Origin of the sequence: Bacillus sp. B4EP4a (assembly GCF_006680105.1) — a bacterium.
GTDB classification, from domain to species: domain Bacteria; phylum Bacillota; class Bacilli; order Bacillales; family DSM-1321; genus Peribacillus; species Peribacillus simplex_E.
Genome location: NZ_VHIK01000028.1, coordinates 57,148 through 114,818, shown reverse-complemented (window position 1 = coordinate 114,818; position 57,671 = coordinate 57,148). Strand labels below are relative to the sequence as shown.

54 protein-coding genes are annotated in these 57,671 nt (G+C 42.1%); 8 read left to right on the top strand and 46 right to left on the bottom strand.

The window, feature by feature from the left end:
* The first annotated feature begins 24 nt into the window (after positions 1 to 24).
* Entirely contained in the window at positions 25 to 924 is a 900-nt protein-coding gene (locus FNK51_RS15135) for an alpha/beta hydrolase (protein ID WP_141993874.1), read from the top strand.
* A gap of 40 nt (positions 925 to 964) precedes the next feature.
* Here the strand turns inward: FNK51_RS15135 and FNK51_RS15130 are convergent, their stop codons facing one another.
* From FNK51_RS15130 to FNK51_RS15120, 3 genes are all read right to left on the bottom strand, one after another.
* Entirely contained in the window at positions 965 to 1,288 is a 324-nt protein-coding gene (locus FNK51_RS15130; RefSeq protein ID WP_098370098.1) for an iron-sulfur cluster biosynthesis family protein, read from the bottom strand.
* Between the two features lie 204 nt (positions 1,289 to 1,492).
* Entirely contained in the window at positions 1,493 to 1,825 is a 333-nt protein-coding gene (locus FNK51_RS15125) for a YolD-like family protein (RefSeq protein ID WP_141993873.1), read from the bottom strand.
* 26 nt (positions 1,826 to 1,851) lie between these two features.
* The gene (locus FNK51_RS15120) at positions 1,852 to 3,111 is read right to left on the bottom strand and encodes a Y-family DNA polymerase (protein WP_098369880.1); all 1,260 of its coding nucleotides are present in this window, start codon (positions 3,109 to 3,111) and stop codon (positions 1,852 to 1,854) included.
* Positions 3,112 to 3,525: 414 nt separating this feature from the next.
* Between FNK51_RS15120 and FNK51_RS15115 the strand changes: the two genes are divergently transcribed.
* Entirely contained in the window at positions 3,526 to 4,185 is a 660-nt protein-coding gene (locus tag FNK51_RS15115) for a C40 family peptidase (RefSeq protein ID WP_098369879.1), read from the top strand.
* A gap of 80 nt (positions 4,186 to 4,265) precedes the next feature.
* Here FNK51_RS15115 and FNK51_RS15110 read toward each other — a convergent pair whose 3' ends face one another.
* From FNK51_RS15110 to FNK51_RS15100, 3 genes are all read right to left on the bottom strand, one after another.
* Positions 4,266 to 4,793 (bottom strand): DUF3221 domain-containing protein, encoded by a 528-nt coding sequence (locus FNK51_RS15110; protein ID WP_098369878.1) that lies wholly within the window; start codon positions 4,791 to 4,793, stop codon positions 4,266 to 4,268.
* A 161-nt stretch (positions 4,794 to 4,954) separates the two neighbouring features.
* Positions 4,955 to 5,746, bottom strand: coding sequence for an SDR family NAD(P)-dependent oxidoreductase (locus FNK51_RS15105; protein WP_260399628.1), 792 nt, complete (start codon positions 5,744 to 5,746; stop codon positions 4,955 to 4,957).
* Between the two features lie 23 nt (positions 5,747 to 5,769).
* Positions 5,770 to 6,738, bottom strand: coding sequence for an MBL fold metallo-hydrolase (locus FNK51_RS15100; RefSeq protein ID WP_098369876.1), 969 nt, complete (start codon positions 6,736 to 6,738; stop codon positions 5,770 to 5,772).
* A 512-nt stretch (positions 6,739 to 7,250) separates the two neighbouring features.
* Between FNK51_RS15100 and proC the strand changes: the two genes are divergently transcribed.
* Positions 7,251 to 8,096 carry a pyrroline-5-carboxylate reductase gene (proC, locus tag FNK51_RS15095; protein WP_098370097.1) on the top strand — a complete coding sequence of 282 codons (846 nt, stop codon included), beginning with the start codon at positions 7,251 to 7,253 and terminating at the stop codon, positions 8,094 to 8,096.
* A gap of 108 nt (positions 8,097 to 8,204) precedes the next feature.
* Here the strand turns inward: proC and FNK51_RS15090 are convergent, their stop codons facing one another.
* On the bottom strand, positions 8,205 to 8,636 hold the full coding sequence (locus FNK51_RS15090) for a VOC family protein (RefSeq protein WP_141993871.1): 432 nt from the start codon (positions 8,634 to 8,636) through the stop codon (positions 8,205 to 8,207).
* Positions 8,637 to 8,874: 238 nt separating this feature from the next.
* Between FNK51_RS15090 and FNK51_RS15085 the strand changes: the two genes are divergently transcribed.
* Positions 8,875 to 9,426 (top strand): MerR family transcriptional regulator, encoded by a 552-nt coding sequence (locus FNK51_RS15085; RefSeq protein WP_098369874.1) that lies wholly within the window; start codon positions 8,875 to 8,877, stop codon positions 9,424 to 9,426.
* 160 nt (positions 9,427 to 9,586) lie between these two features.
* Here FNK51_RS15085 and FNK51_RS15080 read toward each other — a convergent pair whose 3' ends face one another.
* The 5 genes from FNK51_RS15080 to rnz all read right to left on the bottom strand — a co-directional run bounded on the left by FNK51_RS15080 (position 9,587) and on the right by rnz (position 14,447).
* Positions 9,587 to 10,381: an ABC transporter ATP-binding protein gene (locus FNK51_RS15080; RefSeq protein ID WP_076365488.1), complete on the bottom strand. Its 795-nt coding sequence runs from the start codon at positions 10,379 to 10,381 to the stop codon at positions 9,587 to 9,589.
* Complete coding sequence (locus tag FNK51_RS15075) at positions 10,356 to 11,387, bottom strand: ABC transporter permease (RefSeq protein WP_141993870.1); 1,032 nt, start codon at positions 11,385 to 11,387, stop codon at positions 10,356 to 10,358. Before FNK51_RS15075 ends, FNK51_RS15080 begins: the two co-directional genes overlap by 26 nt.
* A gap of 33 nt (positions 11,388 to 11,420) precedes the next feature.
* On the bottom strand, positions 11,421 to 12,416 hold the full coding sequence (locus tag FNK51_RS15070; protein WP_141993869.1) for an ABC transporter substrate-binding protein: 996 nt from the start codon (positions 12,414 to 12,416) through the stop codon (positions 11,421 to 11,423).
* 207 nt (positions 12,417 to 12,623) lie between these two features.
* Positions 12,624 to 13,442, bottom strand: coding sequence for a squalene/phytoene synthase family protein (locus FNK51_RS15065; protein ID WP_098369871.1), 819 nt, complete (start codon positions 13,440 to 13,442; stop codon positions 12,624 to 12,626).
* Positions 13,443 to 13,505: 63 nt separating this feature from the next.
* The gene (gene rnz, locus FNK51_RS15060; RefSeq protein WP_098369870.1) at positions 13,506 to 14,447 is read right to left on the bottom strand and encodes a ribonuclease Z; all 942 of its coding nucleotides are present in this window, start codon (positions 14,445 to 14,447) and stop codon (positions 13,506 to 13,508) included.
* Positions 14,448 to 14,676: 229 nt separating this feature from the next.
* Here rnz and zwf point away from each other — a divergent pair, with 229 nt between their 5' ends.
* Positions 14,677 to 16,176 (top strand): glucose-6-phosphate dehydrogenase, encoded by a 1,500-nt coding sequence (zwf, locus tag FNK51_RS15055; protein ID WP_141993868.1) that lies wholly within the window; start codon positions 14,677 to 14,679, stop codon positions 16,174 to 16,176.
* A 43-nt stretch (positions 16,177 to 16,219) separates the two neighbouring features.
* Here the strand turns inward: zwf and FNK51_RS26615 are convergent, their stop codons facing one another.
* Complete coding sequence (locus FNK51_RS26615) at positions 16,220 to 16,381, bottom strand: hypothetical protein (protein WP_179890982.1); 162 nt, start codon at positions 16,379 to 16,381, stop codon at positions 16,220 to 16,222.
* A gap of 294 nt (positions 16,382 to 16,675) precedes the next feature.
* Between FNK51_RS26615 and FNK51_RS15050 the strand changes: the two genes are divergently transcribed.
* A complete protein-coding gene (locus FNK51_RS15050; protein WP_034308217.1) occupies positions 16,676 to 16,849 on the top strand; it encodes a hypothetical protein in 174 nt (57 codons plus the stop codon).
* A gap of 124 nt (positions 16,850 to 16,973) precedes the next feature.
* Here FNK51_RS15050 and gndA read toward each other — a convergent pair whose 3' ends face one another.
* The 5 genes from gndA to mce all read right to left on the bottom strand — a co-directional run bounded on the left by gndA (position 16,974) and on the right by mce (position 23,543).
* Positions 16,974 to 18,386, bottom strand: a complete 1,413-nt coding sequence (gene gndA, locus FNK51_RS15045) for an NADP-dependent phosphogluconate dehydrogenase (RefSeq protein WP_098369868.1) — start codon at positions 18,384 to 18,386, stop codon at positions 16,974 to 16,976.
* Between the two features lie 42 nt (positions 18,387 to 18,428).
* On the bottom strand, positions 18,429 to 19,703 hold the full coding sequence (locus FNK51_RS15040; protein WP_098369867.1) for a DNA polymerase IV: 1,275 nt from the start codon (positions 19,701 to 19,703) through the stop codon (positions 18,429 to 18,431).
* A gap of 515 nt (positions 19,704 to 20,218) precedes the next feature.
* Complete coding sequence (locus FNK51_RS15035) at positions 20,219 to 21,340, bottom strand: tripeptidase T (RefSeq protein ID WP_141993867.1); 1,122 nt, start codon at positions 21,338 to 21,340, stop codon at positions 20,219 to 20,221.
* A 230-nt stretch (positions 21,341 to 21,570) separates the two neighbouring features.
* The gene (locus tag FNK51_RS15030; protein WP_098369865.1) at positions 21,571 to 23,121 is read right to left on the bottom strand and encodes an acyl-CoA carboxylase subunit beta; all 1,551 of its coding nucleotides are present in this window, start codon (positions 23,119 to 23,121) and stop codon (positions 21,571 to 21,573) included.
* Positions 23,118 to 23,543 (bottom strand): methylmalonyl-CoA epimerase, encoded by a 426-nt coding sequence (gene mce / locus FNK51_RS15025; RefSeq protein ID WP_141993866.1) that lies wholly within the window; start codon positions 23,541 to 23,543, stop codon positions 23,118 to 23,120. The genes FNK51_RS15030 and mce overlap by 4 nt, the downstream gene beginning before the upstream one ends.
* 167 nt (positions 23,544 to 23,710) lie before the next feature.
* Between mce and prli42 the strand changes: the two genes are divergently transcribed.
* On the top strand, positions 23,711 to 23,806 hold the full coding sequence (gene prli42 / locus FNK51_RS26610; RefSeq protein ID WP_155726463.1) for a stressosome-associated protein Prli42: 96 nt from the start codon (positions 23,711 to 23,713) through the stop codon (positions 23,804 to 23,806).
* A gap of 42 nt (positions 23,807 to 23,848) precedes the next feature.
* Here prli42 and FNK51_RS15020 read toward each other — a convergent pair whose 3' ends face one another.
* The 15 genes from FNK51_RS15020 to FNK51_RS14950 form a co-directional block, all read right to left on the bottom strand.
* Positions 23,849 to 24,364: a L,D-transpeptidase gene (locus FNK51_RS15020; RefSeq protein ID WP_098369863.1), complete on the bottom strand. Its 516-nt coding sequence runs from the start codon at positions 24,362 to 24,364 to the stop codon at positions 23,849 to 23,851.
* 31 nt (positions 24,365 to 24,395) lie between these two features.
* Complete coding sequence (locus FNK51_RS15015; protein ID WP_141993865.1) at positions 24,396 to 25,385, bottom strand: aromatic acid exporter family protein; 990 nt, start codon at positions 25,383 to 25,385, stop codon at positions 24,396 to 24,398.
* 191 nt (positions 25,386 to 25,576) lie between these two features.
* On the bottom strand, positions 25,577 to 26,299 hold the full coding sequence (locus FNK51_RS15010; RefSeq protein ID WP_141993864.1) for an amino acid ABC transporter ATP-binding protein: 723 nt from the start codon (positions 26,297 to 26,299) through the stop codon (positions 25,577 to 25,579).
* On the bottom strand, positions 26,292 to 26,951 hold the full coding sequence (locus FNK51_RS15005; protein ID WP_063233181.1) for an amino acid ABC transporter permease: 660 nt from the start codon (positions 26,949 to 26,951) through the stop codon (positions 26,292 to 26,294). Before FNK51_RS15005 ends, FNK51_RS15010 begins: the two co-directional genes overlap by 8 nt.
* A gap of 130 nt (positions 26,952 to 27,081) precedes the next feature.
* Positions 27,082 to 27,885 (bottom strand): transporter substrate-binding domain-containing protein, encoded by an 804-nt coding sequence (locus tag FNK51_RS15000; RefSeq protein WP_181762271.1) that lies wholly within the window; start codon positions 27,883 to 27,885, stop codon positions 27,082 to 27,084.
* Between the two features lie 315 nt (positions 27,886 to 28,200).
* Entirely contained in the window at positions 28,201 to 28,638 is a 438-nt protein-coding gene (locus FNK51_RS14995) for a BrxA/BrxB family bacilliredoxin (RefSeq protein WP_034308239.1), read from the bottom strand.
* Positions 28,639 to 28,840: 202 nt separating this feature from the next.
* The gene (meaB, locus tag FNK51_RS14990) at positions 28,841 to 29,968 is read right to left on the bottom strand and encodes a methylmalonyl Co-A mutase-associated GTPase MeaB (protein WP_141993862.1); all 1,128 of its coding nucleotides are present in this window, start codon (positions 29,966 to 29,968) and stop codon (positions 28,841 to 28,843) included.
* Positions 29,968 to 32,160: a methylmalonyl-CoA mutase gene (scpA, locus tag FNK51_RS14985; protein WP_141993861.1), complete on the bottom strand. Its 2,193-nt coding sequence runs from the start codon at positions 32,158 to 32,160 to the stop codon at positions 29,968 to 29,970. Before scpA ends, meaB begins: the two co-directional genes overlap by 1 nt.
* Position 32,161: 1 nt before the next feature.
* On the bottom strand, positions 32,162 to 34,072 hold the full coding sequence (locus FNK51_RS14980; protein ID WP_141993860.1) for a methylmalonyl-CoA mutase family protein: 1,911 nt from the start codon (positions 34,070 to 34,072) through the stop codon (positions 32,162 to 32,164).
* Positions 34,073 to 34,716: 644 nt separating this feature from the next.
* Positions 34,717 to 36,003 carry a dihydrolipoamide acetyltransferase family protein gene (locus FNK51_RS14975; RefSeq protein WP_141993859.1) on the bottom strand — a complete coding sequence of 429 codons (1,287 nt, stop codon included), beginning with the start codon at positions 36,001 to 36,003 and terminating at the stop codon, positions 34,717 to 34,719.
* Between the two features lie 26 nt (positions 36,004 to 36,029).
* Positions 36,030 to 37,013 (bottom strand): alpha-ketoacid dehydrogenase subunit beta, encoded by a 984-nt coding sequence (locus tag FNK51_RS14970; RefSeq protein ID WP_098369855.1) that lies wholly within the window; start codon positions 37,011 to 37,013, stop codon positions 36,030 to 36,032.
* 12 nt (positions 37,014 to 37,025) lie between these two features.
* Complete coding sequence (locus FNK51_RS14965; protein ID WP_048679300.1) at positions 37,026 to 38,021, bottom strand: thiamine pyrophosphate-dependent dehydrogenase E1 component subunit alpha; 996 nt, start codon at positions 38,019 to 38,021, stop codon at positions 37,026 to 37,028.
* Between the two features lie 24 nt (positions 38,022 to 38,045).
* On the bottom strand, positions 38,046 to 39,467 hold the full coding sequence (gene lpdA / locus FNK51_RS14960) for a dihydrolipoyl dehydrogenase (protein WP_141993858.1): 1,422 nt from the start codon (positions 39,465 to 39,467) through the stop codon (positions 38,046 to 38,048).
* A gap of 132 nt (positions 39,468 to 39,599) precedes the next feature.
* On the bottom strand, positions 39,600 to 40,697 hold the full coding sequence (gene bcd, locus FNK51_RS14955; protein ID WP_098369852.1) for a branched-chain amino acid dehydrogenase: 1,098 nt from the start codon (positions 40,695 to 40,697) through the stop codon (positions 39,600 to 39,602).
* Positions 40,698 to 41,065: 368 nt separating this feature from the next.
* Positions 41,066 to 43,123: a sigma-54 interaction domain-containing protein gene (locus FNK51_RS14950; RefSeq protein WP_141993857.1), complete on the bottom strand. Its 2,058-nt coding sequence runs from the start codon at positions 43,121 to 43,123 to the stop codon at positions 41,066 to 41,068.
* A 205-nt stretch (positions 43,124 to 43,328) separates the two neighbouring features.
* Here FNK51_RS14950 and FNK51_RS14945 point away from each other — a divergent pair, with 205 nt between their 5' ends.
* A complete protein-coding gene (locus tag FNK51_RS14945) occupies positions 43,329 to 43,565 on the top strand; it encodes a DUF2627 domain-containing protein (protein WP_098369850.1) in 237 nt (78 codons plus the stop codon).
* A gap of 43 nt (positions 43,566 to 43,608) precedes the next feature.
* Here the strand turns inward: FNK51_RS14945 and FNK51_RS14940 are convergent, their stop codons facing one another.
* The 13 genes from FNK51_RS14940 to nusB all read right to left on the bottom strand — a co-directional run bounded on the left by FNK51_RS14940 (position 43,609) and on the right by nusB (position 57,259).
* Positions 43,609 to 44,343: a glycerophosphodiester phosphodiesterase gene (locus FNK51_RS14940; protein ID WP_141993856.1), complete on the bottom strand. Its 735-nt coding sequence runs from the start codon at positions 44,341 to 44,343 to the stop codon at positions 43,609 to 43,611.
* Positions 44,344 to 44,427: 84 nt separating this feature from the next.
* On the bottom strand, positions 44,428 to 44,874 hold the full coding sequence (locus tag FNK51_RS14935) for a DUF342 domain-containing protein (RefSeq protein WP_141993855.1): 447 nt from the start codon (positions 44,872 to 44,874) through the stop codon (positions 44,428 to 44,430).
* A 356-nt stretch (positions 44,875 to 45,230) separates the two neighbouring features.
* On the bottom strand, positions 45,231 to 46,022 hold the full coding sequence (gene spo0A, locus FNK51_RS14930; RefSeq protein ID WP_063233099.1) for a sporulation transcription factor Spo0A: 792 nt from the start codon (positions 46,020 to 46,022) through the stop codon (positions 45,231 to 45,233).
* Between the two features lie 330 nt (positions 46,023 to 46,352).
* Positions 46,353 to 47,645 (bottom strand): SpoIVB peptidase, encoded by a 1,293-nt coding sequence (gene spoIVB / locus FNK51_RS14925; protein WP_076365437.1) that lies wholly within the window; start codon positions 47,643 to 47,645, stop codon positions 46,353 to 46,355.
* 161 nt (positions 47,646 to 47,806) lie between these two features.
* The gene (recN, locus tag FNK51_RS14920) at positions 47,807 to 49,522 is read right to left on the bottom strand and encodes a DNA repair protein RecN (RefSeq protein ID WP_098369847.1); all 1,716 of its coding nucleotides are present in this window, start codon (positions 49,520 to 49,522) and stop codon (positions 47,807 to 47,809) included.
* Between the two features lie 22 nt (positions 49,523 to 49,544).
* Complete coding sequence (gene ahrC, locus FNK51_RS14915; RefSeq protein WP_034308279.1) at positions 49,545 to 49,994, bottom strand: transcriptional regulator AhrC/ArgR; 450 nt, start codon at positions 49,992 to 49,994, stop codon at positions 49,545 to 49,547.
* Between the two features lie 327 nt (positions 49,995 to 50,321).
* The gene (locus FNK51_RS14910) at positions 50,322 to 51,149 is read right to left on the bottom strand and encodes a TlyA family RNA methyltransferase (protein WP_141993854.1); all 828 of its coding nucleotides are present in this window, start codon (positions 51,147 to 51,149) and stop codon (positions 50,322 to 50,324) included.
* Between the two features lie 4 nt (positions 51,150 to 51,153).
* Positions 51,154 to 53,046, bottom strand: coding sequence for a 1-deoxy-D-xylulose-5-phosphate synthase (gene dxs, locus FNK51_RS14905; RefSeq protein ID WP_098369845.1), 1,893 nt, complete (start codon positions 53,044 to 53,046; stop codon positions 51,154 to 51,156).
* A 249-nt stretch (positions 53,047 to 53,295) separates the two neighbouring features.
* Positions 53,296 to 54,189: a polyprenyl synthetase family protein gene (locus tag FNK51_RS14900; protein ID WP_098369844.1), complete on the bottom strand. Its 894-nt coding sequence runs from the start codon at positions 54,187 to 54,189 to the stop codon at positions 53,296 to 53,298.
* A 1-nt stretch (position 54,190) separates the two neighbouring features.
* Positions 54,191 to 54,424 carry an exodeoxyribonuclease VII small subunit gene (locus FNK51_RS14895; protein ID WP_034308286.1) on the bottom strand — a complete coding sequence of 78 codons (234 nt, stop codon included), beginning with the start codon at positions 54,422 to 54,424 and terminating at the stop codon, positions 54,191 to 54,193.
* Positions 54,421 to 55,773: an exodeoxyribonuclease VII large subunit gene (gene xseA, locus FNK51_RS14890; protein ID WP_141993853.1), complete on the bottom strand. Its 1,353-nt coding sequence runs from the start codon at positions 55,771 to 55,773 to the stop codon at positions 54,421 to 54,423. The genes FNK51_RS14895 and xseA overlap by 4 nt, the downstream gene beginning before the upstream one ends.
* 148 nt (positions 55,774 to 55,921) lie before the next feature.
* A complete protein-coding gene (folD, locus tag FNK51_RS14885) occupies positions 55,922 to 56,797 on the bottom strand; it encodes a bifunctional methylenetetrahydrofolate dehydrogenase/methenyltetrahydrofolate cyclohydrolase FolD (RefSeq protein ID WP_141993852.1) in 876 nt (291 codons plus the stop codon).
* A gap of 69 nt (positions 56,798 to 56,866) precedes the next feature.
* Entirely contained in the window at positions 56,867 to 57,259 is a 393-nt protein-coding gene (gene nusB / locus FNK51_RS14880; RefSeq protein WP_098369841.1) for a transcription antitermination factor NusB, read from the bottom strand.
* Positions 57,260 to 57,671: the final 412 nt, after the last annotated feature.

Here is a 57,671-nt window from a genome sequence, read left to right as displayed (position 1 = left end):
AAAATCAACCGAGGAGGACCTCTCATGAAGAAATGGTGGTTTACACTGGCTGGAATCCTATCGTATATCATCGGCGTCGGCATTTATTTTTCCAATCGGATCATGTATATGAAAAAGAAGGAAGATGATTTTATCCAGAATCGTGAAATCATGGCTAAACGCCTGATCACGGAGGATTTTGATAATCTGCCTAAAACGGAAATTTGGGTATCGTCACCATCCGGATATTCCTTGAAATGCTTGTTTATGGAACCGCATGATACAAATAAGTGGGTGGTCATTTCTCATGGTGTGACGGAGAACAAAGTCAATTCGATTAAGTACATGAACATTTTTCTTAAGCGGGGCTTCAATGCTATCATTTATGACCACCGCCGGCATGGGGAATCCGGTGGCAAGACGAGCAGTTATGGGCATTATGAAAAATTCGACCTGAAGGCCGTAATCGATGAATTGAAAAGACGTAAAGGTCCCAACCTTCATATTGGCATTCATGGAGAATCCATGGGGGCTGTAACACTGCTTTTATATGCCGGAATGCTTGAAGATGGTGCTGATTTTTACATTGCCGACTGTCCATTTTCAAATTTCGAGGATCAGATCAAACACCAGCTTAAACATGTAGTCCCACTTCCCTCTTGGACCGTGTTTCCGCTTGGGCGTACGTTCATCAAACTCCGGGATGGGTATTGGACCAATGAAGTATCACCAATCGATTATATGGAAAATATCCGAAACCCCGTGCTCTTCATCCATAGTGAAAACGACAGTTTCATTCCCGCTTACATGACAGCGGAATTATATGCAGCAAAAGAAGGCCCAAAGCAGCTGTACATCGCTAAAAAAGGGGCCCACGCTCAATCTTATAATGAAAATCCAAGAGAATATGAAGATCAAATCGATCAGTTTCTAAAACTTGTCTGAGAAGAAAGAGAGGGAACCCAAGATTCCCTCTTTGCTTCATTTAGATTTTATTAAAAAAGCTCATCCTCGGATTTAAGATTTGATTCGGACTTTTTAATTGAAAGCTGTTCGCTTCCGGAACAAAGTCTATTTTCATGACTTCATCAAGAAAAATCATTTTTGATTTCTCCACATATAGAGGAATCCCGTTTGTTTCCACTTTTTCGGTACCTTCTTCAGGTTCGTTGACCCACCATAGCGCGGTCACACCACTTACCACGCAGCCACAGCCATCAGTATCATATTTCAACTGTAAATATCCTTCTTGTCCCTGTACTTTATCGACTATTTTCTCAGCCGCTGTTTCCGTCCATTCAATATACATGATTGCACGCCTCCCGATGTCTTTCCTTTCCCCATTATAAACGATAAAAACGCTTCTGTTAAAGAAACTGCCTGCTTCCTTTTGCAAGATCAGCCACACGAAGACCGTGCTAACAATGCCGATTCTCTTACGCCCCGTGATCCCTTTCATCACGATGCCGTTTCGAAAATGAAAGGCTGTCCCCTGGAACAGCCTTTCCGCTCATCATTCCATTATCCTTACATCCGCTATATCGGAAAGCCTGATATAGTGAACCTGCTGAAACCGATCAACGATATGAAGCTTTTGGGTGGGCTCATTATAATAATGGATCCTGCCGATTAACAGCTGATACCGGTTTCCTTCATAATGAGCAATCGTAACATCCTTTCTTTCCTCCATCGCTTCCCCCATTACCGCATTCATTTCTTCCAGTTGCTGCTCATCCAGGATGCGCTTCGTTTCATAGCCATCCTCCACCACCCAATCCCGCAGCATCTTCACATGCTCCGGTAACATCATCGATGTCCATTTGATACGGCCGCGATCACGAATCATTCTTTTCCCTCCCTTCAAAGTCACCCTTACGCCTTATGCCCACCAAGCAGCCTGCTTCGGTAAACGGCTGTACCCGCTTCCGTATACGAAACCGCACGCAATAACGATTTGGCTCCATATTTATGGCGGATTCGATCAACCGTGTAACTCAATTCCCGCTTCTTCCAGCGCGAAGCATCGAATAAAGTCAGCTGCATTTCGTTATCATCCACAATATTCGAGAGTCTGACCTCTATGCTCCGAACCGTTTTTTGCTTATAGTTCTCATGAAAAAGCTCCAGGCAAACTTTATATAACTCCATCGTAATGTTGGTAGGTTCGCTAATCGAACGCGAACGATGGAAACCTCCGCCAAACTCATCCTTGCTGTAACCAATGCTTAGGCTCACCGTTCTCCCTGCCTTGCGATGGGTGCGTGCCCTTCTTCCAACTTCTTCGCAAATTTCCAGCATGACCTGCTTTACCTCATGCTCCTCCTTATAATCCCGCAGCAGGATTTGACTTTTGCCGAAGCTTACCTGCCCTTCGATGATCGCTGCCCCCATATCGGATAAATCTATTCCCCACGCATGGTGGTAAAGCTGATTGCCCATAATTCCAAACTTCGCTTCAAGTAATTCAAGATCATAATTGGCAAGCTGCCCAACCGTAAATATCCCCATTCCATGAAGGGTTTTTTCAACGCGCCTGCCGATCCCCCACATTTCACGAAGCGGGGAAATCGGCCAAAGTTTGCTTGGCACATCCTCATACTTCCATTCGGCAATCCCTTTATGTTTGGCATCCAAATCAAGGCAAAGTTTTGCCATAAGCATGTTCGGTCCAATTCCAATTGCACAAGGGAGCTGTAATTCGCGTTCGATTTCATCCTTTATCTTTTCAGCTATCATCCGGGCATCTCCCCATAAAGAAGCGGCACCATCGACTTTCACAAAACTTTCGTCCACACTATATACGTGAATCGCTTCTTTGGGCACATAACGGTTAAACAAGCGGGTGATTTCCGTCGAAACCCTTAAATAGGTCGCCATTTTAGGTTCAACGACGACAATCCTCGGATCATTCGGGATCTCAAACATCCGCGACCCTGTCTTGATGCCAAATTCCTTCTTCATTTTTGGAGAAGCCGCGAGCACAATGCTCCCTGTCCTCTTCAAATCACCAACCACTGCCAGATAACAATCAAGCGGGTCCAGACCAAGCATGACTGCTGAACAGCTTGCATAAAAACTTTTCATATCGATACACATAATTGATTGTTTCGGCATCGTTCCATAATCCATCATTTCTTCACCCTAACAAGAATATACGTTCGCTTTTATTATATTCATAACTTTAACCGAATATACGTTCTTATTCAATGGAAGTTTTCATACAAATTTCTACTTTTTATTGTAATTTCCTTGAAAAATATAATCGATACTGAAAATGGATAAAATACCAAATTTAAACTCCATATCCAAATTGTTTTTTTAAAAGAGAATCATTAGTAGCTTGAATATTTTTTAATGGATCCTTATGCTCAGTTTTTTTAAATTCGTCCACCCTTTTCAACAGGCTTTCGTCCACTTATAATTTAGTCTTACTACTCATTTTTTGTAATGAAACTGTAACCAAATTTATGTCTAATTGTCATAATGGTATTGTAGGATAATATTGTTAAGAATTATAGAGAGATAGATAGAGAGGAAATGAAAATTATGAAGAAATGGATCGCTTCAGCTGCTGTTGCATCTGCCATGATGCTAACCCCACTGCAAGCCTTTGCAAATATTGGAGATCAAACCCTCAGACCCGGAATGACACACAGCGATGTCAAACAACTACAACAACTTTTAAAAACCAAAGGTTATTTCACATATACAGGTTCACTGACTACATATTACGGCACCTATTCTGTATCTGCAGTAAAAAAATTCCAAAAAGCCAAAGGGTTAACTGCCGATGGGATTGCCGGCCGAGGCACATTTAATGCGCTTGGTGTTTATAATGTCAATAATACAAGCCTGGTAAGCTATGCAAAAACCTTAATAGGCAAACCTTACAAATGGGGCGGGACGACACCGACTGGATTCGACTGCTCGGGCTTCGTCTATTATGTATTCCAGAAATCACAAGGAATTACCTTACCGCGTACAACATCATTGCTCTATTCCAATACAGGTTTAAAAGTATCTTCACCAGCTAAGGGCGATCTTGTATTCTTTGATACTTCTTCTGGAAGAACAGGAGTATCCCATGTTGGGATCTATATCGGAAATGGTCAATTCATTAGTGCTACGTCTTCTAAAGGAATAACCATCACGGATATGGATAATTCTTATTGGAAACCAAAATATTTAGGTGCGAAAACTTTATAAAATCAGGACAAGATCTTATTCTTGTGAGCGAATCCCCATAAAACAACCGGACAGAACCAAAGTGATTCAGTCCGGTTGTTTTATTTTATATATAATATTTCATCCGTTAAATCCTCTACTGTCACGATGAATGAAGAGTCTAAGTTTGAACGATTCATCATTTCGATATTATAAACATGCTCTAATGGTAAATGGACGACTTCGAGAACCATGAATCGCTGACTTTCCGCTTTGCTGACATGATTGATGGCAGCAGTGACCGCCCTTTGTTCGGCTAAGCTTTTTTCATCCGTCAAAACAAGAATCAGTTCCGCTTCCGCTTTCCCAGGAAATGATTTCTTCACCCCGCCCCGGTGCCATGGCTTCACTTTCATCCCGATTTCCAGGTCGGAATACTCGAGGTCATTACCATGTTGATCTTGAATATATGTATCATTGGTCACCTTATAATACGTCCCTTTAATCAAAATCCTTTTATCGTCCAGATCCGTAATGAAACCTTCTTCCCCCTTATCAATGACTTCCTCCATGTTCCAATCAGGAGATTGGCAGCTACCCAGAATAAGGGCAACGAATATAGAGATATAAAGGTTCACTATCATCTTCATACAAATCCCTCCTAATAGAAATAGACGAATTCCCCCTGAAATAGTTACCAAATTATTTAACATAGAAAACTTCGGTCATTTCAAAAAGGGGAATGTCATCGACATTCCCCTTTGCCTATCATTAGACCAACTTTCTCCTTTTCCGGTATCGAAGGTCTAGCCTACTTTTTAAAAAATGCTTTTTTTCCTAATGTTTCAGTGATCTTTGGAAACATGTTATACCATTTCCCAGCTAAATTCATCCAGCCAGGGAGATTGATTTCCCTCTTATTGGTCAGCATCGCCGCTACGATTTTGGCAGCGACATCTCCAGGCTTAAGCATGAATTTTTCAACATTCTTTAAGTATGTACCTGATTCATCCGCAATGTTAAAGAAATTCGTTTCTATAGGGCCAGGATTGACGGTAGTCACAAAAACATGATCATCCATCAGCTCGAGCCGAAGTGCGTTTGAATAACCAAGAACAGCGAACTTGGTCGAAGAGTACAATGTTGATTTAGGAGTGGCGATTTTACCGGCCTGTGAAGCTATGTTGATGATATGCCCCGCTTTTCTCTGCTTCATATACGGGAGAACCAGCTTTGTGCAGGCCATTAATCCAATGACGTTGACAGCAAACATTGCTTTCGTTTCATTTAATTCCGTATCCTGTGCTTCTTTAAATGTGCCGAAACCAGCATTGTTGACCAACACATCCACTTCTCCTATTTGCGCATGGATATCATTAAATACATTTGTCACCTGATCAGTATCTGCAACATCAAGCTTATAGGCATATGCATCAATCCCATATTGGGTGATCAGTTCATTCTTTAGCTGCAGTAATTTATCCAGGCTTCTGGCCAAGAGGACGAGACGGGCTCCCTGCTTTGCACTTTGAATGGCAACTTCCTTGCCAATCCCTCCGGAAGCACCGGTAATAACAATAACTTTGCCTTGCAACTTATTCAAAAAAGTGAGCCTCCTTGCGAACATTAAGCGATTGAATACAGAATGACCCCTGATTGGATTTCTGTTTCGACTTCACCCAAGTCTTCTAAATAGTCCAGCTGTCCGACCGTTTCCGAAAGTGTCAGGCCCACTTCCTGAAGGTATACTTTCGGAAAAAGCTGCTGACACACTTCAAAGGCAGATAAAGGCCTATCTTGAAGCATGCTTTTCACCTGCATGGCACGGTTATGCTGCCGCTCAAATCGATATTGAATCAAGTCGGCAACCGCATCTCCTTCCACTTCAGATCCATGTCCAGAGTAAACAGTGGATATGGAAAAATCCAATAATTTCTGAAGTGATGCATTATATTGCAGTAACGGACGAGGCCTCATGCCTCCGGGAAGTAAAGGTGGTTCCATTAATGGATTAGGTGAGATCTTGGCAAGCAAGTGATCGCCTGCGATCATGACACCGTCACTTTCCCGGTAAAAAGATAAATGGCTTTGAGCATGCCCTGGAGTCTCGATCACTTTCCAGCCTGGAAGACCAGGGAGCTCATCACCCTCAGCCAAATATCCTTGAAGCTTCCGTTCACTAAGGAAACTGATTTCGTCGCGATTATGGATCAGTTTATTTTTCAACTCTTCTGCCACCCCGAACTTTGTGGCATAATCAAGGAAAAAACGATTATGGGTTTCAAGGAATTCATCACTGATAGTCAGCCAGCGCTGATTGTTTTTGTGTCCATAAACCGGGATTTCCTTTTCAAAGAAATCGAGTGCACCAGCATGATCAGGATGATGATGGGTTAAAATGATTTGTTCGATATCAGTCAGTTTCAGACCCAAATCCCCAAGCCCGTTAGTCAGGGCTTCCTTTGATCGTTTTGTTTTCACTCCAGTATCGAATAACGTTAAAGCATCACCTTTAACTACATAAACATTCACATCACCCACTGCAAACGGCGTGGGCAAAGCAAGTTTTGCAATATCTCCATTCCAATTCGCCATAATCTTTTCCACCTTAGAAAATTATATTTATATAAATCTTTTTATACGCTAAACAAGATTCCTAGTACACTTATCATGTATAATTACCATTTTACATGTATTTTAAATCACTGTCATTATTTTCACATAATTCATGTCTACTTTTTATCGTCCTTGCATATATTATCATTGACAGAGTACTGATATATCCTTCATAATCACAAGTAATTAAAGACGGCGTGGCATTGATTAAGGCCAAGTAAATTTATGATGGCGTAAAGAGAGTGAAGCTCGGAATGTGCTGAAAGGCTTCATCGCCCCCTCATTATTGAACCTACCTTATGAGCCTTCAGGAAAACCTGACGTAATTCCCGCGTTAGAGGATTCAAGTGCAGCTTTTCTATTTATTTGTTATGGAAAAGTTGAACAAAGGTGGTACCACGGAAGCTAGACCTTTCGTCCTTTATTGGATGAGGGGTCTTTTTGTTTTTTAAAAAAAGGCCGAAAATTTAAAAGAAAAAGGAGCGGGAAATATGAAAAAAATCGCGTTTATCGGAGCTGGATCGATGGCAGAAGCAATCATTTCGGGGCTGGTGACCCAACAGGTAATTGAACCAGCAAATATTTTTGTAACAAATAAATCAAATGATGAACGGTTTGATTATTTAAAGAACCAATATGGTGTAACTGCCACAAGATCGCTGCAGCAATTAGTACAGGATGCAAGCCTTGTCGTACTGGCGGTGAAACCGAAAGATATTTTAGAAACGATGCAATCAATAAAAGAATACATTCGTGAGGAAATGCTGTTCATTTCCGTTGTTGCCGGGGTTCATACAACAAGCTTGGAAGGAATCGCCAACAAGCGGTTCTCGATCGTCCGTGCCATGCCTAATACATCGGCAGCTGTAGGAAAATCAGCAACGGCCCTTGCGGCTAACGGTCATACGAAAGACTCGCAATTACAAACGGCTATTACCCTTTTTGAAACGGTAGGTACGGTGGCAGTGGTCGAAGAAACCCAGCTAGATGCGGTAACAGGCTTATCAGGCAGCGGTCCGGCTTATATTTATTACTTAGTCGAGGCATTGGAAAAATCAGCAGAAAAAATAGGTCTCGATTCCGAAACCGCCAAGCAATTGATTCTACAGACACTGATGGGTGCGGCCGATATGTTACAGAAATCACCTAAAACGCCTGCCGTACTAAGAAAGGAAGTAACTTCACCAGGTGGAACGACTGAAGCAGGTCTGAAAGCACTTCAAGCACATCAAGTGGAAGAAGCATTCATTGCCTGTGTACAAGAAGCGACAGAGCAATCGAAGCGAATGGGCAATCAAATAAGTAAAGAACTAGCCAAATATGTAGTTTCGCAGTAAGCCGCATGATGATCGGCTGTTGCCTGGCCACTCCTACGGCAGCGGCCAGGCAACAACCCTTTTTATGATCCGGACATCCTATAAAGGGTAATCCTTCCGGAGTGAGCGTTACTTTATAATCAACATATCATTTTCATCGAAACTCCAATCCTTTGAATACGCAACCTCCCAATAGTAACCATCGGGGTCTGAAAAATATCCGCTGTATCCTCCCCAAACAACATCCTGAGGTGATTTCTCGATTGTTCCCCCAGCCTTTTCAGCCTTGTTGATCAAATCATCCACTTCTTCAATTGATTTAGCATTATAAGCGAGCGTAAGACCCGGGAAACCCTTTTTCTTAGGCGGTTCCTTCTCATTGATGTCTTTGGCCAGCTCCTGTAAAGGATACAAAGCAAGTTTCGTTCCGGCATTATTAAAAAAAACGATTGCGGGTTCGTCCTCTTTAATCGATGTACGGAACCCCAACCCGTCCCGGTAAAACCTTAATGATTCAGTAATATCCCTGACACCTAAAGTTATAATGTTGATCCTGTTCATACTAGTCCTCCTTTTTCCATGTTTTAAGGGTAAATTCGACATCTGGATCACTTTTCCCTTTATAGCTTGATTGACCATCAGCCACACCATCACAAATGCTTCTTAAAGTTCCTAACAACGCTCCTTATGCAAATTACGTAGGAATTCCACTTTCTTTGCCGAATGAATACATGTTTTGTCATCTGTAAAGGAATTCCCTCATACTTATCGAATTCAACAACTAAAAGGGGGAATCTCGATGAATACAAGTGCAGTTGCCCGGTTACTGAATGTTTCCCATAGTACGATTCAACGCTGGGTCACCCAATTGAACATGGAAGTAGAACGGAATCAGCTTGGCCACTACCAGTTTTCGGATGAAGACATTGCATTATTGAGAAAAATCCAAGATCAGCTGAACGAGGGCATCATTCTCCAAAAGGTCAGCATCTCAGAGAAAAAGATTAGAAAAGCAACCATCCAGAAACACTCCGAACCGGATAAAGAACATGATCAACTGCTAGAACGGGTCACCAGGCTTGAAAATGGTCTGAAAACAAAAGCGGACGATGTTGTATCCTATCAGCTTTTACAGCACAGAAGTGAAATGGAAGAAATGCACAAACTCGTTAAGAAACTCGAAGCCCGTATCGAAGCGTTAGAAACACCAATGGGTCAGCCGTTTGATTATTTCCTTGCGGCTGAAGAAGCTGCTGCCACTAAAAAGACGAAGAAAAAGCCATTCATAAAAATGATTTTTGGAAACAGAAAGAACGATAGTTCATCATGGAGCACAGCCGACAGCGATTAACATCGATTATCATTCAAGATGGATCATGAGCACCCCACGATAGCCATTTTTCTTATGCCGAGCATTTCTTCAGTAATAGGACCTGATCTAATTAATCACCCCAAAAATAAAAAGGCTCGACCCAAGGATTAATCTCACCTGGGTCGGGCCTTTTCTCATCTTAAATCAACACTGCACGGTCATTGAGCATTTTTTCGCCTTTGATGCGCTGGAATTCGTTAAGCAGTTTTTCAACGGTAAGCTTCTGCTTTTCGGCACCTCTTGCTTCAAAAATGATTTGTCCTTTATCCATCATGATCAAGGAATTTCCAAGATCGATTGCCTGTTGCATATTGTGAGTCACCATCAATGTCGTTAGCTTGTTCTTTTCGACGATTTCCTTCGTCAGATTTGTAACAAGCTCTGCCCTGGAAGGATCGAGAGCGGCTGTATGTTCATCAAGAAGCAGGATTTTAGGATCGGTGAAGGTCGCCATCAACAATGATAATGCTTGGCGCTCCCCTCCTGATAATAATCCCACTTTTGCAGTCATCCGATTTTCCAAGCCTAAATGAAGGGTACCCAAACATTCTTTAAAAAGTTCTTTCCGTTTTTTTGTCACCCCAAAGCCCAAACCTCTTCTATTGGTTCTGCCATAGGCAATCGCCATATTTTCTTCAATCGTCATATGTGGTGCCGTACCAAGCATGGGATCCTGAAAAACGCGGCCAATCATTTTAGCACGGGCATGTTCTTCAATGGCCGATACATTTTCACCATCAATGATGACTTCACCGGCATCAGGGAGAATTTTGCCGGATATCATGTTCATCAGCGTCGATTTACCTGCTCCATTACTCCCGATGACTGTTACAAATTCGCCTTTTGTCATCTGCAGTTCCAGATTCCCAAGGGCTAGCTTTTCATCTGGTGTCCCTTCATTAAAGACCTTATAAATCTGATTTAACTGAAGCATATCCTTCTCCCCCTTTCGATAAAGTCCCACCATGGCGCATCTGTATTTCTTTGAGACGCCTTTTCTTTCGGCTTTTTTCCTTTTGTCTATCGGTAATTTTCGGAATGACAAGTGCCCCTACCACAATAAGTGCCGTAATTAATTTAACATCACCCGTATCAAGGAATTCTACGCGCAGTGCCAATGTTACGACAATTCGGTAAATGATTGCTCCTCCAATGACCGCAAGGGTCGCACGTGCAATCGTTTTTGAGCCAAATAATGCTTCGCCAATTATAACGGATGCCAATCCGATGACGATGATTCCAATCCCCATGCCAATATCGCTAAACCCGTTATATTGGGCAACCAAGGATCCCGAGAACGCCACAAGTGCATTTCCGATCGCAAGGCCCAGGATCTTCATGTTTCCTGTATGGGCGGAAAAACTCTTGACCATTGCTTCATTATCACCCGTCGCACGTAAAGCAAGACCGATTTCCGTTTTTAAAAAAGCTGACATTCCAGCTTGAATGATTAAAGCCACGATCAACATAACAATTAGTATGGCCCACGTTTTTGGCAAACTATCACCAAGGCCCACGATCGATAAAAGACCATTCAACATATTGTCCATACCAGTGCCAGCCCAGGCATCCTGGATATTCGTGATAATGGTCGTTTGAGAAAGCAACGGAATGTTAGATGCACCCATGATCCTTAAATTGATGGAATAGAGGGCAATCATCATTAAGATACCTGCCAGAAGTGGATTGATTTTTCCTTTCGTATGCAGGAATCCCGTTATTGTCCCAGCGATGAAACCTGCCACCATGGCACAAAACGTGGCCATGACTGGCGAGAAACCGTTAACGATCATAATGGCGGCCACAGAGGCCCCTGTCACAAAACTGCCTTCCACTGTCATATCCGGGAAGTCGAGAATCCTGAATGTTAAATACACACCTAGTGCCATGATCGCATAAATCATTCCCGACTCAAAAGAGTTGAATAAAGCTGAGAACATTTTTTTTCTTCCTTCCCCGAACAAAAGCAGAGTTTATTTTACAAACTCAGCATCTGCTTTCCATTCTTCTTTTATTTCAACACCCATATCTTTTGCTGCCTTTTCATTGATGACCAATTTCAGTTTTTGTGGATATTGAACCGGGATATCTCCAGGCTTTTTGCCATCCTTCAAGATTTCAACCGCTTTTTGCCCCGCTTCATAACCAATATCATAGTAACTGAAGCCATATGCTGCAAAACCACCAGCATTCACGGAATCAAGCTCACCAACAAACAATGGAATATCTTTATCATTTGCCACCGAAATGACCGATTCCAGTGCGGAGACAACGGTATTATCAGTAATGATATAGAAAGCATCGGCTTTTCCGATTAATGATTCCGTTGCCTGTTTAACCTCGGCTGAAGTGGAGACGGATGCTTCCACGACTTTCAATCCCGCTTTTTTTGCTTCCGCTTTTACGTTTTTTATTTGGACGACGGAATTTTGCTCCCCTGTATTATAAACGGTCCCAATTGTCTTGGCGCCAAGTTCTTCCGCTAGGAATTTCATTGATTTGGCAATGGCTTCAGGATGGGAATCCGTCGTACCCGTCACATTTCCGCCTGGCTTATCCAAAGATGTAACGAGCTCCGCCGCTACAGGATCGGTAACCGATGTAAAAACGATTGGTATATCCTTTGTCGCATTCAAAGCGCTAAGAGCACTAGGAGTAGAATTGGCAAAGATTAAATCCACTTTATCCCCAACAAAGTTATTGGCGATCGTTTGACTGTTATTTTGGTCACCCTGTGCAATTTGAAGATCATAATTGGCATTGATGTCACTATCCTTCAATGCCGCCTGGAATCCTTCATAAGCCTGATCCAGCGAATCATGCTGAACGATTTGTGTTACCCCAATGTTGAAGGTATCCTGTTTGCTGTCATCCTTTGCCGCATCTTTTTCCTTGTCATTTCCACACCCAGCCAATAATAACCCTGCGACCAATGTCATAGCTGCAGTTGAATATAATTTCTTTTTCATATTTTCCCCCCGCTTTTTTCTTATTTAAAATTAGGTTTTTTCTAGCGACGTCAACTTTTTCGCTTTTATTTCCTAAATTATAATCGTTTAGTCCCAATTATTCCAATATATTTTTTAACTTTTTAGAATTTTTTGAGTTCTGAATGTAAAACATGAAAAAAGCTGCTGTGAAAGGTATGGTAACTTTCACAGCAGCTTTATGAAAAATCAGTGTTCGACAACCTGGCTGACAATTTCGGTAACTGTAGTACGATCGATTTTTTCTTTGCCTTCTTTTAGGGCTTTCAATGTGGCTTTTGCCAATTCCAAGGGTATTTTACAGAAGTGGATGATCTCTTTCGTTTCAATCTCTCCAATGTATGCATCGGCTAATGCAAGATTATGTTCCGTATGGGCAAGCATCTCTTCGAAACCCCAGCCATCCGGATAAAAGTTTACACCGCGTTCTGCATCTTCCTCACGGTTACGCAGGATATTGACCGTTTGAAGACCACGGCCAAATGCGATGGCAAGTTCACGGTCCGTTTCGGTTCCATCGTACCAGTTCCACATATCAGACAGCATGACCCCCACTAAACCTGCAACATAATATGTGTAATCATCGAGTTCCTCTTCATTATGGATTTGCCAGTCCTTCGTAACCCATTTTGCCATGCCTTCGGCCATTTCCTTTGTCGACTCCAAGACTTTGTCTTTTGCACCGGGAGGACAAAATTCAATCCAGTCCGAAAGAAACAGGGTCACCTCGGGAAGATCATCCTTATATGGTTCAAATAACGATTTAAGGTCTTCTTCCCTGAAATCCGCATCAAGCAGCTCACTAAGAGCCTGTAAAAGGGAAACCTTAATATCTGAAGGAAGACCTGGGTGGTCCTCGATCTCATCGATGGCGCGCATGCAAAGGTATGCAGCTCCAATAGCCTCTTTTAAACCCTTTGGAAGATAGCTGATTGGAATGAAAAAAGTACGGCTTGTTTTTAGGAGAAAATCCATTGCTTTAGTATGTAGGTCACTTTTGTCAGTCATATTTACACTCCTTTAAATATCCAATGAACAATTGATTAATTATACCAAACATTGGCTTTGATTTCAGCTGCCCGATTCCTCTGAATACAAAGGAACTTTAATTGCCATTAAATCTTCACCCATAATCGTGTTTGCAAAGATCGCTTTGCTTTCCTCTTTTAGCCTCTCGGCATCCTCCGGAGTATACCGTGAGCTGATATGCGTAAGGATTAGATGCTTAGCCCCCGCTTTCAAAGCCGTTTCTGCAGCCTGAACGGTGGTCGAATGATAATAGGCTGATGCCATTTCGGACTCTTCCGCTGAAAATGTAGCTTCATGAACAAGGTAATCCGCCGATTCAGCAAGAATGAGCGCATTGCTGCACATTCTTGTATCACCAAGAATCGTGATGATCCGTCCTTTTTGCGGAGCACTGAGATAGTCCTTCCCATTTAAGACACGGCCATCATCGAGACGGACCGTTTGTCCATTTTTCAATGCTTTAAAAAGAGGCCCCGGCTTCACACCTTCAGACCGCAGCCGGTCGACCAGTAAGCTTCCCGGACGGTCTTTTTCCACAATTCGGTAACCGATGCTGTAAATGCCATGATCAAGCGACATGGCCGTCACCGTGAATTTTTCGTCCTCAAACACTGCGCCTTCTTCTATTTCGATGATTTCCAAGGGATATTTTAAATGAGTTCCACTCACCTGCAAGCTCGTCTTAATAAATGCATCTATGCCTTGTGGACCATATACGGTCAATTTATCCACTCCGCCCTGAAAAGATCTGCTGCTTAAAAATCCAGGCAGTCCGAAGATGTGGTCACCATGTAAATGGGTGATGAAGATCTTTTCAACCTTTCGCGGTTTGACCGCCGTTTTTAATATTTGATGCTGTGTTGCTTCCCCACAATCGAATAACCAAACCGTCCCTCGTTCTTCCAATAATTGAAGGGCGATTGATGTCACATTACGCGCTTTAGCCGGAACGCCAGCGCCTGTACCCAATAAAACGAAATCCACTCATACTACCTCCGTTGCAAATACTTTATGACTTAACTATAGCATAACCAAGGTGCTCTTTCATTTATGACTCATTAAAACCGAAACCAAATTAAACTTTTAATGAAATATGAGAAAAAATGCGCAAATTGATTGCTTTGAGGGAAAGCTAAACGTAAAATTAGAAATTGGTACACATACGGGAATTCCAACTTTATAGATAGATTTAACGGAAAGTTGAGGTTTTAACATGACAGAAAATAATAAACCAACAGCATTGATCATGATTTTTGGTGCTACCGGAGATTTAGCGAAAAGGAAATTGTTTCCTTCCATATATCGACTATTTCAAAAAGAGAAAATCAATAAGTTCGCCGTCGTTGGAGTAGCAAGGAGGCCCTTGACGAACGAGGAGTTCCAAACAAGTGTCAAGGATTCCATACTTACGTTCGGACATGCGGAAGAAAAGGTCGACGAATTCATTTCCCATTTCCATTATCACTCCCATGATGTCTCCAGTTCGGAATCATACCTGCAGTTAAAAGACATTGCTGAAAAATTGGACGGACAATATCAATTAGAAGGAAACCGGATCTTCTATTTGGCAATGGCACCCGAGTTTTTCGGAACGATTGCCGAACAGATTAAAGCTCAAGGCCTGACCGACACGAATGGATATAAGCGCCTTGTCATAGAAAAGCCATTTGGACACAGTTTCGAAACAGCACAAAAATTGAATGAGCAGATTCGGACTGCATTCGCTGAAGACGAAATCTACCGTATCGATCATTATTTAGGTAAAGAAATGGTACAAAATATTGAGGTAATACGTTTTTCAAATGCCCTATTCGAGCCGCTTTGGAATAACAGATATATATCCAATATCCAGGTTACTTCAAGCGAAACACTTGGCGTTGAAGAACGTGGGCGATATTATGAAACCAGCGGTGCCCTAAGGGATATGGTCCAAAACCATCTACTGCAAATGGTGGCCTTGCTTGCCATGGAACCCCCGATCGCTTTGACGACAGAAGAGATTCGAAGCGAAAAAGTGCGGGCATTGCGCTCACTTCGACCAATGAAAGTGGACGAAGTCAATCAATACTTCGTCCGTGGCCAATATGGTGAAGGAACGATAGACGGTCAAACACTTCCGGCCTACCGCAATGAACATAACGTAGATCCCGAATCCAACACAGAGACCTATGTGGCGGGTAAATTGATGATTGATAACTTCCGTTGGGCCGGTGTTCCTTTTTATATCCGTACCGGTAAGAGGATGGATGTCAAATCAACGAATATCGTCGTTCAATTCAAAGATATCCCAATGAATCTGTATTATAAAACGGAAGAAACGCTGAACCCGAATCTTCTCGTTATCCATATCCAGCCTGACGAAGGTATCACACTGTACTTAAATGTTAAGAAATCCGGGACGACATCCAATACAAAGCCAGTGAAGCTGACCGTCTCCAACAAAGGCATCGAACACATCAATTCTCCCGAGGCATATGAAAAGCTATTGTTTGACAGCATGCGCGGGGATGCTACAAACTTTACGCACTGGGACGAGGTTGCCCTATCATGGAAGTTCGTCGATACCATTTCCAATGCATGGGAAAATACTAAGGACGAGTCTTTCCCTAACTATGAAGCGGGATCCACAGGTCCGCTGGCATCCGATGAACTCCTGGCAGAAGATGGACATATTTGGTGGGAAATCAAGAATAACCAAAATGATGTAGATTGAAATGAAGAAGGGATGCAGATTTGAATCTGCATCCCTTCTTCATTCATGAAACACTCTTCCTCAGCAATTTATTCCGGATAATATCAAACATTTCCTTGGGCTTAGACATTTCTTCCTCTATTTCTGAATTAAGCCAAAAGGAAACACCAGATTCTAAGGCAATGAAAAATAAAAAAATGGCTACAGCCCACCAGATGATGAACATAAGTCTCCGCTCCTTCTCTCTTCTTTCTGCCTACTGAATCCTACGGTCCGTCCAACTCTTTCAATGTTTATATTCCTTTTTCCGCAGATGTTTAAACCTAAAAAGCAAGGATGAATGACATACATTATACTACATTTTTCCTAAAAAAGGTAAATGAATTGGAACTATTTACAACTAGTTCATTTTTATCATTTTCACCTTCATGGAAAAAGAATGCTAAATCCTTGCTAAGGTTACACTAGAAAAGGTGCCAGAGGACGGCACCACTAACTTCGGTGCGGAGGGATTAAACTTATGGACATTCGTGAAGGATTAATTCCAACAGCGTTGGGCACAGCCGTGACAGCTGCGGGTTATGCAATGAAGCAGACCCGGGGTTCAAACAAAATGGTAGCTAATACGGTTTTTGGTTTCGGTTTGGCACATGTTGTATTAGGGGTCATTGATCTTGTAGAGCATCGGAGATAGTAAAAAAAGAGGGCGCAATAAAGCGCCCTTTTTTCTGTGCATTCGAGGTCCTTAACATGATGAAAATTACAACCAAAAAAAGCCGGTATAAAGGGGAATCCCCTTTTAAGCCGGCTTGAACTTTTTATTTTTCCATCCATTCGGTATGGAACGTTCCTTCTTTATCAATGCGTTGATAAGTATGAGCTCCAAAATAGTCACGTTGAGCTTGAATCAGGTTAGCTGGCAGCGTTTCTGTGCGATAGCTGTCGAAATAGGCAAGTGCTGATGATAAGCAAGGAACCGGAATTCCGTTCATCACAGCCGTTGACACTACCTCACGTAAAGCTCCTTGATAGCTTTCGACGATCCCTTGGAAGTATGGATCTAGAAGAAGATTGTTCAAGTTCGCTTCACGATCGTACGCTTCCTTGATTTTTTGGAGGAATTGTGCACGAATGATACAGCCGCCACGGAAAATCATCGCGATTTCCCCATATTGCAAGTTCCAGTCATTTTCTTCTGATGCTGCTTTCATTTGTGCAAATCCTTGTGCATATGAACAGATTTTGCTCATATAAAGTGCTTTACGGATATTTTCAATCAAAGCCTTTTTGTCGCCTGTAAATGATTCGGCTTTTGGACCACGAAGGATTTTACTCGCTTCAACACGCTCGTCCTTGATTGCTGAAATAAACCGTGCAAACACGGATTCCGTAATGATTGGAAGCGGAACACCAAGATCAAGCGCACTTTGACTTGTCCATTTCCCTGTACCTTTTTGGCCAGCTTTATCTAAAATGACATCGACCATCGGCTTGCCGGTTTCTTCATCATATTTTTTGAAAATATCAGCAGTAATTTCAATTAAATAGCTATCAAGTTCCCCTTCATTCCATTCAGTAAAGACTTCATGGAATTCTTCAGCAGATAGTCCAAGGAGATTTTTCAGAAGGAAATAAGATTCGGAAATCAATTGCATGTCCCCGTATTCAATACCATTATGTACCATTTTAACATAATGACCTGCCCCATCCGGTCCGATATACGTACAGCAAGCATCACCATCGACCTTAGCTGAAATATCCTTCAAGATCGGTGCAACAAGTTCATATGCTTCTTTTTGACCACCAGGCATGATGGATGGACCTGTTAGAGCTCCTTCTTCCCCTCCTGACACGCCTGTACCGATGAAATGGATGCCAAGCTTGCTTAATTCCTCATTGCGGCGCTGAGTGTCCTTGAAGAAGGTATTCCCTCCATCAATAACGATATCACCTTTTTCAAGTAACGGTTTTAATTGCTCGATCGTTGCATCCGTTGCCGCTCCGGCTTTAACCATCAATAAAATTTTGCGTGGCGTTTCCAAAGAATTGACGAATTCTTCAAGCGTATAAGCGGCTGTTACGTTTTTGCCTTCCGCTTCCTTCATCATTTCGTCCGTTTTTGATCCTGAGCGATTATACACGGAAATTGAATATCCCCTGCTTTCAATATTAAATGCAAGGTTCTTGCCCATTACGGCTAGTCCGATAACGCCAATCTGTTGTTTTGTCATGCTTCATCTTTCCCTTCTCTATATCTTTACACAGCTTGTACGCTATTCTTTGTCAAAAGAAGGATCATTCCTCCTGGATTGCCCAAAGAAATCTTTGCTGAAGCTAGTGTCTGTTCCAATTGAACGGTTTTTCAAGGGTAATCCCTTTTTAATAATATTTTCTCCGTACTTATTTTGCAAGTGTTCCATCGCTTCATACAGAGGTTCTTTTTCTGCATCCTCTTGAAAGGAGAAAATATCCAGTTGCTTGAAGGCCGACTCTTTTTCGATGACATCATAGGCCGTGACACCAAGAAGCCTGATTCCTTCCCCATTCCAATTTTTCATAAAGAGATCGATAGCTCCATCCAAAATATCCTTTTTTTCAAAAACAGGATTAGGGACCGTTCTGCTTCTCGTTATTGTGCGGCGGTCTTTGTAACGGATCGTCACACCTATTTTTTGACCAAGCAGGCGTTTATTTCTCAAACGGACGGCTACCTTTCCGGAAAGCTTATCCAATACACCTATCAGTTCTTTTTGATTGGAGGAGTCATGCGGAAGAGTTGTCGAGTTTCCAATGCTCTTATGCTCAAAAATCGCTTCGGGATCCACTGCCCTTGGGTCGATTCCATTAGCCCTATCTTTCAAACGGATGCCATTGATCCCTAGAAGCTGTTTAAGTTGACTATCATTGGCGTGTGCAAGGTCCCTGATCGTCATTATCCCGATAGTTTGAAGCTTTTCCGAGGTCTTATCCCCGATGCCATGCATTTGGTCCACTTGTAAAGGCCAGAGCTTTTCCGAAATGTCCCGTTTCCTTAACACGGTGATTCCCATTGGCTTTTTCATATCAGAAGCAGTTTTGGCCAAAAATTTATTAGGGGCAATCCCGATGCTGCAAGGGAGATCCATCGTATTAAAAATTCTTTCCTGAATGCTATTGGCTATATCTAAAGGCGAACCCAATTCGGCGCATTCACTAATATCCAGATACCCCTCATCTATCGAAACCGGTTCAACCATCTCTGTATATTGCCTTAAAACATCAAAAATAGCCAGTGATGCCTTTCGATAACGCTCGAAATTCGGTTTCTGAATGATTAATTGAGGACATAGTTTTTTCGCCTGCCAAATCGGCATGGTCGTTTTAACCCCGAACTTCCTCGCCTCATAGCTGCAGGTGACGATTATGCCCCTTCTTTCTTCAACATTGCCTGCAATGGCAAGCGGTTTGCCTTTTAATGAAACATCATATGACATTTCTACTGAAGCATAGAAACTATTCATGTCTACATGGAGAATGACCCTGCCATTTTTGGGATACATGTCCTTCATGTTTGACCGTCACATCCTTGTAAAATTAAAAAATACCGGATAATAGGCCCAATAAAAAACCACTTCTATTAAGGTACCCCTATTTATCTTTGGTAACCACGTTGAAAGATGCTTCCACTCCAAGAAAAACAGCCATCATGTCATTGATGACTGTAAATATATTCCTTCAATACTGTTAACACCTTGGCAAATATATACGAGTTTTTGCTGATAAATGATCGTAATCAAACGGCAACACCTTGAATATATTCGATAAAATCAAGATTTCACGTGTTCCTGGACAATAGTTTGATGGAGAGGATATCCGTCTTTATTGCAATCCACCTTTGACCATCATAGCCGGGAGCTGATTTACCTAGTTGCAGGATATCCCGGCAAGCAAGGCATCAGGCCTTTCGATGGAAACATGAATTCAATCGGCAAGGCATATTCATCGTCATTCTGCAAGAAATACGTCAGCCATTTTCGATTTACTCAGGAAACTCCCCTCCATCTCCCTGTCATATTTCGGGTGATTATTCCCCTGATACTTCTTTGATGATAGTGACAACCATTTCAGCTAGCTTGGTTAATTCCTCAACTGGGATTCTTTCATTCGTAGTATGGATATCTTCATAGCCCACTGCGAGATTGACAGTAGGGATGCCAAAGCCAGCAATGACATTCGCATCGCTTCCTCCGCCGCTTTTAACCAGCTCGCAAGGACGGCCGATTTTCTCTGCTGCCTTTCTTGCGATTTCGACTACATGATCACCAGCACCATATTTAAAACCAGGATACATGACGTTAACTTCAACTTCAGCACGTCCGCCCATTTCAATGGCTGCAGTCTCGAATGCCTCTTTCATTTTCGCTACCTGTATTTCCATTTTTTCAGGAATCAAGGATCTTGCTTCTGCAAGGATTTCAACATGGTCACAAACAATATTGGTTTGCTGTCCCCCCTGGAAACGTCCGATATTAGCTGTCGTTTCCTCGTCGATTCTGCCTAATGGCATTCTAGAGATTGCTTTGGCAGCGATCGTAATGGCCGAAACGCCTTTCTCAGGAGAGACACCAGCGTGAGCAGTCTTCCCTAAAATGGTTGCAGATACTTTCGCCTGAGTAGGTGCAGCAACAACCACATTGCCCACTTTTCCATCACTATCAAGTGCAAAACCGAATTTAGCCGTTACAAGGGAGCGATCCAATGCCTTTGCCCCTACCAAGCCAGATTCTTCACCGACTGTAATGATGAATTCGATTGTACCATGTTCGATATTCTGTTCTTTCAACACTTTAAGCGTTTCTAACATGACCGCTAATCCAGCTTTGTCATCCGCACCTAAAATGGTCGTTCCGTCTGACACTATGTATCCATCTTTGATGGAAGGCTTGATTCCGTTCCCAGGTACAACCGTATCCATATGGGAGGTGAAATAAATGGTATCTACGCCTTCTTTATTTCCTTTTAAAGTACATATTAAATTCCCTGCACCATGACCGGTAACTGCTGTTGTATCATCTTCAAAAACCTCTACACCCAGTGCCCCCAATTTTTCTTTCAGCACTTTGGCGATGGCTGCTTCATTTTTCGTTTCGGAATCAATCTGCACCAACTCCATAAATTCACTAACTAAACGTTCTTCATTTATCATAAAATAAAACCTCCAAAAAAGTTTTCCTCTTTAATTATACTTCTAAAAGCGGCGCCCCGGCAAATAATGTGAAAAGGAAGACCCCAGAATGGCATGCTGGTCATTTCCCTGCCAATAGGTCGTTTTAAAAAGGTGAATGTTGACTTATAAATGGTTTCTTTAAAAATGATATCTTCCCCAGTATGGAAAAGAGCCCAAAACAGATAGTTTGGGCTCCTTGCAATGTTGGATCACAACGGGATATTTCCGTGTTTTTTCCATGGTCGGGTTTCTTTTTTGTTGCGCAGCATATCAAGTGATTGAATGATTTTAATCCTGGTTTCACGGGGATCAATAACATCATCCACCATTCCAAGACTTGCGGCAACATATGGATTGGCGAACTTCTCACGGTATTCTTCAATTTTAGCTGCACGTGTCGCTTCCGGATCTTGGCTATTTTGAATTTCACGGGCAAAAATGATATTTGCCGCTCCAGCAGAACCCATTACCGCGATTTCAGCATTCGGCCATGCAAACGTAAGATCCGCACCGATGGATTTACTATTAAGAGCCACGTAAGCTCCTCCGTATGCTTTACGCAGAATGATCGTCAATTTTGGTACTGTTGCTTCCGAATAAGCATATAGCAGCTTTGCACCGTGGCGAATGATCCCGCCATGTTCTTGTTTAACGCCAGGGAAAAACCCTGAAACGTCTTCAAACGTAATTAGCGGAATGTTGAATGAGTCACAGAAACGAATAAAACGGGCAGCCTTATCTGATGAATCAATATCAAGTCCCCCAGCCAATACCTTTGGCTGGTTACATACAAGCCCCACTGATTTCCCTTTGATACGCGCCAAGCCGACCACTATGTTTTTCGCAAAACCCTCTTGAACTTCCATAAAGGAACCCTCATCGACAACTTGCTCCAATACTTTCCGAACATCATATGGACGGATCCCTTCATAAGGGACTACATCCGTTAAGTCCGGACGGTAGTCATCTTCATCGTCGGCTTCCAAAACAGGCGGCTTCTCTTCATTATTTTGTGGAAGATAACTCAGGAGACGTCTAACGTCCGCCAATACTTGCTCCTCAGATGCTCCCTTGAAATGGGCATTACCGCTTATGGTATTATGTACTGTCGCTCCACCCAATCCTTCAGATGAAATCTTTTCCCCTGTAACCGTTTCAATGACTTTAGGACCTGTTATGAACATTTGGCTCGTTTTTTCAACCATGAAGACAAAGTCGGTTATGGCCGGGGAATATACGGCTCCACCTGCACAAGGTCCCATAATAACCGAAATCTGCGGAATGACCCCTGAATAAATGGAATTCCGGTAAAAAATTTGGCCATATCCGTCAAGCGAAACCACACCTTCTTGAATACGTGCGCCACCAGAATCGTTCAAACCTATGAAAGGGGCTCCATTTTCCGCTGCCAAATCCATAACATTGGCAATTTTCAGAGCATGCATTTCACCGAGTGCGCCGCCAAAAACAGTAAAATCCTGTGAAAACAGATAAATGTCACGGCCGTTGACCTTTCCGTAACCGGTGACAACCCCTTCTCCTGGCCCTTCTTCCTTTTCCATGCCAAAATTGGTATTACGGTGTTTGATAAAAGGATTAAGCTCTATGAAAGTACCCGGATCAACTAAAAGTTCAATTCTTTCCCTTGCAGTAAGTTTGCCCTTTTCATGCTGCTTATCGATTCTTTCTTCACCGCCGCCCATTTCCACTTTGCGGCGTCTGTCATATAGGTCATTGATCGTATCGTATATGTCTGTCATTCCTGCTCCTCCTTTGATAATGCTTGTTCACAAAGCTCATATAATACACCCGCGGTAGACTTGGGATGAACGAAAGCAACATCCGCATTGTGCGCTCCCTTTCTTGATGAATCATCAATCATGCGCAATCCAGATTCTTTGATTTCTTTTATTCTCTCTTCGATGTCATCGACGCCAAGTGCCACATGATGAATCCCTTCACCGCGTTTTTCGATGAATTTGGCGATTGGGCTTGCCGGTGACAACGCTTCCAACAATTCCAAACGGGTATTGCCTGCCAGGATGAAGGCCACTTTCACTCCTTGGCTCCCAACTGTCTCGATTCCTTCAAGTTTCAATTTCAACGTTTCCGTGTAAAGTGGCAAGGCTTCCTCCAGTGACTTGACGGCAATACCTATATGGTCGATATTTTTAATCATCATAAAAACCCCCATGCTATGTATTATTGGATGACTCCATTAAAATACTACTAATCTTGCATTAAAGCCTTTTAAGATTCGGAATAATATGAACATTATACTTTTACTTGTTTCTACTAAATGTTCAAGTTAAAATAAAATCAATTAAACTGTTTTAAGGGAGAGAGCATATGGGAAACAAGAAAATTAGAAAAATCGTCGTGTATTTAATGCTTATCTCAATGTTATTAACGAGCTTATTATCAGGTATCGCATTTCTTTTGTAATAGAACCGTAGTAATTGGGAGGGGAGCAAAGCTTCCCTCTCTTTATTTTATCGCTCCATTTTTCTTTGCCAACGTTTTGAAATCCTCGTTCGATATGGTGATTAACACTTTAGTGCCGATGGGGACTTTTTCGTACAAACGCTCTACATCGGATTTAAGCATCCGTACACAGCCATTTGAAATGTATTTACCAATTGATGATGGCTGATTCGTACCATGAATGCCGTAAATCCTCCCATCGGTATTTCGTGCATCGAATCCAATCCACCGCGACCCCAGAGGGTTCCTGGGATCGCCGCCAGGAATATTTTTTTTCCGGTAATATGGATTGACTGCTTTTACTTTGACCGTGAAAATCCCTTCGGGTGTAAGTTCCTGACTCTTTCCCGTACCGACCGGCAGAATCTCCTTGACCTCATTATCATCAATAAACGCCAATTTATTGTTAGCTTTATTGATGATGATAAACGGATCGCCAGGCATAACCGATTGAGGTTGGGCTTGTACCTGCAACGGCCACAAAGGTAGCATAAGCAACAAAGAAAGGATCCATTTCATTTGTATCAATTCCTTCACTTTTTTGCTTAGTTTAAGCCAAGTGCCTCTTTTTCATTCGGTTGCTGTTCAGCTTGGGTAGTCCCTTGAAGGAATGCTTCAACAATAAATAACGCTCCATTTCCTTCATGAGCTGCAGTAATGCGGCCCTGGATTCGAACTCTTCCCGTGTCTGCGGCAGTGCCATTCCCCTAAAATGAATCTCCATTTCTTCAAGTTTCTTCAGATAAAGGATGGCCGTATTTTGTGGGTGGACGTTTTCTGCTAAATCTTCTATAAAATCAGCCACTATCCCGCTTTGCTTGACGACCAGTGGAATATTCGTGACCAGGGGCAGAATTCGTTCAATTATTTCAAATTGCTTTTCACGCATTTTGAAATAATGGTAATACAGGTCTTCTTCCCTTAAAAAATGATTTTCCACGTCCCTGAAGGCAAGGCTTTTGGCTTGATTAAGAAGATTGGCTGTTTCAGTGATTTCCTTACCATCCCATGTGTGATCATTATCCCTTAAATAGCGGACAATTCCCATCAAGATCGCACTAAAGTTCGTTTCGATGCTTTCCTGGTAGGCCAGCAGTTTGTCATCGACACTGGGCATGTACAGATTCATGACAAGCGCCACTCCAACTCCAACTGCGATTAATATCGTTTCATTGATCAGCAGGGAAAAAGTGATGTCACCCGCCCCGTATAGATGCATGATGATGACGCTGCTCGTCACAATCCCCTCATTAATCTTCAAGGCAACAGTCGTTGGAATGAAAATCAAGAGGATCAAACCTATTATCAGCGGATGGAATGCGATGAAATGAAAGAATAGGGTTGCATAGGCCATTGCGATCAAACAAGCTAAAAACCGGTGCCAGGAGGCATACACCGACTTCTTTTTTGTAACTTGAATGCATAAGATCGCAATTATTCCCGCAGCAGAGAAATACTCGAGATTAAGCATTTGTGCAATAATAATTGCCAGGGTAGCCCCCAAAGCAGTTTTAATCGTCCTGTATCCGATTTTAAACATTGTTATGTATCACCTGGCTCTTTCTCTATCTATTATAATACTATCAGGAAATCAGATATTTTCACAGTCCTTTGCGAGTTAAATTTCCAATTTTTCTAAATACATTCACGCAAAAATACGTTATAGGAAAAAAATAAAAAAGGTAACCTAAACGTTACCTTTTTTCACAATTATATACTATTTTCTATAGCTTATAAAACTTTTTCCAAGAAGTCTTTTGCACGCTGGCTTTTCGGATTGGAAAAGAATTCTTCCGGAGCACTTTCCTCAACGAGCAGACCCCCGTCCAGGAATAGTACACGATCGGCCACTTCTCTGGCAAATCCCATTTCATGCGTTACGATCAGCATGGTCATCCCCGTATGTGCCAGTGACTTCATAACCTCGAGCACTTCTTTTACCATCTCGGGATCAAGCGCTGAAGTCGGCTCATCGAAAAGGATTACTTCCGGGTTCATTGCCAATGCCCGTGCAATCGCGACCCTTTGTTTTTGCCCGCCTGACAGACGATTCGGATAAGCCGATTCTTTATCGGACAAACCGACTTTATTCAAGAGCTCACGAGCTTGTTTTACAGCCTCGGCCTTTGATAGTTTTTTCACCTTCATAGGTGCATATGTCAGATTCTCCAGTACGGTTTTATGTGGAAATAAATGAAAATGCTGAAATACCATTCCGACATTTTCACGCACTTTCATGATATTGGTCTTTTTTTCAGTGATGATTTGATCTTTAAACCTGATTTGACCATCAGTTGGAATTTCAAGCATATTGATGCAGCGTAAGAAAGTTGATTTTCCCGAACCGGAAGGACCGATGATCGCTAACACTTCACCCTGCCCTATCTCGGTGCTGATTCCTTTTAATACCTCGAGCTTACCATAATTTTTTTTGAGTCCATCAATTTTAATCACTGCGTCTCATTCTCCTTTCAATCACTTTGCCTAAGATGGTGAGAACCATGACCATCACATAATAAATGAGGCCGGCAAATAATATCGGCTCGAAGAATTTATATGTCTCACCGCCGACAATATAAGCACGGCGCATGATATCCCCTAATCCAATAATTGTGACAACGGCTGATTCCTTCGTTAAGGAAATCAATTCGTTAACAAGGGACGGCAGGATATTCTTGATGGCCTGCGGAAGGATAATATTAAGCATCATCCCTGAATAGGGAACCCCAAGTGCAAGCGAAGCCTCTCGTTGGCCTTTATCGACAGCTAAAATGCCTCCCCTGATAATTTCAGAGATGTATGCCGCTGAATTTAGCCCGAATGCTAAAAATGCTGCTTGGAACGCTTCGATTTGAATCCCTAATATTTGTGGTGAACCAAAATATATCAGCATTAATTGCAGCACCAAAGGGGTACCGCGAAAAATGGATGTATAAAAGTCAGCAATCCAATTTAAGGGCTTGATTCTGCTGATTTTAAGTATAGATAATAATATTCCCAAAACAAATCCGATTACTGCCGCTACCGCTACAACCTTTAATGTAGTCGGTATCCCCTCCAGGATATATGGAAGGGAAGGTATAATCCTTTCAAATTCCAGATTCACTCCATTCATCCTCTCTTATGAAGGCCTTTATCTTAGGTCCTTCCTCCTGCTTCATTTTAATAACAATAAAGCGCGGAAAAACGTTCAGAAGGCATACTAATCTCTTCTGAACGCTTTTCATCTCTCTGTATTATTCAGTTTCACTGCCACCGAACCATTTTAATATTAATTTTTCCATTTCACCATTTTCCATCATTTTTTTCAACTCGGCATTGAATTCTTCAGTTAACTTGCTTCCTTTTTGGAAAGCGATTGCCGAACCGGCATCTTGTTCACCAGATGCAATCAAATGGCCCACCAATTCTTTATTATCTTTCAAGTAGCCTTTTGCCACAGTATCTTCCATGATCACGGCATCAAAACGTCCTGTTGACATTTCTTGAACAACCTCAGGAATACGATTCCGTTTTTCAACTTTCATCCCGATATCTTGGGATTTATTCAAGTCATTTGCCAATGTCTCCTGAATGGATGCAAGCTGTACGCCTACGGTTTTCCCTTTTAAATCTTCAACAGTTTTGATTTTACTGTCCTTTGTCGTGATGATCATGTTTTTAGCTGTATAGTAAATATCACTGAAATCGACTGATTGCTCACGTTTTTCTGTTGGAGTCATTCCAGAGATAACGAAATCGACCGATTTATTTTCCAGAGCAGGCACAAGACTATTAAAGTCAATGTCCTTCACTTGAACCTCATAACCTAATTTTTTTCCGATTGCTTTAGCGATATCGATGTCAAATCCTTTGATTTCATCACTTTTAGATGTTTCAACATATTCAAATGGCGGATAATCCGCAGATGTTCCCATTACCAGGACCTTTTTGTCTTCTGTACCAGCTGTGTCCTTATCTTCTTTCCCGGATGTTCCGCATGCTGCTAAAATACCTACTAATAAAACAGAAGTAAGCAACAATGCTAACTGCTTTTTCAACTTCATTATTATTCCTCCAAAATGATATTTTCAATTCTCTTGTTATTGAATTTGGTTTAGTTAAAATTTGAATAACTAATATTCATACACTAATGTGTATTTTAACACACTCTTATAATTATTCAATAACGTAAATAATAGATTTATTTTTCAGAATATTGCTATAATTTCATTTCTAAGTTCCGCGCTTTGAGCTCCAAAGGGAATATATCGGCATCCTTATCTATCTTCTTTCCTAAATGCCCCTGACTTATGCAAAATCATGAATAAAAAAAACCGCCGAAAGGGCGGTTTTTTTTAGCTATGGCTATGGGCTTACACTTCTTCGCAATATTGATCGAAGTAGTCTTGTAATTTTTCTACTACAGACATCGGGTGGTGCCCTTCAATTTCATGACGCTCTATCATGGTGATGATTTTTCCATCCTTCAGCAATGCAAATGATGGGGATGACGGCGGATACCCTTCGAAATAATCACGGGCTTTCTCCGTCGCCTCTTTATCTTGCCCAGCAAAAACGGTTACAAGCTGATCTGGACGTTTATCATTATGGATTGCATGAGCAGCTGCAGGTCTAGCAATTCCCCCAGCGCAGCCACAAACGGAGTTTACCATAACAAGTGTCGTTCCTTTTTGTGCAAATACTTCCTCTACTTCCTCGGGAGTAGTCAATTCTGTATATCCAGCAGTCTTTATCTCATCGCGAGCCTGTTTGACTACGTCGTTCATTAAAAAATTAAAATCCATATTCATGGCATTTGCTCCTTCCAAGTTTTCTCTTCAATCCTATCATAACAATTGCCACTTCGTGATTCAATAAATTTACCTGTTAAACCGCATAAACCGTTCCGAACATGTTTAAATAGAAGCGAGAATCACGTGTGAAACCAACAGGACTTACAAAAGGATGGGGCATGCTAGGAGACATTCCACGCTGCCCCATCCTATTTCTTTTTTAATTTGATTTAAATGTTTCTGTAAAAGATTCAAAGGCCTGCTTAACAGCAGCAGTGACCGTTTTATTCCCTGACATCACTTGATTCTCGAGTATAGGGAGAAGACCTTTGACGGTTTCATTTTTATAAAACATCGTTTTAAGCTGGTGATCAATCAATGAATAAAGCCATTCCTTAGATTGCATTCTTCTCCGTTCTTGAAAAACACCCGCTTCCTTGGTCATATCGGAAAATTCATTCAATACATCCCAAAGCTCAGGAATTCCTTTACCGGTTATGGCGGAACAAGCATATGCCTTCCCTGCCCATCCCTTTGTTGCTGGCTGAAGGAAGTGCAAGATTCTGCTATATTCGGACTTCGTCCTAATCGCCAGCGGAATGTTCTCTCCGTCGGCTTTATTGACCACAATTCCGTCCACAAGTTCCAGAATCCCTTTTTTCATCCCTTGTAATTCATCTCCGGCACCTGTTAGGACAAGGAGCATGAAGAAGTCGACCATACTTCGAACTATGGCTTCACTCTGACCGACACCGACAGTTTCTATCAGTATCACATCAAATCCTGCCGCTTCACAAAGCAACATCGTTTCCCTCGTTTTGCGGTGAACTCCGCCTAGAGTGCCTTCGGATGGTGAGGGTCTTATGAAGGCATGGGGGTTTCTTGCCAATTCCTCCATCCTTGTCTTATCACCTAGTATACTTCCGCCATTGATCGAAGAGCTTGGATCGACGGCTAGAACGGCAACCTTATGGCCCCTGTCACATAAGTAGGTTCCGAACGTCTCGATAAAGGTACTTTTTCCGGCACCGGGCACTCCGGAAATCCCGATACGAATCGAGCTCCCTGTATGAGGAAGGATGGCCTGCAATAATTCCTGTGCATGATCTAAGTGGTGGGATGCATTGCTTTCAACCAATGTAATCCCTTTAGCTAGCTTGGCCCTGTCCCCTTTTATGATTCCCTCTTTAAGTTCATGGACCGGTATGTTTACATTATGTTTTTTGACGAATTTGCTTTTTGAAGGTTTGTTTTGGCTGGCTGCTAATTCCACACCTGGCTTTAATGAAGAAGCAAAACCTTCCTGATTGTTAAGATCGACCCATTCCGGCCTCTTGTCTTCACTCATTATTGGGCCACTTCCTCATATCCGAGGCGATTGTATATTTCCTGAAGCACTTTCTTCGCTGCCTGTGGAATGACCGTACCAGGTCCAAAAATGGCTGTAGCCCCATTTTCCATTAGGTAATCATAATCCTGTGCAGGGATGACGCCGCCTGCGATCACTATAATGTCCTCACGGCCCAAGTTCTTCAGTTCCGTCATAAGCTGCGGCAACAAAGTTTTATGGCCGGCAGCAAGGGAACTCATTCCGACAACATGCACATCATTTTCCACGGCTTGGATGGCGGTTTCTTTCGGTGTTTGGAATAATGGACCGATATCGACATCATAGCCTAAATCCGCAAACCCCGTTCCTACTACTTTAGCTCCACGATCATGACCGTCCTGACCCATTTTAGCCATTAACAAACGCGGTCTTCTTCCTTCATTTTCAAGGAACTCTTCCGTCATGCGGACGACTTCCTCAATTTCCGCTTCTTTTGAGTATGCCGAGCTATATACGCCGCTGATAGAACGGATCGTTGCTTTGTGACGTCCAGCCACCTCTTCGATCGCATCGGAGATTTCACCTAATGAAGCCCGTACTCTTGCAGCTTGCACAGCCAGTTCAAGAAGGTTACCTTCGCCAGTTCTGGCAGCCATGGATAGCGCTTGAAGAGCTTCATCCACCCTTGCCTGATCACGTTTCGCTTTTAATTCGCTTAAACGCTTAAGCTGACTTTCGCGAACTACTGTATTATCAATCTCCAGTATTTCAATAGGATCTTCTTTTTTCAAACGATACTTATTGACGCCTACGATCGTTTCATCTTGAGAATCGATTTTAGCCTGACGCTTTGCAGCGGCTTCCTCGATCCTCATTTTTGGAAGTCCGGTTTCAATTGCCTTCGCCATTCCTCCCAGACCTTCGATTTCTTCTATGTGAGCCCAAGCCCGTTCGATTAATTCATTAGTAAGCGATTCTACATAGTATGAACCCGCCCATGGATCGATTACTTTTGTGATCCCGGTTTCCTCCTGCAGATATAGCTGTGTGTTACGTGCAATGCGTGCCGAGAAATCAGTTGGCAGGGCAATGGCCTCATCCAATGCGTTCGTATGCAGGGACTGTGTATGCCCAAGTGCAGCCGCATGCGCTTCAATAAGGGTCCTTGCGACATTGTTAAACGGATCCTGCTCGGAGAGGCTCCAGCCGGAGGTTTGGGAATGAGTCCTCAATGCCATCGCTTTATTATTTTTCGGTTCGAATTGTTTCATCAGTTTTGACCAAATGAAACGAGCCGCCCTCATTTTCGCCACTTCCATGAAATAGTTCATTCCTACAGCCCAGAAAAATGACAGGCGTGGTGCAAATTTATCGATATCAATACCTGCTTTCATTCCGGTACGTGCATACTCAAGCCCATCCGCCAACGTATAGGCAAGTTCGATATCAGCCGGCGCCCCCGCTTCTTGCAGATGATAACCGGAAATGGAAATGGAATTGAACTTGGGCATATATTTGGATGTATACTCAAATATATCAGCTATGATTTTCATGGACATTTCAGGTGGGTAGATATACGTATTCCGAACCATGTATTCCTTTAAGATGTCATTTTGAATCGTGCCTGAAAGCTTATCCTGTGTTACGCCTTGTTCTTCAGCTGTCACGATATAAAATGCAAGGATGGGTAATACAGCACCGTTCATCGTCATTGACACGGACATCTGATCAAGCGGAATGCCGTCGAACAGGATTTTCATGTCAAGAATGGAATCAATGGCAACCCCCGCCTTCCCCACATCACCGACAACGCGCGGATGATCGGAGTCATAACCGCGGTGTGTCGCTAAATCAAAAGCAACTGAGAGCCCTTTTTGCCCCATCGCCAGATTACGCCTGTAAAACGCATTGGATTCCTCGGCAGTCGAAAAACCTGCATACTGACGTACCGTCCAAGGACGATTGACATACATCGAAGGATACGGCCCTCTTGTAAAAGGAGCGATGCCTGGCACACTTTCCATATGCTCCAAATCGCGATTATCTTCCTCAACATAAAGCGGTTTGATTTTTATTTGTTCATTTGTTTCAAACAGAAGATCCTCAATGTTTTTCCCAACTGCTTTTTCGGCTTCCTTTTTCCATGCTTCCACTGTACCTTTAATCTCAGACTTAGCAGGATTTATAGCAGAAAAATTCGGTTTTTTCATTTCAGTTCACCCCTAGCTTCTGCAATAATTCCGATAAAATGGCTATTGCATTCGTTTTAACATGGATAAAATCTTTGACTCCGGCTTCACTTAGTGTAATCTCCAATTCTTCTTGTTGCTTACCGGCACTATAAATAGTGATTTCAGGGAATTGCTTTTTAATTTCTTTAATGGTTAATGGCGCTAATTCCGAGTAGTCCGCATCACTGCCGCAAACACAATAGATAGGGAGCTTGGTCGCAGCTACATAATCGACTGCTTCCTCAACGGTTTGACACCCCTTACTGCCGATTGTTTCAATACCACCTGCTGCAGCAAGACTTTTTACGAAATCTGCACGAGGTTTATAGGATTTGAGATTTTTCAAATTAATCAAACCAATAGTTGGAGCCGTTCCACATAATTCTTTATACTTTTCACTGCGTAGCCTTATCTGTTCGAACTGAATGGATACCCGATCCAAGTCAAGCGGGGTAATGCCAACCGGCTTCTCCACTTTCATATATGACACATGGTTATTCCGTGTCGGGGTTTTAATCTTGTCAGCGGGATTCGGATAGACATTGGTTCCGATGATGCTTTCTTTTCTGAAGGCCGCATTTTGGACTCTGCCTTGGTAAACTTCAGCTATTTCTTTCTGAAGCGTGCCTTGTTTAATTAGCTCAAGAATCCCTCCAACTGCATCGATTTCAAGGAATTTCGCCCAAACCTTTTCAGCCAATTCATCCGTTAATTGCTCAACATACCATGAACCGCCAGCAGGATCGGCCACTGTTGTGATATTTGTTTCTTCTTTTAAAATCAAGTGAGTGTTACGGGCAATTCTTTCTGAAAAATCATCGGTTTCACCAGTTGCGTGTGTGAATGGATGAATTTGAAGATATTGAATGCCTCCAATAGCTGCAGCGAAAGCTTGATTTGTGGTTCTAAGAATATTGACATGCTGATCATAAAGCGTTTCTGTCAACTCGGAAGTAACGGCATGTATCGCCATTTTAAAATGGTCCGATGCCGTATCGAAAGCTTCTGCAAGTCCTGCCCAAAGCCTTCTGGCAGCCCGCAGTTTAGCGATGGACATGAAGTAATTTGAATCCAAAGCAAAAGAGAATACTATTTTTTCGGAAACCGAAGCAATAGAAAGCCCTTGTTTTTGACCTTCCAATAGATATTGGACAGCAGCCGATAATCCGTAAGCTATTTCTTGTACGGCATTAGCTCCTCCATTATGGTAGACTGCCGTATTAATCAAAACTGTTTTTAAATCCCTGCCTACATTCTGATAGTCTTGGATCGTCTTCAGCCAGTCTGCAAAATAGTTATCCGTATCTTCTGGCAGCTGACCGCAAATGAGCCATTCTGCAATGGGATCTTCAGCAATAACGCCTGTCAATTGGGTATTTTGTGCTTCGGCAACAGCTTTGAATTGAGGGAATAATCCTTTTTGTTTCCCCTTAAGGTCAATGAAAATCGGGATTTCTTTTAATGGGATATCCTTAAACAATTTTTCTGCCCTTGCGCCCTCGGCAAGCAATCGTGCAGGGTATGCCACGACATTTTGACCGCGCTTGAATGAAGCCTTCATCTTTTCATTTGCTTCTTCAGCCGTGATACCGCTTACAGGTTGAACGACAAGCCAAGGTTTTTCGTGATATCCCGTTGGGGACGTTCCTCGGGTGAAAGGGAAAAATCCTGGTAATTCAGCTACTTTTTCCGTTGAATCCGCCTTTTCTGTATAGAGCGGATGTAAAGTGATGCCCTCATATGTATTCGTTTTTAATTTTTCTACACTTTTCCCTTTTAAACTTGCTTCCGCAGCTTCTTTCCACTCTTCAAAAGAAGGCTTTGGAAAGGTTATGTTTTTTACATCTTTCAGTTCCATCTGTAATCGCTTTCTTATCTTCTGCCGCCTCATACGCCCTGTCCTTTCTTTGGGAGAACGAACGCTCAGTCAGTTTTGGATAAGAAAACCACCCTCCCGTCAATTTAATCTGGATTATACTAACATTCTACCATAATTTTCTTGAAATTTAAGACAATAGAAATTAGCAAATCTGTTATTAAGGAAACCACTAGCCTATTTCGCCTTTTTTTAAATCAAGTACAGTCTCTGATCTGTATTAGAACAGCTCTTAATAAAATAATAGCAAAAATAAAATTTTTGTCGATGTTTTTCTACGGAAAAGAGAAATGACAGAGTCTAAACTTTGGCGATCGACTTCGGCATACGCATCTTTCACCAAATCAAAAAGCAAGGGGGAATCAATAACTGCTGGACTAAATGATGATCAGGAACCACCATCATCCCATAGTTATGGTTTCTATCAAATTTTTTTAAAAAAAGGTGATTGGTACGGGTGTGTGAGACTCCAGCGGGAATAGCTTGTCCAAGGAGGGACCCCACAGGCGCCAAGGGCGGACCCGCCCGGGAAATCGAGTGCCTGGAGTTCCAACTAACGTTCAAATTGTACCAATCAAAAAAACTGTAGGCAAACTCGATTTTCATCAAGTTTGCCTACAGTCTGAAGGAATAACCTTCCGGCCTTCCTTTTCTTCATTTTAGTATATGGAAGTGTTATCTTTGGAAATCTTTTCGATGATTTCTTTAACCCTTGCAAGGAATCGTCCGCATACCAGTCCGTCCAAAACACGATGATCAAGTGATAAACAGAGATTCACCATATCTCGTACTGCAATCATATCATTTATGACCACTGGGCGTTTTACAATCGTTTCAACTTGTAAAATGGCCGCCTGTGGATAATTGATGATTCCCATGGACTGGACAGAACCGAATGAGCCAGTGTTATTAACAGTGAACGTACCACCTTGCATATCCTCTGCTTTTAACTTACCCGCCTTTACTTTGGATGCAAGTTCCTGTATCTCCCTTGCTATACCTTTGATTGATTTTTCATCGGCATTTTTAATGACCGGTACAAATAAGGCATCTTCGGTTGCAACGGCTATTGATATATTGATTTCTTTCTTTTGTATGATTTTTTCGCCTGCCCACATCGAATTGAGCTCTGGAAATTCCGTAAGGGCTTGAGCAACCGCTTTTACGAAAAAGGCAAAGTACGTTAAATTATAGCCTTCTTTTTGTTTAAACTCGGATTTAAGATTATCACGCAACTTCACCATATTACTTGCATCAACTTCCACCATCGTCCAAGCATGCGGAATTTCGTGCTTACTTTTCAACATATTGGACGCAATTGCCTTACGGATGCCGGTAACAGGTATTTCCTTGTCCCCAGCCACAGTCGGCACGTTTGTTACTGGACTGGTTTGACGATTAACTTGAGGGGCGATCTCTACAGGAGCTGAATCGGTTATTGCGGAAGGCTCCTCCGCCTTAGGAAGATTCCCTGATTCAACAAGTTTCAGTAAATCTTTACGGGTGATCCGTCCCTCATTCCCCGTTCCTTTAACTTTTGAAAGATCTATTCCATGCTCCTGGGAAAGTTTTAACACAGCTGGCGAATAGCGAGATTTCCTTGATGGTTCGGCCGACGCTTGCTGCACATCTCTTGTAACAGGTGCATCAGCATTTTCCTCACTATGAGAAACTTGCCCAGCATTTCCGTTATCCGTCTTTGCCGCTTCAACTTCAATCGAGCAAATGACTTCCCCGACTGCCAATGTTTGATTCTCATCCGCTTTCAATTCCTTGATGATGCCGGTGAAGGAAGAAGGAACCTCAGCATTTACTTTATCCGTCATCACTTCAGCTAGCGGGTCGTATTTCGTGACATGATCCCCAGGCTTCACAAGCCATTTACTGATGGTTCCCTCTGTGACACTTTCGCCTAGTTGAGGCATCTTCATTAATTCCATAGCCATAATTCGTTCCTCCTTCTTAACAGTCATTAATACTCGGCCAATTCCCTCATTGCTTTTTCCACTTTATCAGGATTCACCATAAATTGTTTTTCCATCGTAGGCGCATATGGCATGGCAGGTACATCAGGTCCGGCCAATCGTTTTACAGGGGCATCCAAATCAAAAAGGCAATGCTCGGCAATGATGGCTGCGACCTCACTCATGATGCTTCCTTCTTTATTATCTTCCGTAACCAGTAATACTTTCCCCGTTTTAGAAGCTGCTTCTATGATAGCATCCTTATCCAAAGGGTAGACCGTACGCAAGTCAAGAACATGTGCAGAAATTCCATCTGCAGCTAATTTTTCTGCTGCCTGAAGGGCAAAATGCACACAAAGGCCATAGGAGATGACAGTAATGTCTTCCCCTTCCCTTTTCACTTCCGCCTTACCGATGGGAAGTACATAATCTTCAGTCGGTACCTCACCCTTGATCAAGCGGTAAGCGCGTTTATGTTCAAAGAAAAGTACTGGGTCTTCATCGCGAATGGCAGCTTTAAGCAACCCCTTTACATCATACGGAGTGGAAGGCATCACAATTTTCAAGCCCGGCTGATTGGCAAAGATTGCTTCAACCGATTGTGAATGATAAAGGGCTCCATGAATCCCTCCTCCATACGGAGCACGGATAACCATAGGACAGCTCCAGTCATTATTAGAACGGTATCTAATTTTGGCTGCCTCTGAAACTATTTGGTTAATGGCAGGCATGATGAAATCAGCAAATTGCATCTCAGCTATCGGCCGAAGCCCATACATGGCGGCTCCAATTCCCACTCCTGCAATTGCAGATTCAGCGAGCGGGGTATCGATGACCCTGGCTTCACCGAATTGGTCGTATAAACCATTAGTGGCTTTAAAGACCCCACCTTTTTTTCCTACATCCTCTCCCAATACGAACACACGGGAATCACGTTCCATCTCTTCCCTCATTGCCATTGTCACGGCATCTATATAAGAAATCACTGGCATTCTATTACCCCCTTACTTTTGTGCATACACATGATTCATAGCACTTTCAGCCTTCGGATATGGAGCATTTTCAGCATAATCGGTTGCTTCGTTTACTATCTTCATGACTTCATCATTCATTTGTTTCTCAAGGTCATCATCCATGATTCCCACTTCTTTTAAATACGCTCCAAATGTCATTATCGAATCCTTCGTTTTGGCCTCGGCCACTTCGTCCGCAGTCCGGTAGCTACGGTCATCATCATCACTTGAATGAGGTGTAAGCCTGTATGAAACGGTTTCTACAAGTGTAGGGCCTTCTCCCCTTCGTGCACGGTCAGCCGCTTCTTTCACCGCTGCATACACTTCCAATGGATCATTGCCATCCACCGTTATTCCAGGCATCCCATAGCCAATCGCCCTGTCGGAAACATTTTCACACGATAGCTGTTTCTCAATAGGAACTGAAATCGCATATTTATTATTTTCACACATGAAAATGACCGGTAGCTTGTGCACACCTGCAAAGTTGGCCCCTTCATGAAAATCGCCCTGATTGGATGAACCTTCCCCAAACGTTACGAATGTCACCAAATCCTTACCTTCCATCTTCCCTGCAAGGGCAATTCCAACAGCATGCGGGACCTGTGTCGTTACAGGCGATGAACCAGTGACGATCCTATTTTTCTTTTGACCAAAATGACCAGGCATTTGGCGCCCGCCGGAATTGGGATCTTCCTCTTTCGCGAAACCTGAAAGCATCAAGTCTTTTGCGGTCATTCCGAAGGTAAGTACCACACCGACATCCCGATAATAAGGCAGTACATAATCCTTTTGCCGATCAAGCGCAAACGCAGCCCCAACCTGTGCAGCTTCTTGCCCCTGGCAGGAAATCACGAAGGGAATTTTCCCGGATCGGTTTAAAAGCCACATGCGCTCATCAATTCTGCGGGACAAAAGCATTGTCCGGTACATATCTAAAACCGTTTCCTCATTTAAGCCTAATTGTTCATGACGTTTTTCTACCATCATAAAACCTCCTGACCTTATTCTTTATGAATGAATGGCACGTCCATCGACAGCAAGGGCCGCCTCTCCGATTGCTTCTGAAAGACTTGGGTGCGGATGAATTGTCTTGCCTATTTCCCAAGGTGTCGCATCAAGCACTTTTGCAAGTCCGGCTTCTGAAATCATATCCGTAACATGTGGTCCGATCATATGAACGCCCAGTATATCATCCGTTCTCTTATCGGCGATGATTTTGACAAAGCCATCCGCTTCCCCGAATACAAGGGCCTTACCAACTGCACGGAATGGGAATTTCCCAATTTTAAGGTCATAGCCCTCCTTGTTTGCCTGTTCTTCCGTCAAACCGACACTTGCAGCTTCAGGGCTTGAATACACGCATTTTGAAATGAGCGAATAATCCAGCCGTTCCGGTTTTTGGCCTGCGATATGTTCAACGGCCGTAATGCCTTCATGGGAGGCAACGTGAGCCAATTGGAGACCGCCAATACAATCACCGATTGCATAGATATGTGATTCCTTCGTTTGGAAGAAGTCATTGGTTTCAATAAAGCCTTTTTCTTTCATAATTTCCGTATTTTCAATGCCGATCCCTTCAACATTTGCTGATCTGCCTACGGAAACCAGCATTTTTTCAGCTGTGAATCCCTCTACCGAACCTTTGACTTCTGCAGATATGGAAACTGAAACATCCGTTTTCAGGGTTTCAGGCAATACCTTCGCACCTGTAACGAATTTGACGCCTTTTTTCGTTAGGAGACGAAGCATTTCACTGGAAATATCATGGTCCTCAGTCGGGATGATTCTATCTGCATATTCCAGTACTGTCACTTCCACACCAAAATCATTGAGCATCGAAGCCCATTCAATGCCGATAACACCGCCGCCTACAATAATCATTGATTTTGGCAGGCTCTCAAGCTTTAGAGCTTCGTCCGATGTAAGCACCAATTCCCCATCAATCGCTAAACCGGGCAGTGTCTTCGGACGCGAACCGGTAGCAATGATGACATTCTGAGGAATGAGCATTTCATTTTCACTGCCATTATTCATTTCCACGGAAATTGTCCCAGGCATCGGTGAAAATATAGAAGGACCAAGTATACGCCCTAACCCTTCATAAACCGTTATCTTTCCTTGTTTCATCAAGTGCTGAACACCTTTATAGAGTTGATCGACCACTTTATTCTTTCTTTCCTGCACCTTAAGGAAGTCTACCTTTACATCCCCGGTAACAATACCGAATTCCTCACTTTTCACTGCAGTCTGATAAACTTCCGCACTCCTTAAAAGTGCTTTCGAAGGGATACAACCTTTATGTAGACACGTTCCGCCGAGCTTTCCTTTCTCCACGACAGCCGTTTTCAATCCTAATTGAGCAGCCCTTATTGCCGCTACATACCCGCCTGTTCCTCCTCCGAGGATAACGAGGTCAAATTCTTCAGCCAAAACCACTCCTCCTCACAAATACATACTATTTGTCACCATTTTTACTTGGCATATGTTTATTACGTTATCCATGTTGAAAATTCCTGTGTTTATTTAAAAAAACACAGGAATCTTTAGCTTGTAAAACTACAATCATTTTCTTCCATTCAAGATATGTTTTTCATTTTGCAAGAATTGGCTCCTTGAATTCCTCATGCGAGCAATTCGCTCCTCTGCCATCCTATCCGCTGCTTTATATGTTGGGATTTGATCGCGTTTTGCAATCTCGATGACTCTTTCAATTGTATCATAAACCGTTTCCACTTTCTTAAGGGCTCTTTCCCGATTATATCCTAAAAGCTCATCGGCCACGTTTATGACTCCACCTGCATTAATAACATAATCAGGTGCATATATAATACCTTTTTCATGAATTTGATCGCCATGAACAGGTTCCTTCAATTGATTATTGGCCGCACCTGCAATGACCTTCGCCTTGATTTGATTGATTGTATGATCATTTATGACAGCCCCTAACGCACAAGGTGCATAGATATCACAGTCTACTCCATAAATTTCATCAGGATTAACTGCAGTCGCCCCAAAGGATTCAACCGCGCGGGCCACACTTTCTTTATTGATATCCGTAACGATCAGCTGGGCGCCTTCCTCATGAAGGTGACGGCATAAGTTATAAGAAACATTCCCGACGCCTTGGACTGCAACCACCTTGCCTTCTAAGGAATCAGTTCCGAATGCTTCTTTTGCAGCAGCTTTCATACCGCGATATACCCCATAGGCAGTTACAGGGGAAGGATTTCCCGAAGAACCGAATGCAGGGGAAATTCCAGTGACAAAATCCGTCTCCTCATGAATGAGATCCATATCCTCAACCGTTGTACCTACATCTTCCGCTGTTATATAACGCCCATTCAGTCCTTGGATATACCTTCCGAATGCACGGAACATTTCTTCATTTTTATCCTTACGGGGATCGCCGATGATGACGGTTTTTCCCCCGCCTAAATTCAAGCCGGCAGCTGCGTTCTTATATGTCATTCCTCTTGAAAGCCTTAAGGCATCTTCAATGGCATCTTCTTCAGTTGCATACGTCCACATCCTAGTGCCTCCAAGCGCAGGCCCTAATGTCGTATCATGAATGGCAATAATCGCTTTCAAACCAGATTGTTTATCCTGACAGAATAACAATTGCTCGTAATCATACTTCTCAAGATATTTAAAAATTTCCATAAAGGAATCCTCCCTAGATGTTTTAATACATGTCAGATATGAGGACACTGTATTACTCCTCATTCTTACTTGTTACTACGTTCATTTTAAATAAAATCCGCTACTAGCATGATATTTTCCCCATGGGGAATGGTTCCCTTTAAAGATCCATGTACTTTTAAATATGCAAATAACATGCCAATAAAATACATAATGAGAGCCTTTTTATCCAAATAAAGGAGATGCTGGTTAATATGTTGGGCAACTATAGACTATAACAAATTCAAAAAAATTTCATGTTAGAAGTGGAGTCTCGCTTAAATTAAAATAAATCAGAAAATTCCACGCAGTTTTTTTCATAGTACGCAAATATTTGCGTGCAAAAATTTTCACAATTTTAGTTTTTCCATTTTGTAATATAGATTTCTAACTGAAATCCCCAGCGCTTTTGCCGTAAGTGTTTTATTTCCCTTGTGGGTATGGAACGCTTGCTGAATGATTTCGGCTTCATACTGGTCTATTATCTCCGAGAGCGGTTTCCCCGATACGTAGCCAGAAGGCTTCATTAATAATTTCTCCTGCTTTAATGGAATCTCTTCGATAAAATCCGGAATATGATGTATATCAATGACCGTCTCGTTCAATTTCATGAAAATGATTGCCCGTCCTAAGATATTTTCCAGTTCCCTGACATTACCCGGCCAGTTGTAAATTTGCATTTTATGTATAGCTGCTGCTGTAATTCCCTCTATGCTCCGTCCATACTCCTGATTGATTTTATTAATCAAATGCTCCGCCAATTCTCTCAAATCTTCTTTTCTCTTTCTTAATGGTGCAATGAAAATAGGCATGCGGTTCAGCCTGAAATACAAGTCTTCCCTGAATGATCCGTTTGCGATGGCCTGTTCAAGATTGATATTCGTAGCGGCTATCACCCGGACATTGATGGGGATCGGCTTCGTCCCCCCCACTCTGATGATTTCCTTTTCTTGTAATACCCGAAGTAATTTAGCTTGGATGTTGGCCGGCAATTCACCAATTTCGTCCAAAAAGATACTCCCTTGATTTGCCTCTTCAAAAAAACCGACCTTTCCCCCCCTGCTTGCCCCGGTAAAGGCTCCTTCATCATAACCGAACAGTTCACTTTCAAGTAATGATTCCGAGATGGCCGCACAATTTACCCGTACGAATTTATTGAATTTCCTATCGCTCGCATTATGTATGGCATGTGCAAATAACTCTTTGCCCGTCCCTGATTCCCCTCTTAATAAGACAGTAGCAGGTGTTCTTGCCGATAATTTCGCCTGTTCAATGGGAAGCTTCATCTCTTCGGAAGCCCCAATTATATCATCAAAGGAATATTTAGCCTGCAACGTCCGGATAATCTGTCTTGCCCGATTCAATTCGTGGGTCAAGGCTTGAATTTCCGATACATCATGAATGACGCCAACGCTCCCTTTCAGGCACCCATCCACAATGATTGGAGCAACATTCACGATCACTTCCTTATGTTTTGGGCCGACACGCATATTGACACCCCGAACAGGCTTTTTTGTTTGAAGCACTTTCATATGCATACTTTCACCTTCGTAAATATCGATGGAAGCCGGCTTACCGATCACTTGGGTCTTTGTTAAGCCGGTGATTCTTGTATATGCCGGATTGATCAAAAGCCCCCTGCCTTGATCATCCACAACAGATATGGCTTCATCACTGGATTGAATGATCGCCTGGAGCATCGTCTGTATCTCTTTTAAATCAGTGATCTGCTCTGCCAATTGTACAGCTTCCGTTTTATTCCTAAACACGGAAAAAGCCCCTATGATTTCCTTATCGGCATTCACAAGAGGTATCCTTGTCGTTATGAGTTCCATCCCATTGCTAAGGGTGATTTCCTGATTCACTTCTTTTTGGTTCGTTTGCATCACTCGCAGCAATCCAGTTGAAGGGATGAAATCTTTGATATGTCTGCCTATCACATCTTCGCGCTTTGTGTCAGATGCACGTTCCGCACTATCATTGAACATGATGATGAATCCTTCATGATCAATCACCACCATTCCTTCACTGGTCGTATTAAGGATCAAGTCCATTTTTGCCGAGGTATTTTCCAATTTACTTATTAATCGATTTTTCTCTTCAAATAACTTAGTCATAATGAGGGCGACACTTCCAGGAATGAGAATCGTTTGTTCGCCCATGTCCCTTTTTATCTTTTTATAGACAGATGGGTCTCCGGTCGTATCAAAAATGATGTCCAAATCCCGCTCCAATCCCATGCTCCAATCAGTCACTGTAGGAATCCTTCGTTCCTTTGCAGCAAGCATCCCTTCAGCGGATTCATTCGTATCAGCCATACAAACAATGGAGAATACTTCACTTTCCGATAGGAGTTTCAACACGGTTGTCCCTCCCACTCCTCCCCCTACTATCATGACCTTTTGCATGAGCCATCCCCCTTAAGATATAATTAACCCTTTTAATAGATCATTCCCTGCAATTTTTTTCATACTCCCAACCATTTTACCATATCGGTACCCTTTAAAAACAGCCGCCAACTCCCAGTCATTATCTAGATTCCCGAAACTTGACAAATAATTTATATCCTTTATCATTTTTTAAAGACGGAATTTTCGGAAGGGATTTGACCGCATGAAACGTTTAATCGCTTTTTTGATTCTTTTTATACCTGGTGCCTTTGCTGCCTATGGCATAAAAATAATGAGGGACATGGTGTTCGGTATTTTACAGCCTCCCTATCCATTCCTTTGGCTGCAATTTTTAATAGGACTGCTCATTACGATTGGCGGAATAGCCTTTATCGCCGGCTTCGTCCTTCATCGAGATCGAAAACAAAATAAGGTCCAAAGCAGGTTCACTAAATTTTAAACGTAAATAGAAGGTGCCATGTATCATATGGCACCTTCTTTCTTTATCTTGATTTCAATCCTTCTCTGATCCGTACGGCTGCCTCGGGAAAATCGGTAATGATGCCGCTGCACCCCAGTTTGAATAACCGCTTCATCTCTGCTTCTTTATTAATGGTATATGGCCGTACAGGAACACCCATACTCTCCGATGCTTGAATTAATGCATCAGGGGCAGCCCTGATATTTGGGTGGATTGCACTTCCGCCTATTGCCTTTGCATATATCCACGGCATGTATAGACAATCCCTATAAAGCGGTGCGGTTTCCAATTCAGGTGCCAATTGATGGCAATTGACCAAACTGTAATGATTGAATGAAGAAAGGATTACCCTTTCCTCCATTTCGTATGTACGGATGAGCCGGATGACTTTCTCTTCTAAGCCTGGATACAGAAAAAGCATATTTTTTAATTCAATATTGCAAAAAAGCTGATTATCGTAAAGCCAAATAAATAGTTCTTCAAGCGTCGGAATCTTTTCTTTACTCAATTTACCCTTATGGGTTGCAGAAGCATTAAGTGTTTTCAACTCCATCAAGGTCCGGTCTTTTACATACCCCGAGGCATTCATGGTCCGATCGAGCTTTTCATCGTGAATGATGACCACTTCTCCATCTTTCGAGAGCTGGACATCCGTTTCAATTCCGTCCGCCCCGACACGGGCAGCTTCTTTGAACGCCGACATCGTATTTTCCGGATGTGTTCCTGCAGAGCCTCGATGCGCAAAGATTAAGGTCATGATGAAACACCGCCTCTCTCAATAATTGTTATATCCCAATTTTATGAACAGAAACAGCAAATTATTTTTATTTAAATCAATCCTTCAATCAAAATGCAGGTGATTATTTTCTGGATAGAATGTTCCTTTCGCGATAATTGTTGGCTCTTTGATGCTCAGCTCATTTTGCAATACATGCATTAAAATCCCTTCGGAAATTCCTTCACTTTGAAGACTCTCTAAAATATTCCCCATAATTACTGAATGGTTCTCTTTCAGGTAGTTTTCTGAACAATTGAGTTTTACACTTGCGGACATTTTATCAGCCGCTATGTCCAACTCCGTAATCGTCCGTCTTCCCAATTGAATTCTTTCCCCGCTTGCCTCTGTCAGTGCATCCTTCAAGTCTTTGACGTTCTCAAGCATGATTTGCGAAAAATCCAATAGGATAGGATTCAACTGAAGAATGGAAAAGCCTTTTTGACAAACGGTGATAAAAACCATATCTTTATCCGCCTCCATTACAAAATGCTCATTTTTTTCATAAACCATTAACTCCCCTCTTTTCGCAGTGGTCATATATACCCATAATTATATATATATCTAAAAGTTAAGGAAAAGGGAGCTATATAACACCTACTTCGTCTAAAATGATTTGTACCGCTTTTTCACAAAACAAAAACGCCTTTTATTTATGGGATTTCCTTCAAAATCCAATAAATAAAAGGCGTTTAATTTTTTTTAACCGGCATAAAAAATTTGAAGTTGCCGATTAGAAAAAATCAAGAAGCAACTTCTTCCTGTCCTTTACCTCCAGACGGAGAGTTCCTATTTATATTTAGCGGCTCTAGCCTTTATATGGTCAATTGTTACCCTGAATCCTTATAACCGGTTTTTCCCTACCCCTGTCAAGAAGCTTTATGTTCGAGGCGCAGCTTATCGGCAACCATGGCAATGAACTCCGAATTTGTAGGCTTTGCCTTAGTCATGCTTACGGTATATCCGAAAAGAGATGATATGGATTCTATATTTCCACGGCTCCAGGCCACTTCAATCGCATGCCGGATAGCACGTTCAACACGGCTGGCTGTAGTATTGTATTTTTTTGCGATATCCGGATATAAAACTTTGGTGATAGAACCCAATAGTTCAATATCATTATATACCATTGATATCGCTTCCCTTAAATACAAATAGCCCTTAATATGTGCAGGCACTCCAATCTCGTGAATGATGCTCGTGATGCTGGCATCGAGGTTCTTCGGCTTGGATTCATTTTGGGGACGATAGCTAAATTGACTATGATTTTTTAAAACCGCCTGCCCTTTACTGCTTACCTGACGTATGTGATTGGCCAGATTTTCCATATCGAATGGTTTCAGGATAAAGTAAGACGCACCCAAATCAACAGCTTTTTTCGTTACATCTTCTTGACCAAAGGCAGTAAGCATAATCACATTAGGCATAGCACCCCGTTTTACTTCACGAAGTTTTTCAAGTACACCTAACCCATCTAAATGAGGCATGATAATATCGAGGATCAATATATCCGGATCAACGCTTTCAAGCATCCCCAAGCAATCTTGACCGTTATGTGCCACCCCAATTACTTCCATGTCTTCCTGTGCAGAAATGTATTCTTCCAGAAGGCCAACAAGTTCTCTATTATCATCTACAACGCACACCTTAATTTTTTTCACGCTTGATTTCCTCCTCAACTACAATTGGTCTTTTTTTCTATATGACTAAATTCTATTGTAATTGAACTTTTCGACAATGGAAACTAAATTCCTTTTATTTTTGAAAAAATATAAGGAATTCAATATTATTCTCCGGATATCTCTTGTTTTCGACTTCGTTTGCTATTCGAATAAAGCGATTGTCGAAAAATCTTCATATCGTTATCATTTTATCACATCGTTACAAAAAAACCTCTATTTTTTGAAGAAATCAAATTTAATTCCTACCCAAAACCTATGCTAACCATAACTTTCCATTAAAAAGGGGCATCCAAAAGGATACCCGGATTCTTAGCTTGCCTTTTCATAATTATTTTTGTCGTATATATTTATACCGGCTTCGTTTAACATCCATTCGATATGGACTCCATACCCACTTGTAGGATCATTAACGAATACATGGGTGACTGCACCGATTAATTTCCCATTTTGTATGATAGGACTGCCGCTCATACCTTGAACGATCCCACCTGTTTTTTGGAGCAATTCTTTATCCGTCACTTTTAAGACCATTCCTTTAATTGCAGGAAACTTCTGTGGTATGGAACTGACGATTTCGACATCGAATTCCTCCACTTCAGAACCATCCACCACTGTAAGGATTTTTGCTGGTCCTTCCTTTACCTCATGGGAAAGGGTGATGGGGAGTGGCTTGTCGTTAATTCCATTTTTAAAATCTTGATTTAATTTCCCAAAAATACCAAAGGGACTATTGCGATTGATATTTCCTATTTTTTCTTTATTAGAAGAAAAGCGTGCCAATTTTTCTCCGGGATCACCATTGCTTCCTTTTTCGATGGATGTGACCGTCGATTGAACAATCTGTCCGTCCTTAACAACAATCGGCTTTTTTGTATCCATATCGGATATGACATGTCCCAACGCCCCATATTTTTTTGAATCCGGGTGATAAAACGTCATCGTTCCGATACCAGCTGCCGAATCACGGATATACAAACCCAATTTGTAAGTTCCTTCATTCTTATCTTTTAGAGGTAATAGGGTACTGTGGAGCACTTCATTATCACGGTTAATGACAAGATTCAACGCCTCACCCTTTTCGCCTGCCTGCTGAACAAAAGGGGTTACATCCCCCATCTTCTTTATCGTCTGACCATTGATTTCTGTAATAATATCACCGATTTCAATTTTCGCTTTTTCTCCCGGTGATTTTTTCCCCTGCGCAGTATCAATAAGATGATGACCTACTACGAGCACCCCAAGAGTATTAAGCTTTACTCCAATGGATTGGCCACCAGGCATGACTTTAAAGTCTTTTAACACCCTGATGTCGACCTTTTTGGCAGGCAGGCCTGCTACATCGAGTAACACTTCATTCGTACCTGGTTTCTCAGCACCAAGCGTAATCGAAGCTTGTTCATCATGAAGCGAAATTCCATCACTGGATCCCGAAGTTTTTGCAGAAACAGGCAATGATTTGGAAATACTATATTGACTTCCTTCAAATAGTACAAGATGATTTGGAATTAAAAAATATTCACGAGATGGCTGGTATAACCCTAATGTTAATAGCGAAACAAGGAGAATTCCACCGATGATCCTGTTTATCCATATAAATTTCAATCCATTCACTCTCCTCGCTCTCTGAAACTTAATGGCTACACCTTTAATTTAGCCCTCATGACAGTCATTTATAACAGGTGCAAAAAATAAAAGCTATCCGTTTTTGGATAGCTTTACAATGAATGCTTATGATTAGTTTAATTAATCTTCTTACCGGCCCATCAAGATGTAATTTTCAGCCTTTTGGCAAGCTGGATTAATTCATTGGCATGTTGTTTCGTCAAATCCGTTATCTCTACTCCTGAAATCATCCTGCCAATTTCTTTTATTTTTTCAGTTTCAATTAACGGCTTTACCGAAGTATTCGTGCGTCCGGCCCTTACATTTTTCGCTATGAAAAGGTGTGTATCCGCCATAGCTGCCACCTGTGGCAAATGGGATATGCACAGTACTTGTGATCCGGTTGCCACTTTATAGATCTTTTCGGCAATGGATTGCGCAACCCGTCCGCTCACACCTGTGTCCACTTCATCAAAGATAATGGACGTTATACCTTGGTGCTTGGAGAATATGCTTTTCAATGCCAGCATGATCCTCGACAGTTCACCACCAGATGCGATTTTAGAAAGAGGTTTTAATGGTTCACCTGGATTGGTGGAAATATAAAATTCCATTGAATCCAGCCCTGACTGATTGATGCCCCTATCTGACAATTCATCGAAAGTATAGGCCGTTTGAAGGAAATGTGGTTCGAAAATTGTCTTTTCCATGTATAAATCTTTTAATTCCTGATGAATCTTTTTGGTTAGCTGCTGAGCGAATTTCTGGCGAAGTTCAGACAGATTCTTTGCTTCGACAATTAAATCTGCCTTGATGGATTTCATTTCCTTTTCAAGCTTCGCTATATGGGTTTCCCTATTTTGCAGCTTTTCGACTTCTTCTTCAATAGCGGCCCCATACTCCAGGATTTCCTCGATGGTCCGCCCGTATTTACGCTTTAATTGATTTATTTCATTAAGGCGACTTTCAATGAATTCCACTCGCTCTGTATCATAATCCAAAGAGTCTAATTGGTCACGGATGTTAGACACGGCCTCCTCAAGCAGGAAGTAGCTATTTGAAACGGTTTCAGAGCTGTTCTTTAAACCTTCATCAAGCCCTGCCGCTTCCTCCAAGTTATTCATGGCTACGGAAAGCCAATCAATTGCATGCTGCTCACCATTTAAAGCATTATAACTGGTTTGCAGCGCTTCATGGATTTTTTCGAAATTATTAATTTTCTTCCGCTCTTCCATCAATTCTTCATCTTCGCGTAATTTCAAATCAGCTTTTTGGATTTCATCGAATTGAAATTGGATCAAATCAAGGCGGTGGACCATTTGCTGTTCATTTTGGCTCAAACCATTCAATTGTTTAGAAGCGGTTTCATAACGTTTATATAGCTTTTGGTATTCAGTGAGTGCAGATGCGATTTTTTCACCGCCGAATTGATCGAGCAGTGGAAGATGGAGTCGTTCGTCCATTAATTCCTGATGTTCATGCTGACCATGGATATCTATCAACGTCCGTCCTATCTCACGTAATGTGGAAATCGTTACAAGCTTTCCGTTTACCCTGCAAACGCTTTTGCCGCTCAGTGAGATATCCCTTCGAAGTATCGCCATCCCATCATTCATATCGATGCCAAACTCTTCCGCTTTGGCAAAGACCGGGTGTTTTACATCTTCAATTTGGAATAATCCTTCTATTTCAGCCTTCGACTCACCATGCCGAATGAACTCTGCAGAACCACGTCCCCCAACCAAAAGATGAACGGCATCTATTATGATTGACTTCCCTGCCCCTGTTTCTCCTGTCAAGACCGTCAAGCCTTTCTCAAATGAAACGGACAGGCTGTCTATGATCGCAAAATTCCTAATCGATAGTTCTGTTAACAAACTAGGTCACCTCACAACATTTTTAGAGCATGTCCAAGAATTTGCCGGAAATGATCTTTGCATCTTCCTCAGAACGGCAGATAATTAAACAAGTATCGTCGCCGCCGATCGTCCCGAGTATTTCTTGCCAATTTAGATTATCAATCAATGCACAGATTGCCTGGGCATTACCTGGGAGCATCTTCATAACCAGTAAATTGTTGGCTGAGTCAATGCGTACAAATGCATCGACAAGGATTCTCTTTAATTTTTGAAGTGGATTGAAACGTTGGTCGGCCGGCAGACTGTATTTATACCTTCCATCCGTTAAAGGAACTTTTACAAGGTGAAGCTCTTTAATATCCCTAGAAACAGTAGCTTGAGTTACATTGTATCCAGCTAATTTCAATTCTTCAACTAACTCATCCTGGGTTTCAATATCATTATTCGTTATAATGTCCCTTATTTTTATATGTCGTTGTCCTTTATTCATAAGTAGAAGCACCTCTTCTCAACTGTTGCTCATTTAATGGTAATGGTATCACTTTCATTTCTTACTTAAGCAGGCTGTCCCACTATGGGATTGCTTCGGTCATCAGTACGTGCAAATAGGCCGCTATAGAAAATGGCTAATATTAATGTTATCGGATTTTTATGCAATTGTACAACTTTTTCTCTAAAAATGAATACAAGTCTATTATTTGTACTTACCTATTTTATGTATCCACCGATAAATGATCCAAGTTCATGACGCACAATGTATAGTTAAAAAGCTCCTTTAGCCAACCATTCAGCCAAAGGAGCCCATACAAAGTTCTAGCTATTCTTTTTTAAATTGGGCATGGGCATCTCCAACGATGTCATCAACCGTTTTCGAAAGCAATATTGCTCCTTCTTCCTTCGACCCTTGCCAGTGTAAATGAAGTAAGAATTCAATATTTCCATCACCGCCGGTAATCGGTGAGAAGGAGGCATCCTTAATATCATAGCCTTCCTTTAAAGAAAAAGAAATGATCTTATCCAACACTTGTTTATGGATTTTGGGATCACGAACAATCCCCTTTTTACCCACTTGATCCTTCCCAGCTTCGAATTGCGGTTTAACCAAGGCAACGACATCACTATTCGGGACGAGCAAGGTCTTTAGCACCGGTAAAATTAACGTAAGCGAGATGAAAGAAACATCAATGCTTGCAAAGTTTGGCATCTCCCCATCGAGATCGGCGGGTGTAACATAACGGAAATTGGTCCGTTCCATTACTTTTACCCGCTCATCCTGTCTAAGCTTCCAGGCAAGCTGATTATAGCCGACATCAAGCGCATAAGACATTATGGCGCCATTTTGCAAAGCACAATCCGTGAACCCACCAGTTGATGATCCTATATCAAGCAGTATTTTTCCATTCACTTGCAAATCGAATTCCCTTAATGCCTTCTCAAGTTTAAGACCGCCTCTTGAAACGTAAGGCATGACTTTTCCTTTGATCGTAAATTCGAGATCGACCGGCACTTTTTCCCCCGGTTTTTCGTACCTTTCTTCATTCGCGTAGACAAGGCCAGCCATAACCATACGCTTCGCTTTTTCACGTGTATCGGCCAAGCCTTGTTCTACAAGTAATACATCTACTCTTTCTTTCATCACTTTCATATTGTCAGGCCCTTTTTTCTTTTTTGGGTGTTATCATTTTAATCTTTTTGATGGCTGTCTCAGTCGTTAAACCGATTTCTTCAAGAAGCTCATCGACACTTCCATGTTCAATGAAATAATCAGGTATTCCCATTCGATCTATAATTGCCCCATAAAATCCTTGATCATGAGCATATTCAAGTACAGAGCTACCAAAACCACCTTGAAGAACCGCTTCTTCTATTGTCAAGATTGGCATTTTTTCACCAAGGAGACTGCTTAGCATGTTCTCATCCAAAGGCTTAATGAACCGGGCATTGATCACCTTAACTGAATAATCCTCTTTCTCCAGCAATTCTGCCGCTTCAAGAGCCATGGGAATCGTTGTTCCGAACGTTAAGATGGCAGCATCCGTTCCTTCTTTAAGAACTTCCCACGAACCGATTGGAATCTGCTTTAATTCGGTATCCATCACAACTCCCCAACCATTCCCACGAGGGAAACGCATAGCAATCGGACCATCATTATAGTTTAAGGCTGTATTGACCATATGCTGGCCTTCGTTTTCATCTTTAGGCATCATCAACACCATATTCGGAACATGGCGCAAGAAAGCAATATCGAAAACGCCTTGATGCGTTTCACCATCGGAACCAACCAATCCTGCACGATCGATCCCTATGAATACGTTCAAATTTTGACGGCAGATATCATGAACGACCTGGTCATAAGCTCTTTGCAGGAAGGTTGAATATATAGCCAGGAAAGGTTTCATTTTTTGCGTTGCCAATCCTGCAGCAAAAGTTGCAGCATGCTGCTCGGCAATCCCTACATCATAGAAACGCTCTGGGAACTCTTGAGAAAAGCCCACCAACTTCGATCCTACAGGCATTGCAGGTGTAATCGCGACAATCCGCTCATCGTCACGAGCTAGCCTGCTGACAGTATCGCTTACAAGAGCGCTCCAAGCAGGACCTTTACTAGGGGATTTAACGAAATCGCCAGTCTCGATCTTATATGGGCCTGTCCCATGCCAGTTCCCTGTTGTATCCAATTCGGCAGGTGAATATCCTTTGCCTTTTTTCGTGATGACATGCAGCAGTACAGGTCCCTTCGTTTTCTTGGCATATCTTAAATTCTCCAGCAATTCTTCATAATTATGACCATCTACTGGTCCAAGGTATGTGAAACCAAGCTCTTCGAAAAAGATTCCTGAAACCAATAAGTACTTCATGCTATCCTTCAAGCGTTCCGCTGTAGCTGCAAGTTTACCACCGACTGCAGGAATTTTTTTCAAAAGCAGCTCCAATTCATCTTTTGCCCAGTTATATTTACCTGCTGTCCGCAATCTTCCCAATACCGTGTGTAAAGCACCTACGTTAGGGGCTATGGACATTTCATTATCATTCAGGATAACGATCATGTCCTTTTTTTCATCACCGATATGATTCAACGCTTCAAGCGCCATTCCGCCTGTTAGTGCACCGTCCCCGATTACAGGCAAAATAAAACTGCTTTCACCTTTGATATCACGGGCAGCCGCCATTCCCATTGCAGCTGAAAGGGAAGTCGAACTGTGACCTGTTTCCCAAACATCATGGGGGCTTTCAATCATTTTAGGAAAACCGCAAAGACCTTTATATTTCTTTAAGGTGTCGAACTCTCCTGCTCTGCCAGTCAGGATTTTATGGACATAGGATTGATGTCCGACATCCCATAAAATTTTATCATTCGGACTGTCGAATTCTTTATGCAAGGCTATAGTCAACTCGACGACACCTAAATTGGGCCCAATATGCCCACCGGTCACCGATAATTTTTCCACAAGGAATTTACGTACTTCCACACTTAACTCGACAAGTTCTTCATTATTCATCTTCTTCAAAAAAGAAGGGTCTTTTATAGATAGAAGATCCAAACAGGACCACTCACTTTCTGTAATTTTCGGTTGTAAGCATAAACAAAGCCTCATTAAAGAGGACTATGGATGACTAGACCGAAAAATTGGTTTTAAGTTAAAAAATAGCCGCCAACACCCAGGTGATTTCGGCGGCTTATTATACCTATTTTATCACGTATCTCAATAAAAAAATTCATTTTGATTTTCTCATATTTTTGCACAATGAGTATACCATAAAACCTCAATTGATAACAAATTTAGCCACAATCAATGATTACGGTTTGCTATTAAATCAGTTAGTTCATTCAACAAACCCGTTTGTAAGGTTGTTTTTCCTAAAGCGGCATGGGCAAGTTCTATATGATGTTCCAACTTTTCCTTTGCCCCTTGAAGCGTAAGTAAAGATGGATATGTGCTTTTATGATTCCCCACATCACTGCCAACCGGCTTGCCGATCAACTCGACTGACCCTTCAATATCCAGAATATCATCGCGAATTTGAAAAGCAAGCCCCAGGTGGTATGCAAAGTCACGTAAATGCAGTTGCTGTTCTTCATTCGCCCCGGCTAATATAGCACCGGAAAGGATGCTTGCAGTCAATAACTTCCCTGTTTTATGTTCATGTATATACTCCAATTCCTGAAGGGTCAACTGTTTATTTTCACCTTCCATATCCGCAACTTGACCTCCAACCATTCCTTCGGCTCCGGCAGAATTCGCAATTTCACTTACTAGGTTCAGCTTCATTTCAGCCGTCACCTCGGGATCGATCATATCCGTCACCAATTGAAAGCTATATGTAAGAAGCGCATCACCTGCCAGTATTGCTACCGCTTCACCGAACACTTTATGGTTCGTCGGTTTTCCGCGGCGGAGATCATCATCATCCATCGCAGGAAGATCATCATGAATCAAAGAATATGTATGAATCATTTCAATGGCAGCCGCTGCAGGAATCCCCATCCTCAAGTTTTTTCCAAAGGCCTCCAGAACCGCAAAGACCAATAACGGGCGAATCCGTTTACCTCCTGCCTCCAGTGAATAGATCATGGCTTCTTTGACCACTGCCGGAGCTTTAAGTTTATTTACATATTCCACGATTTCCCGTTCTATAACCGCCTTATATTCTTTAGAAAACATTTCAAAGGACGCCGTACCCATGTCATTCTTCCTCCTGTACAGCGAAGTTTTCAAGTTCCCCATCTTCGCGTAAAATTTGAGTCAACTGATCTTCAACAGCCTTAAGCTTTGAATGGCAAAGCCTTGATAAATCCATTCCTTGTTTATATATGGAGATGGCTTCTTCCAGGGGTACATCGCCTTCTTCCAACTGCTCTACAATTTTTTCGAGATTCTCCATCGCTTCTTCAAATGTAGCTTCTTGTTTTTTTGTCATGGTTCAATCCGCTCCTTTATTTCTTTAATTTCACATTCAAGTGTTCCATCTTTTATCGAAACCGCTATCTTATCCCCTTTGGATACTTGCTGTGTACTTTTCACTAATGTCTCATCCTCAGCAAAAACCAAACCATAGCCCCGTTCCATGATTTTTAGTGGACTGAGGGCAGTTAAAGTGGCTGTAATATGGACGAACTGCTGTGATTTTTGCCGATAGATGGCCTCCATGGCCCTCCGTAAAACCTTTTCATGCTGCTGTAATTCATCTTTCGCATTTTTTACCGCTTGTTCAGGATGCTGCTTTTTCAGAATATCGTTCAGCTGATTCAGCTCATCTCTCTTTTTCATGAAATATCGCGTGCTGGTCCTACCTAACCTGTCCATCGTCTTGTCTAGCTGTTCAAGCTTCTGTTCATACATTTTATGTGGATAACGGAAGGCATAAGACCTCTCCAGCCTGGTCAAACGGGTTCGTTCAAAATTCACCGCTTCTTGAATGGATCGGGTCAATCGGTTCTTGCGGTTCATCAGGCGTTCGAGTATTTCATTCAAGTGAGGAACCGCTAACTCTGCTGCACCAGTCGGTGTAGGAGCACGCATATCGGCGACAAAATCAGCAATTGTAAAATCGGTTTCGTGACCGACAGCAGAAATTACCGGTATATCGGAATCATAAATCGATTCAGCCACTATCTCCTCATTAAACGCCCATAGTTCCTCTATCGACCCGCCGCCCCTTCCGACAATGAGAACATCGCTTTCCGCCCTTGCGTTAGCCATGGAAATTGCCTTGGCAATCGATTTAGCTGCATTATTCCCTTGTACAAGTGCTGGATAAACGATGATCCTGGCGATTGGATATCTCCGCTTGATGGTTATCAGGATATCTCTTAATGCAGCTCCGGTCGGCGATGTTATGACACCTACAGACTTAGGGTACTGCGGGATCGGCTTCTTGTGTTCGGCCAAAAACAAACCTGCCGCCTCCAGCTTTTTCTTCAGCTGTTCATAAGCAAGATACAAATCCCCCACACCATCAGGGGCCATGCTTTTCACATAAAGCTGATACTGTCCCCCTGCTTCATATAATGATATATCGCCCTTAACAAGTACCTTCATACCATTTTCGGGCAGGAATTTCATCCCTTTATTATTGGCGGCAAACATAACGGAGAGGAGTCGGGCCTTCTCATCCTTTAAAGTAAAATACATATGTCCGCTTGTATGTTGTTTAAAATTCGAAATTTCACCTTTTATGTATACATTTTGCAAATGGGGGTCGGCATCGAACTTCCTTTTGATGTACTTCGTTAAAGCCGACACACTCAAATATTGTTGGTTGCTCATATAATGTCTCCTTCCGATGGAAATCGGATATAAAGAAAACCGCCTATAGATTACACTAGAAACTTGATCAATCCATGAATGGAAAAAAGCGGTCTCCCGTTATTATAAAACAAGAGGTCCGCTTCTTTAAAATAATTTAACGTTTTTTTCAGCTTTTTAATGCTTGCTCGTTCTGTTCAAGTGCTTTTTGAGCAGATTTGACCGTATTCTTCATAAGCATCGTAATCGTCATTGGACCAACGCCTTTAGGAACAGGTGTAATGTATGAAGCCTTATTTTTCACTTCATCAAACGCCACATCACCGCAAAGCTTCCCTTCATCATTTCTGTTCATTCCGACGTCAATGACGACTGCGCCTTCTTTAATATGGTCACTAGTGATCGTGTCCCTCTTTCCGACAGCTGCCACAACGACATCGGCTTGCTTAGTATAATAGGCAAGATCCTTTGTCCGTGAATGACAGTATGTAACGGTTGCATTTGCATTTAAAAATAATTGTCCGGCTGGTTTTCCGACGATATTACTTCTCCCTACGATGACAACATGCTTACCTTCAAGGTCATAGTCGATATACTCAAGCATTACCATGACGCCATATGGAGTACAAGGTAAAAATGCATCTTGCCCCGTCATCATCCGCCCAATATTAATCGGGTGGAATCCATCAACATCCTTTTCAGGCGAAATCGCTTCAATGATCGCTTTTTCCTGAATATGTCCAGGCAAAGGCAGCTGCACCAATATACCATGAATGCTGTCATCCTGGTTTAATTCAGCAATGCTCTGAATTAATTCCTCCTGAGAGAGTTCCGCAGGCTTTTTAATCAATACGGAATGCATGCCCAAGTCATCACAGGCCTTTTGCTTATTGCGCACATAAGTTTGTGATGCTTGATTGTCACCCACCAGGATTACTGCCAAACCCGGAACGATATTTTTTTCACGTAATTGTTGAACTTCCTTACTGATTTCCTGCCTAACTGACTCCGCAATTTCTTTACCATTAATGATTTGAGCTGACATGTGTTTATTCCTCCCAAGTTAATTTCGCTAAAGAAATTGCAGTGAGAATCCTTGTTCAAGGCTGCAACTTTAGCTGCCGCTTTTCACCTTTACTTTAGATAAAACGGCATTTACAAAGCTGCTCGATTGATCATCACCGAATTTCTTAGCAATTTCAATAGCTTCATTCATTGCAACACTTACAGGAACATCTTCACTGTGAACCATTTCATAAACCGCGATCCGCAGTAAATTCCGATCAATGTTCGCCAGTCTTTCCAACGTCCAATTCTCTAAGTTGTCCCTGATCATTCCATCAATTTGTTCTCGATTTTCCGTTATCCCCATTACTAATTTCCTGAAATATTCATCAGTTGGGGCACCATCCAGTACGCTTTCCATTGCTTCTTCTGCATTCGAGTTGGCAATATCTATCTGATATAGTGCTTGAAGGGATTTTTCACGGGCTTCTCTTCTTTTCATAATCTTACTCCTTTAACATCTACTATTATATATGAAAATGCTAGAACAAACGAACATTAAATAACATTTTTTCAAAAATATTAAGATTTTCGCTATTTTTTTTAAAAATCAAGCTAAATCCCACTAAATTCAAGGCCAAAAGACTCAATATCTTGAATCAAGATAACATCTCAAGATTACTTTCCAATTAAACGGCCAACACAGTCCCATACTTTTTGAAAGTGTCAAAAAGCTCATGCCTAGCTTTCATGCTCATATTTCACCTTTTACACTCTAACAGAAATCACCCTTGAATTAAAGGGAAACTTCCAGACACCGCCTTATTATGTTCATTTAAATTTAATATTATAAGCAGGCTCAAAATTCGGGGTATCATGGAGTATACATTCAAAAAAACAAAAACCCGGCTTTT

Excerpts from the sequence above, each read along its gene's own strand:
- FNK51_RS15090 (WP_141993871.1), bottom strand. The coding sequence starts at position 8,636 with ATGAACAGGATCAACATTATAACTTTAGGTGTCAGGGATATTACTGAA.
- FNK51_RS15100 (WP_098369876.1), bottom strand. The coding sequence starts at position 6,738 with ATGGCGAATTGGAATGGAGATATTGCAAAACTTGCTTTGCCCACGCCG.
- FNK51_RS14995 (WP_034308239.1), bottom strand. The coding sequence starts at position 28,638 with ATGAATATGGATTTTAATTTTTTAATGAACGACGTAGTCAAACAGGCT.
- meaB (WP_141993862.1), bottom strand. The coding sequence starts at position 29,968 with ATGAGTGAAGACAAGAGGCCGGAATGGGTCGATCTTAACAATCAGGAA.
- FNK51_RS15065 (WP_098369871.1), bottom strand. The coding sequence starts at position 13,442 with ATGACTGACAAAAGTGACCTACATACTAAAGCAATGGATTTTCTCCTA.
- FNK51_RS15030 (WP_098369865.1), bottom strand. The coding sequence starts at position 23,121 with ATGACAGACATATACGATACGATCAATGACCTATATGACAGACGCCGC.
- FNK51_RS14945 (WP_098369850.1), top strand. The coding sequence starts at position 43,329 with ATGAAACGTTTAATCGCTTTTTTGATTCTTTTTATACCTGGTGCCTTT.
- FNK51_RS15130 (WP_098370098.1), bottom strand. The coding sequence starts at position 1,288 with ATGTATATTGAATGGACGGAAACAGCGGCTGAGAAAATAGTCGATAAA.
- FNK51_RS15040 (WP_098369867.1), bottom strand. The coding sequence starts at position 19,703 with ATGAAGGACATGTATCCCAAAAATGGCAGGGTCATTCTCCATGTAGAC.
- FNK51_RS15120 (WP_098369880.1), bottom strand. The coding sequence starts at position 3,111 with ATGATGGATTATGGAACGATGCCGAAACAATCAATTATGTGTATCGAT.
- ahrC (WP_034308279.1), bottom strand. The coding sequence starts at position 49,994 with ATGAATAAAGGACAACGACATATAAAAATAAGGGACATTATAACGAAT.
- FNK51_RS14980 (WP_141993860.1), bottom strand. The coding sequence starts at position 34,072 with ATGAGGCGGCAGAAGATAAGAAAGCGATTACAGATGGAACTGAAAGAT.
- FNK51_RS15075 (WP_141993870.1), bottom strand. The coding sequence starts at position 11,387 with ATGTTCTCAGCTTTATTCAACTCTTTTGAGTCGGGAATGATTTATGCG.
- xseA (WP_141993853.1), bottom strand. The coding sequence starts at position 55,773 with ATGAGCAACCAACAATATTTGAGTGTGTCGGCTTTAACGAAGTACATC.
- proC (WP_098370097.1), top strand. The coding sequence starts at position 7,251 with ATGAAAAAAATCGCGTTTATCGGAGCTGGATCGATGGCAGAAGCAATC.
- nusB (WP_098369841.1), bottom strand. The coding sequence starts at position 57,259 with ATGAAAAGAAGAGAAGCCCGTGAAAAATCCCTTCAAGCACTATATCAG.
- scpA (WP_141993861.1), bottom strand. The coding sequence starts at position 32,160 with ATGAAAAAACCGAATTTTTCTGCTATAAATCCTGCTAAGTCTGAGATT.
- FNK51_RS14975 (WP_141993859.1), bottom strand. The coding sequence starts at position 36,003 with ATGGCTATGGAATTAATGAAGATGCCTCAACTAGGCGAAAGTGTCACA.
- FNK51_RS15135 (WP_141993874.1), top strand. The coding sequence starts at position 25 with ATGAAGAAATGGTGGTTTACACTGGCTGGAATCCTATCGTATATCATC.
- FNK51_RS14900 (WP_098369844.1), bottom strand. The coding sequence starts at position 54,189 with ATGGGTACGGCGTCCTTTGAAATGTTTTCTAAAGAATATAAGGCGGTT.
- FNK51_RS14970 (WP_098369855.1), bottom strand. The coding sequence starts at position 37,013 with ATGCCAGTGATTTCTTATATAGATGCCGTGACAATGGCAATGAGGGAA.
- FNK51_RS15110 (WP_098369878.1), bottom strand. The coding sequence starts at position 4,793 with ATGAAGATGATAGTGAACCTTTATATCTCTATATTCGTTGCCCTTATT.
- prli42 (WP_155726463.1), top strand. The coding sequence starts at position 23,711 with ATGGGAAACAAGAAAATTAGAAAAATCGTCGTGTATTTAATGCTTATC.
- FNK51_RS14940 (WP_141993856.1), bottom strand. The coding sequence starts at position 44,343 with ATGACCTTAATCTTTGCGCATCGAGGCTCTGCAGGAACACATCCGGAA.
- FNK51_RS15070 (WP_141993869.1), bottom strand. The coding sequence starts at position 12,416 with ATGAAAAAGAAATTATATTCAACTGCAGCTATGACATTGGTCGCAGGG.
- FNK51_RS26615 (WP_179890982.1), bottom strand. The coding sequence starts at position 16,381 with ATGTTCATCATCTGGTGGGCTGTAGCCATTTTTTTATTTTTCATTGCC.
- mce (WP_141993866.1), bottom strand. The coding sequence starts at position 23,543 with ATGATGATTAAAAATATCGACCATATAGGTATTGCCGTCAAGTCACTG.
- FNK51_RS15015 (WP_141993865.1), bottom strand. The coding sequence starts at position 25,385 with ATGTTTAAAATCGGATACAGGACGATTAAAACTGCTTTGGGGGCTACC.
- folD (WP_141993852.1), bottom strand. The coding sequence starts at position 56,797 with ATGTCAGCTCAAATCATTAATGGTAAAGAAATTGCGGAGTCAGTTAGG.
- FNK51_RS15125 (WP_141993873.1), bottom strand. The coding sequence starts at position 1,825 with ATGATTCGTGATCGCGGCCGTATCAAATGGACATCGATGATGTTACCG.
- bcd (WP_098369852.1), bottom strand. The coding sequence starts at position 40,697 with ATGGAAATTTTTAAATATCTTGAGAAGTATGATTACGAGCAATTGTTA.
- FNK51_RS15080 (WP_076365488.1), bottom strand. The coding sequence starts at position 10,381 with ATGCTTCAGTTAAATCAGATTTATAAGGTCTTTAATGAAGGGACACCA.
- FNK51_RS15035 (WP_141993867.1), bottom strand. The coding sequence starts at position 21,340 with ATGATAAATGAAGAACGTTTAGTTAGTGAATTTATGGAGTTGGTGCAG.
- FNK51_RS15020 (WP_098369863.1), bottom strand. The coding sequence starts at position 24,364 with ATGAAATGGATCCTTTCTTTGTTGCTTATGCTACCTTTGTGGCCGTTG.
- FNK51_RS15115 (WP_098369879.1), top strand. The coding sequence starts at position 3,526 with ATGAAGAAATGGATCGCTTCAGCTGCTGTTGCATCTGCCATGATGCTA.
- zwf (WP_141993868.1), top strand. The coding sequence starts at position 14,677 with ATGACAGAAAATAATAAACCAACAGCATTGATCATGATTTTTGGTGCT.
- gndA (WP_098369868.1), bottom strand. The coding sequence starts at position 18,386 with ATGACAAAACAACAGATTGGCGTTATCGGACTAGCCGTAATGGGCAAG.
- FNK51_RS14935 (WP_141993855.1), bottom strand. The coding sequence starts at position 44,874 with ATGGTTTATGAAAAAAATGAGCATTTTGTAATGGAGGCGGATAAAGAT.
- FNK51_RS15085 (WP_098369874.1), top strand. The coding sequence starts at position 8,875 with ATGAATACAAGTGCAGTTGCCCGGTTACTGAATGTTTCCCATAGTACG.
- FNK51_RS14965 (WP_048679300.1), bottom strand. The coding sequence starts at position 38,021 with ATGGTAGAAAAACGTCATGAACAATTAGGCTTAAATGAGGAAACGGTT.
- FNK51_RS14895 (WP_034308286.1), bottom strand. The coding sequence starts at position 54,424 with ATGACAAAAAAACAAGAAGCTACATTTGAAGAAGCGATGGAGAATCTC.
- FNK51_RS14950 (WP_141993857.1), bottom strand. The coding sequence starts at position 43,123 with ATGCAAAAGGTCATGATAGTAGGGGGAGGAGTGGGAGGGACAACCGTG.
- FNK51_RS15050 (WP_034308217.1), top strand. The coding sequence starts at position 16,676 with ATGGACATTCGTGAAGGATTAATTCCAACAGCGTTGGGCACAGCCGTG.
- FNK51_RS14910 (WP_141993854.1), bottom strand. The coding sequence starts at position 51,149 with ATGAAAGTGATGAAAGAAAGAGTAGATGTATTACTTGTAGAACAAGGC.